General features: G+C 34.7%; 40 protein-coding genes. 13 read left to right on the forward strand and 27 right to left on the reverse strand.

Annotation, left to right across the window (positions count from 1 at the left end; all coding sequences use genetic code 11):
- Window positions 1-47: 47 nt before the first annotated feature.
- A complete protein-coding gene (locus B3C16_RS11525; RefSeq protein WP_291131826.1) occupies window positions 48-260 on the forward strand; it encodes a hypothetical protein in 213 nt (70 codons plus the stop codon).
- Window positions 261-344: 84 nt separating this feature from the next.
- Here B3C16_RS11525 and B3C16_RS11530 read toward each other — a convergent pair whose 3' ends face one another.
- From B3C16_RS11530 to B3C16_RS11570, 9 genes are all read right to left on the reverse strand, one after another.
- Entirely contained in the window at window positions 345-701 is a 357-nt protein-coding gene (locus tag B3C16_RS11530; RefSeq protein WP_291131828.1) for a hypothetical protein, read from the reverse strand.
- Window positions 702-738: 37 nt separating this feature from the next.
- Window positions 739-1,029 (reverse strand): hypothetical protein, encoded by a 291-nt coding sequence (locus B3C16_RS11535; RefSeq protein ID WP_291131830.1) that lies wholly within the window; start codon window positions 1,027-1,029, stop codon window positions 739-741.
- 133 nt (window positions 1,030-1,162) lie between these two features.
- Window positions 1,163-1,642 carry a M15 family metallopeptidase gene (locus B3C16_RS11540; RefSeq protein WP_291131832.1) on the reverse strand — a complete coding sequence of 160 codons (480 nt, stop codon included), beginning with the start codon at window positions 1,640-1,642 and terminating at the stop codon, window positions 1,163-1,165.
- A gap of 57 nt (window positions 1,643-1,699) precedes the next feature.
- Complete coding sequence (locus B3C16_RS11545; protein WP_291131834.1) at window positions 1,700-2,380, reverse strand: hypothetical protein; 681 nt, start codon at window positions 2,378-2,380, stop codon at window positions 1,700-1,702.
- Window positions 2,381-2,388: 8 nt separating this feature from the next.
- Window positions 2,389-2,949 carry a hypothetical protein gene (locus tag B3C16_RS11550; RefSeq protein WP_291131836.1) on the reverse strand — a complete coding sequence of 187 codons (561 nt, stop codon included), beginning with the start codon at window positions 2,947-2,949 and terminating at the stop codon, window positions 2,389-2,391.
- On the reverse strand, window positions 2,921-4,153 hold the full coding sequence (locus B3C16_RS11555) for a hypothetical protein (protein ID WP_291131838.1): 1,233 nt from the start codon (window positions 4,151-4,153) through the stop codon (window positions 2,921-2,923). The genes B3C16_RS11550 and B3C16_RS11555 overlap by 29 nt, the downstream gene beginning before the upstream one ends.
- A 314-nt stretch (window positions 4,154-4,467) precedes the next feature.
- Complete coding sequence (locus B3C16_RS11560; protein ID WP_291131840.1) at window positions 4,468-5,145, reverse strand: hypothetical protein; 678 nt, start codon at window positions 5,143-5,145, stop codon at window positions 4,468-4,470.
- Window positions 5,129-6,532: a hypothetical protein gene (locus B3C16_RS11565; protein WP_291131842.1), complete on the reverse strand. Its 1,404-nt coding sequence runs from the start codon at window positions 6,530-6,532 to the stop codon at window positions 5,129-5,131. The genes B3C16_RS11560 and B3C16_RS11565 overlap by 17 nt, the downstream gene beginning before the upstream one ends.
- Before the next feature lie 66 nt (window positions 6,533-6,598).
- Window positions 6,599-10,045 (reverse strand): hypothetical protein, encoded by a 3,447-nt coding sequence (locus B3C16_RS11570; RefSeq protein WP_291131844.1) that lies wholly within the window; start codon window positions 10,043-10,045, stop codon window positions 6,599-6,601.
- Between the two features lie 1,143 nt (window positions 10,046-11,188).
- On the opposite strand from B3C16_RS11570, the gene B3C16_RS11575 reads away from it, so the two are divergent.
- Window positions 11,189-18,019, forward strand: a complete 6,831-nt coding sequence (locus B3C16_RS11575) for a choice-of-anchor D domain-containing protein (RefSeq protein ID WP_291131846.1) — start codon at window positions 11,189-11,191, stop codon at window positions 18,017-18,019.
- A 94-nt stretch (window positions 18,020-18,113) separates the two neighbouring features.
- Here B3C16_RS11575 and hisS read toward each other — a convergent pair whose 3' ends face one another.
- Entirely contained in the window at window positions 18,114-19,472 is a 1,359-nt protein-coding gene (gene hisS / locus B3C16_RS11580) for a histidine--tRNA ligase (protein WP_121311639.1), read from the reverse strand.
- Between the two features lie 151 nt (window positions 19,473-19,623).
- Between hisS and B3C16_RS11585 the strand changes: the two genes are divergently transcribed.
- Window positions 19,624-20,871 (forward strand): ABC transporter permease, encoded by a 1,248-nt coding sequence (locus B3C16_RS11585; protein WP_121311640.1) that lies wholly within the window; start codon window positions 19,624-19,626, stop codon window positions 20,869-20,871.
- Between the two features lie 27 nt (window positions 20,872-20,898).
- On the opposite strand, the gene prmC is transcribed toward B3C16_RS11585, so the two are convergent.
- Together prmC and B3C16_RS11595 are read right to left on the reverse strand one after the other, a co-directional pair.
- Entirely contained in the window at window positions 20,899-21,774 is an 876-nt protein-coding gene (prmC, locus tag B3C16_RS11590; protein WP_291131849.1) for a peptide chain release factor N(5)-glutamine methyltransferase, read from the reverse strand.
- 6 nt (window positions 21,775-21,780) lie between these two features.
- Window positions 21,781-22,272 carry a GNAT family N-acetyltransferase gene (locus B3C16_RS11595; protein WP_291131851.1) on the reverse strand — a complete coding sequence of 164 codons (492 nt, stop codon included), beginning with the start codon at window positions 22,270-22,272 and terminating at the stop codon, window positions 21,781-21,783.
- A gap of 231 nt (window positions 22,273-22,503) precedes the next feature.
- On the opposite strand from B3C16_RS11595, the gene ribD reads away from it, so the two are divergent.
- Genes ribD through B3C16_RS11610 form a run of 3 tightly spaced genes read left to right on the forward strand, consistent with a single transcriptional unit; the run spans window position 22,504 to window position 24,790 of the window.
- On the forward strand, window positions 22,504-23,547 hold the full coding sequence (gene ribD / locus B3C16_RS11600; RefSeq protein ID WP_291131853.1) for a bifunctional diaminohydroxyphosphoribosylaminopyrimidine deaminase/5-amino-6-(5-phosphoribosylamino)uracil reductase RibD: 1,044 nt from the start codon (window positions 22,504-22,506) through the stop codon (window positions 23,545-23,547).
- Window positions 23,540-24,148, forward strand: a complete 609-nt coding sequence (locus B3C16_RS11605) for an HAD family hydrolase (protein WP_121311643.1) — start codon at window positions 23,540-23,542, stop codon at window positions 24,146-24,148. The genes ribD and B3C16_RS11605 overlap by 8 nt, the downstream gene beginning before the upstream one ends.
- A gap of 33 nt (window positions 24,149-24,181) precedes the next feature.
- The gene (locus B3C16_RS11610; RefSeq protein WP_291131881.1) at window positions 24,182-24,790 is read left to right on the forward strand and encodes an IMPACT family protein; all 609 of its coding nucleotides are present in this window, start codon (window positions 24,182-24,184) and stop codon (window positions 24,788-24,790) included.
- Here the strand turns inward: B3C16_RS11610 and B3C16_RS11615 are convergent.
- A complete protein-coding gene (locus tag B3C16_RS11615; protein ID WP_121311645.1) occupies window positions 24,787-25,185 on the reverse strand; it encodes an acyl-CoA thioesterase in 399 nt (132 codons plus the stop codon). The two genes, B3C16_RS11610 and B3C16_RS11615, sit on opposite strands and share 4 nt — an antisense overlap.
- Before the next feature lie 187 nt (window positions 25,186-25,372).
- Between B3C16_RS11615 and dnaA the strand changes: the two genes are divergently transcribed.
- From dnaA to B3C16_RS11630, 3 genes are read left to right on the forward strand one after another with little or no spacing between them, the layout of a single operon-like run.
- Window positions 25,373-26,800, forward strand: coding sequence for a chromosomal replication initiator protein DnaA (gene dnaA / locus B3C16_RS11620; protein ID WP_121311646.1), 1,428 nt, complete (start codon window positions 25,373-25,375; stop codon window positions 26,798-26,800).
- 38 nt (window positions 26,801-26,838) lie between these two features.
- Window positions 26,839-27,306 (forward strand): low molecular weight protein-tyrosine-phosphatase, encoded by a 468-nt coding sequence (locus B3C16_RS11625; RefSeq protein WP_291131857.1) that lies wholly within the window; start codon window positions 26,839-26,841, stop codon window positions 27,304-27,306.
- Entirely contained in the window at window positions 27,303-28,025 is a 723-nt protein-coding gene (locus B3C16_RS11630) for an SAM-dependent methyltransferase (protein ID WP_121311648.1), read from the forward strand. Before B3C16_RS11625 ends, B3C16_RS11630 begins: the two co-directional genes overlap by 4 nt.
- A 19-nt stretch (window positions 28,026-28,044) precedes the next feature.
- Here the strand turns inward: B3C16_RS11630 and B3C16_RS11635 are convergent, their stop codons facing one another.
- From B3C16_RS11635 to dapF, 5 genes are all read right to left on the reverse strand, one after another.
- Entirely contained in the window at window positions 28,045-28,680 is a 636-nt protein-coding gene (locus B3C16_RS11635; RefSeq protein WP_121311649.1) for a peptidoglycan-binding protein LysM, read from the reverse strand.
- Window positions 28,681-28,777: 97 nt separating this feature from the next.
- Window positions 28,778-29,689, reverse strand: coding sequence for a DUF2279 domain-containing protein (locus tag B3C16_RS11640; protein WP_291131860.1), 912 nt, complete (start codon window positions 29,687-29,689; stop codon window positions 28,778-28,780).
- A 3-nt stretch (window positions 29,690-29,692) separates the two neighbouring features.
- On the reverse strand, window positions 29,693-30,721 hold the full coding sequence (mltG, locus tag B3C16_RS11645) for an endolytic transglycosylase MltG (protein ID WP_291131862.1): 1,029 nt from the start codon (window positions 30,719-30,721) through the stop codon (window positions 29,693-29,695).
- A 19-nt stretch (window positions 30,722-30,740) separates the two neighbouring features.
- Window positions 30,741-31,268: a GNAT family N-acetyltransferase gene (locus B3C16_RS11650; protein ID WP_121311651.1), complete on the reverse strand. Its 528-nt coding sequence runs from the start codon at window positions 31,266-31,268 to the stop codon at window positions 30,741-30,743.
- Window positions 31,262-32,044: a diaminopimelate epimerase gene (gene dapF, locus B3C16_RS11655; protein WP_121311652.1), complete on the reverse strand. Its 783-nt coding sequence runs from the start codon at window positions 32,042-32,044 to the stop codon at window positions 31,262-31,264. The genes B3C16_RS11650 and dapF overlap by 7 nt, the downstream gene beginning before the upstream one ends.
- 133 nt (window positions 32,045-32,177) lie before the next feature.
- On the opposite strand from dapF, the gene B3C16_RS11660 reads away from it, so the two are divergent.
- From B3C16_RS11660 to B3C16_RS11670, 3 genes are all read left to right on the forward strand, one after another.
- Window positions 32,178-33,572: a S1C family serine protease gene (locus tag B3C16_RS11660; protein ID WP_121311653.1), complete on the forward strand. Its 1,395-nt coding sequence runs from the start codon at window positions 32,178-32,180 to the stop codon at window positions 33,570-33,572.
- 174 nt (window positions 33,573-33,746) lie between these two features.
- A complete protein-coding gene (locus B3C16_RS11665) occupies window positions 33,747-35,195 on the forward strand; it encodes a glyceraldehyde-3-phosphate dehydrogenase (RefSeq protein ID WP_121311654.1) in 1,449 nt (482 codons plus the stop codon).
- Between the two features lie 163 nt (window positions 35,196-35,358).
- Entirely contained in the window at window positions 35,359-35,736 is a 378-nt protein-coding gene (locus tag B3C16_RS11670) for a hypothetical protein (RefSeq protein WP_121311655.1), read from the forward strand.
- A gap of 53 nt (window positions 35,737-35,789) precedes the next feature.
- Here the strand turns inward: B3C16_RS11670 and B3C16_RS11675 are convergent, their stop codons facing one another.
- From B3C16_RS11675 to B3C16_RS11705, 7 genes are all read right to left on the reverse strand, one after another.
- On the reverse strand, window positions 35,790-38,054 hold the full coding sequence (locus B3C16_RS11675; RefSeq protein WP_291131867.1) for an aconitate hydratase: 2,265 nt from the start codon (window positions 38,052-38,054) through the stop codon (window positions 35,790-35,792).
- Window positions 38,055-38,220: 166 nt separating this feature from the next.
- Window positions 38,221-39,336, reverse strand: a complete 1,116-nt coding sequence (locus B3C16_RS11680; protein WP_121311657.1) for an acyltransferase family protein — start codon at window positions 39,334-39,336, stop codon at window positions 38,221-38,223.
- Between the two features lie 51 nt (window positions 39,337-39,387).
- The gene (locus tag B3C16_RS11685; protein ID WP_291131870.1) at window positions 39,388-39,741 is read right to left on the reverse strand and encodes a hypothetical protein; all 354 of its coding nucleotides are present in this window, start codon (window positions 39,739-39,741) and stop codon (window positions 39,388-39,390) included.
- 43 nt (window positions 39,742-39,784) lie between these two features.
- Window positions 39,785-40,738, reverse strand: coding sequence for an AAA family ATPase (locus B3C16_RS11690; protein WP_121311659.1), 954 nt, complete (start codon window positions 40,736-40,738; stop codon window positions 39,785-39,787).
- Between the two features lie 68 nt (window positions 40,739-40,806).
- Window positions 40,807-42,234, reverse strand: a complete 1,428-nt coding sequence (locus B3C16_RS11695; protein ID WP_121311660.1) for a peptidylprolyl isomerase — start codon at window positions 42,232-42,234, stop codon at window positions 40,807-40,809.
- Window positions 42,197-43,045, reverse strand: a complete 849-nt coding sequence (locus tag B3C16_RS11700; protein WP_121311661.1) for a peptidylprolyl isomerase — start codon at window positions 43,043-43,045, stop codon at window positions 42,197-42,199. Before B3C16_RS11700 ends, B3C16_RS11695 begins: the two co-directional genes overlap by 38 nt.
- Window positions 43,046-45,037: a peptidylprolyl isomerase gene (locus B3C16_RS11705; RefSeq protein WP_291131875.1), complete on the reverse strand. Its 1,992-nt coding sequence runs from the start codon at window positions 45,035-45,037 to the stop codon at window positions 43,046-43,048.
- A gap of 254 nt (window positions 45,038-45,291) precedes the next feature.
- Here B3C16_RS11705 and B3C16_RS11710 point away from each other — a divergent pair, with 254 nt between their 5' ends.
- Complete coding sequence (locus tag B3C16_RS11710; RefSeq protein ID WP_291131877.1) at window positions 45,292-46,881, forward strand: peptide chain release factor 3; 1,590 nt, start codon at window positions 45,292-45,294, stop codon at window positions 46,879-46,881.
- Window positions 46,882-46,974: 93 nt separating this feature from the next.
- Here B3C16_RS11710 and B3C16_RS11715 read toward each other — a convergent pair whose 3' ends face one another.
- A complete protein-coding gene (locus B3C16_RS11715) occupies window positions 46,975-47,199 on the reverse strand; it encodes a signal peptidase (protein ID WP_121311663.1) in 225 nt (74 codons plus the stop codon).
- 40 nt (window positions 47,200-47,239) lie between these two features.
- The coding region (locus B3C16_RS11720; protein ID WP_291131879.1) for a T9SS sorting signal type C domain-containing protein at window positions 47,240-47,534 on the reverse strand (295 nt) is incomplete at its 5' end.

Below are 47,534 nucleotides of genomic sequence, written 5' to 3' on the forward strand. Positions count from 1 at the left end.
CCAATTTAGTTTGAAGACGTACAGGCTTTAAAATCAAATGCAGTTCAATGATTGAGAACTCTGAATTTGAAACAGGGACAGATTTAGCGGATATTTACTTTGAAATGAGAAACAATGTAAGCAAAAATAAAGTTGCAATAATATTATCTGAAACTGAAAAGAAAATCCAAAGGTTATCAAAAATAAATCCTTGTATAATTTCACTTATTGAAGCTTTCGACCTAATTGATGAAAAAGGAAATGGAATTAGAATAATTTAAAAAGAAGGGAGTTATTAGAATTATATTTCGCATAAAAAAGGGTTCATTTCTGAACCCTTTATATCATCAATAATATACTTTTTTTTAGTTGTTCTCAAATGTCTGTCTTACAGTCTCTAGTCTGTCAATTCCAACAATGATATGGTCGAAATTTTCTTCAAGTTTTTCAAGCAAGCCCGGACAATAATCAAGAACATCCTGCATTGAAAGAGAAAGACCATCGCTGTCTTTGCTAGGGTCTAGCAACTTGATTTCTTCATTCTCTCTTGGAATAGCTTCTATTTCGGAAAAAACATTAGGGTAACCACTTAATATTTCCACTAATTTGTCCGCATCTTCTTTTGAAAGAACCGCAAGACCTTCTTCTCCACTTTCGTATAGGTAAAATTGTTGTCCGTTAAATTCGTCGTTTGTTACTTTTGTTAGAACCGAATAATTCATAAATATTTGTTTTAGTTGTTTGTGATTAGTTTAATTTTTAGTCATTCTTGCTTAGTTGTGCACACCAACTACACATTTTTCCATTATCTTCTGCACCTGACATTTCACACCACGGTATTTCAAGCCCACAACGTGAGCATTCGTCATATACATAGTGGCTTATAGCATTTTCAAAGACAAACTTCTGCTTGTCACTCAAAGAGTCAAAACCGTCATCAATGACTTTCTTCGCTATTCCTTCCTCTTTCGAGTCATTCAGCCTTTGGGTATCAATAAGTTCTTTGATGAATTCATTAAAATCTTCATCATAATATCTGTTTGCTTCCATACCTTTTTTGTTAAAATTTAGTTGTTTTGTTATTGGATGGCAAATTTACTAAATTAATTCTCCAAGAAAGAAGATATTTGGTTAACAAATTCTTAATAAAAGCTTCATCTATAAAAAGGGAATAAAGGCATCTTTACAGCAAAATGACATAACCATTTTTATCTAATTTAAGTTTTGCGAGCTGTTGCCATTTATTGAACCCACGTTTGTCAAAATGTGGTAAGTCTTTAAAAGTTTTCCAATTTCCACCCCATTCCCAGCCATATTTGGCGAATATTTTTACACATTCGTACCAATCTGCCACTTGGTCGTTATCCCAATCTTTGGTAGTTTCCCACGAAGCTATTTTACCGTCTATTATGAGACAAATATCTACAGCAAAACCATAATTGTGAATGGATTGTCCTGCTTTGGCGTTAGTTACCTTTTTTCCCGGTGTGGTTCTGCCTTGTTGGTAAAGTGCATCTTGCTCTGCAAATGTCCTTAAACCTTGTGTTACTCTTACTTTTGCTCTGCCAGTAAGTGCAGTATCACACTCTTGAATGATGTTAGTTACTTCATTTCTTACTGATGGATGAAGTTTCGCAATTTTGTTTTTAGTTGGTGTGTCCATTGATTTTATCTGATTAAGTTAGTTACATTTCTTTTAAGTTAAAGAGGTTACACACTTTTAATTATTGCATTTAAAACCATCTCCTAAATAAAAAATTTCGTTAAATCCATTTTTATTTAAATTATATGAAACTAAAGTAGAGTCGATACAATAGCCTTTTGGATAAGGAACTAATCCTTTTGTTGGATTGTCAATTTCTTTTGAATAAATCCGCCATTTATTTTTATAATAAATCATATTCACATACCTCCCTCCTAAATAATAATCTGATATTTCCTGAACTCTTAAAAAACCACCATAAAATTTTTCTCCATCTATAATTATTGGTTTAAAAGAATTACCTTGTTTAAGTATTGGGTAATGAAATTCAACATCACTACTGTAAATTGAAGCAATTTGATTAAACCTTTTATCCTCATAAAAAAAAATCCTACTCAATATTGAAATATTACCTTCTTTATAGTGAGAGGGGTCATCTGTAACCATTTTGTTTGCCTTAGTATAGTTATCATTATTACTTATTCCCCCAATTACGGAATCGCCCACTACATAATTATTAGTCATTAAAAAGAGTTCTTTTTCTCCATCTCCAACTACGTCTATTTTATAATAAACAGAGTCAGCTTGATAATCAACCACTGAAGTATTTTGCCTTTTAATGCTATCTGAACTTTTATCTTTACAACTAACAATAAAGAAAACAAAAAGTATCAACAATGTCCTATTTACAATTTTCATAATCAAAATTATCTACAATAAGTTCCTTTAAAATATATTTGATTAATTTCTTTTGGGCTTATTATAAGATTCTTAAAATTTTTAATACTTTTTTGAAAATCTTCTTTACAGATAAATGGGTTTTTAGAACTTATATCCATAAAGCCAAAATCTTTTATATACCATTCTTTGTTAAAGCACAAATCCATAAAAAAGTATTCTGGCTCAACATCTGTATTCTTACTCAATAACCTAAATCCTTTATTTGTTGTTTGAACATCATTTGCTTCAAGATAAATACTTTCGATTTTTGGAGATGTTGTAATAAAAGTAGAATCTATTCTGGGTTCCATCTCACAAATCAGAGTTTTTTTACCGTTTAAAATAATCGAAATTGATTTATTGAATTTATTTGTATGAGAATTTTCAACAACTAACGTATCAACATTTGAATTTCCAACTGCATCAAAAAAATAAAAATCAGATATATCCTTTTGATTATTTCCTACTTCGTTATTTTTACAAGCTATAAAGAGTAGTGCGAGAAAAATTAAATATCCTTTATTTTTTGTTTTTACAGATTTCATCATATTTAAATATTGGTTTAATAAGATTAAAATATAATTTTCGCTCAGCTAAGGCATTAATCTTATTAATGTCTTTTTGAACACCATTAAGAGCCTTAGGATAATTAAGCGACGCAGATACTTTGACAACAGCATCTTCATTGTTTTCTACATATTGGTTAATATCTTGTTTTTTCCAATACCACGCTGATGCTTGACAGGCAACTTTTATAGATGTTGCTACGGTAGGAACAAACGCCTGTAATCTATCCCCTGTAGGCTCCTCTCCACTACCAACAGTAAAAAGTTCTTCATAATTTGATTTATGGGTCAAATGTAAAAGACCTCTACCCCGATAAAAAGCCCCCCCTATAACTGATGACGATGGATCTTTTTCATATGTTGAGGTAAACCTTTGCGTTTCATGATATGCTTGAGATAAAAAGTGCATCTTTTGGAAGCAAGTTTTTATATTATAGTTACGAAATGCTTTATTTAGTTCATTATTAAATGTAGCATAATTAGCTTCTTTTTCTACAATAACTTCATCCATTTCAAGTTTAAATATCTCTTCCCCTAATTCCTCATATTGGCTAAGAGTGATTGTCTTTACAGTGCCATCTTCGTTGAGCACTGGCTCTCCCATAGCAAAATTCTTAGTATTAGTTTTATCTCTAACAGTTTGTATTACTCCTGTTGAATCTGCTTTTCTCAATTGTATAACAATATTTTTTAACTCACTTACTTTAAAGTCTCTGTTACAAAAACAAGTTTCGTTAATGGATTCCTTTTTCTTTTCTTTGGATTCCTTCTTTAGATTGCTAAGTTTGAACTCCTTTGTTTCAGCAGAAAGACCATCGCAAGTTATAAATCCTTTAAACTCAAATCCTCCATTTTCATAGTCACCATCTAAATTACCGATAACTTTTTTACTTATTTTAAGTTCATATGTAGTTTTTATGGCTTTTGCAATTATAAGTGGCTTATTGGAGACTAAAGAATTAGAAAAAATGACATTCATTTCTTTAACAAACAATTGAGCTTTATCGCTATCCAAATTTTCAGCAATAATTTCAAAATTCACAAGATAATTTTCCTTATCTGCAGAACTACTTACATATTTAATTTCTAATCTCTTGAGTGTGTCATCCTTTGCAATTGTATCATAAAAACTATCAAACGGTATTTCCAAACCTCTCCAACGGGCTAATTGTGCTTTTGTAGGCATCTTTTTTACTTTTTATAAAGTTAATAATAAAAGGCATTTTTTTAATTTGGTGATGATGTTGGGAGGGTTAATCCAAGCTTTGAATCATTAGTTGGTGTGTCCATAGGTTTCTATTTGTTTAAGTTACTTACAATTTTCATAATCAATATTTTAATAATGTTTTACATTGTTCAAATCAAACATCATTAAATTATTGATTAATTATTCTTTTCCTTTTACAAATTCTACTATCATTGTTGTTAACTGTATATATAGTCTTTATCGTCAGTAGAAAATGTACTGATTCAGTTAAAACTTAGAGGGTGTTTTCAAAATTATTTACAATCCCACCGTGCATCTGGCATTTTGTCAAATGTTGAAAAATCAATCTCGTTTTCCTGCAGTTTTTCTCCATCATTTGGATAATTGAGCCTTTTGTTTGTCTTATCTATACAATAACCTATTGTTTTATTATAAAATGAATCTGTGACGATTCTTTCTTTAGAGAGTACTGACCATTTTTTATCATACAATTTAAAATTTATCGCGTAGCAACCGAGACTTCCATATTGATGACTTACAATCTTTAAAAAATAATCTTCAACACCTTGATTTGAAATTGTTGCCCCTTGGCATAATTGAAGAGATGATGTTGTATTTATTGGCTCTTTTACAGTCCATAATTCTGAATATTTTCCATCTTTTTTCTGCTTTATAAAATACCTTATAAATGGTTCTTCAGATATCCTCTTTTCATCTTTGTACTGATATGCCTTTTTAAAATTTTCATCCGAATAACTTCCAATGAAATGCTCGCCTACATATATACATTTTAAAACCAAAAATGATGTTGGATTGAATTTTGATTCACTTATATCAATATTATAAATAAGGCTATCTCTATCAAAATCAATTACATTACTAAGTTGAGTTTCTGTATTTTTCTTCTGTTGATTACATGAAAAACATAGAAACACTATAAAACCTATTATAAGTTTATTTACATCCTTCATTAAAAACCTTTTTTATAATATTAAAAAAATTCACGCGTTCATCATATGAATTTATTCCTTTTCTAGGATGTTTACTATCAAACTTTTCATACGGGCTATTATTTATTTTTAAAGAAACTCTGGCTACGCTTAAATCTTCATCTGTGGCAATATCATTTATTTTATAGGTCTCCCAATACCAACCTGCGGTGTCACATGCGAAAAATAAATCTGTAGATACTAATTTAACTATTCTAATGAAATCATCCCAAAATTTTGCTGCAATATCTTTATTATCGGGATCAGCATAAAATTCATCTATTGTCTGATATCGTGTATGCTTTTTAGGAGTGTAATAGATGATTTTCTTTTTATTCTCCTTATAGGTTTTCAAATAACTGGTGTTGTTGCGATCATCATAATAAGCGAGATAATTATAATCATGGGTCAAATGCAGCAACCCTCTTCCTCTATAAAATTCTCCACCAGATGGACTAGTGTTTAAAGGGTCTTCGTAAGTTTTAGAAAGCCCTTGGGTTTCTACATATATTTGCGATAGAAAATGAATTTTCTGAATACATGTTTTAATTTCATGTTGTGTAAACAAATAATTCATTTGTTTGGCAAATTCAGAGTAATTTCTTTGGCTTTCCTTTACATTCAAATCAGCATCATCCATATAAAAAAGTCTGTTTTTAATCTGCACTCCATCATCCTTTTCATCATATTTAGTTTGCGGGATATAATGCTTAATTGAGTTAGGTGTTGGAGCTTTACCATTTGCATTAGCTGGCAAAACCTCATTAGTTTTGGTGTCAATCCACATTACTGTTGGGGGCTTTGTTTTGTAGTTCATATCAGGAACTAGTTGTGGGTTCTCCTGTTTCCTAATTAGAGTGATTAAATTTTCCCAATCGGTTTTAGAAAAACCGGTCTCAGCCTTACTACAAAAGCATTTTGCTGACTCAACTTTTTCTTCTTTTTTGGCAGCTTTAGTTAAAGGAACACTTACAACAGTTGATGAAATCCCATCACAAGATATAAACGCCAATAATTCGGTAGGATTACTTTCAAATCCGTTGTCTGGAAGAAACAATGCATTTTGATTATTTCTCTTTGGAAAATTTAATTTAAGATTAGAACTTCCATCCGGGTTAATTGTTAAATTATTATATGATACCGAATTAAATGGATCTCCTAACGCTACCATTGTCATGGTAGCAACCTTTTTTTTCAAAGAAGTTCCAGTTACATTAAATGTAATAATAAAATTAGCTTTATCTTCGGTAAAGGAAACATAACGAATCTCTAATTTCTTAACAGGTTCATCCTTTGCAATTGTATCATAAAAACCATCAAAAGGTATATCTAAATCTCGCCAACGGGCTAATTGTGCTTTTGTAGGCATAATTTCTTTATTATAAATTACTAATTAAAGCAGTTGCTATCGGTATAGCAACTGCCTCATTCTTTTTTAATTTGGTGATGATGTTGGCAGGGTTACTCCAAGCTTTGAATCGTTATTTTTCAAAGGATTGTTTTCTTGAGCATCCTTGCAATCATCGCCACACGGTAATCCTGTGGCATCAACTGCCACTCCACTGCTTTGTAGAGCAACTAATGCACTTGGTACAACTGTTTCCCATGTTTCTTCAACAACATATTCTTGCTCTTTCAATTCATCAACTATTGAAAGATACAATGGGTCTCCAAGTACAGGTACTTCGCCCCCATTCCATATTCTACCAGTTGACATATAATACATTACAGCATCCTCAAATCCGGGTCTAACAGTTACAATTACCCTTGCCATACCTGCTTGCATAAAGTTACGGAATAATAGGTCGTTATTATCGGTTTGATACAATGTCGTCCATTCATTTCTATTCCCCCAATAATAAGGATAAAAATTATAGGAAATCAAATCCCAATCAAAAGCCTGTTCCATAAACTTTGCAAAACTCCCGTAATCGTCCATAGCTTGGCTTTGTGTAATAACATAATTTTCCAACGCATCACCAGTATAAAACTGTGTTCCCATTTTGGCTTCATCCATTAAATAACTAATACAGTTTTTTCTAAGTACCATTTGTTCAATTTCACGATAAAATCCCGGATTAGTTCCTAATGTTGTCTCAGTAGTAGTTGCAACTTCTCCCATTTTAGCATTATAATCATCAAGCTGTTTTTGGTAGGCTTCAATTAATTTCCCAAAAGTTTCCACCTGCCATTTGGCATACAGTTCATCTGAAACTTTACAATGCGCTATGAACGTCATTGCCAAAGGCTCGATATCTTCGATAATAATTGCTATCGGAAGTACTTTGTTTATTTTGGATATTGCTCTTCTTGTGAAGTCAAAACTCCCTCTACCTACATAAAGATTAAAATTATTAAAGCTACCAACAGTCAACGAAAATTGAGTGGTTACTGCATTTCCTTCATGCACATATTTACCATACCCTGAAAACTCGTCACAATAGTATCCTTGAGGTATCTCTATATTCATTGAATCCCCATTCCTCATTTTATCCTTTGCGCCTTGGTCGGTCTGTTTTTTATAATACTCTTTAGCAACATTAATAGGCTGAGGAGGCATTTCAACCTCTACATTGTAGATTGAAGCCCATAAATGATAATTATTTGCATTCAAATCTTTTGACGTTTCAATTTTGGCATATTTACCACCTAATCTTGGGTCATCGGGTTTTACTAAAACTGTTGTTGTTGGATGATTAACAGCATCTCTCATAGCTAATCTATGCAATTTAGATGGCTGTGGAATTAGAAATTCATACATCATTCGCTTACCATAATTCTGAACTTGATTTTTGTACACTTTGTTAACCCATCTGTAAACTCCTGAAACGTGGTTTTCACCTGCTCTGTTATCAAATATATGAGAATTAGTATCTTTAAAACTCTCCGTTATTTTTGTGATTTGCTCTTTGCGTATTTTGGAAACAATTCTTTCCATCGCTCTTTGAGTAATCTCTTTCGATTGATTAACCGCTTGTCTGTTACTTTGCTCTTTTGAACTGTTTGTAGCATAATTTGCGCCGACTTCAAACGTTGTATTCGGGCTAAATTTACCTCTTACTACTGCATAAGCACCAAACTGCTTGTCTTCTTGAAGAATTTTAGCTACTTCTGATTGCATTTCAAAACGTTCTGTCGAAGTACTATCAGTTAAATTCTCTGTTTCAACCGATTGTTCCGTGGTAGTGGTATTTTCTTCAATTCGCTCTCTGACTGTAGTTTTTTCTTTAAACTCTCTAGCCATAATATTTTCAATATGGGCTACTTCACCTTCGGTATAACAGCAAATTTCCTGTACTACTTTCTTATAGTCAGCAATACCAATTTGTCTGTATCCAAAACCTTTAGGAATGAATGGAGCACCGTTATTACCTCCTAAATCTCCATCACCTCCGCTAGATTTACTTGAAGTTGCAATTCCGGGAATCCTAGAAGTTAAATCCATCGTAAAATTGAAATTTAAAACTAACCCATTACTAAATGTTAACTTACCTTCAAAAGTAAACTGTGTAGTACCTGTTGGAATTGACAATCCTGTATTAGGATAAAAAACAATATTGATAAAGTTCCCATTGGCGACATCTGTGAATGCACCATTTGTATTGTTAGTATTATTGGGGAAATGTGCAGTATACAAAGCATCAATTAAATCACCATTTGGAAAACCTAAATCTAAACTCATACATATTTTACCAACTAAGTTTGAACTAGAATTTGAAGTTTTCAAAAAGTAAGCAATAAACGGATACTCAGTAATACTGGAATTTTTAGCTGTAACATTTTCTCCTAGAACAACACCATTGACTGCAATTGATTTTTTTGAAAAAGATAGTTTGTCAAAAGTATTTGTTGTCTCTTCTCTAATGGCTGTTTCTAAACTTTCAATAATTTCACCATAAGTTGTTGAGGATAACAAATCCAAACTTTCCAACACATAATATTGTTCCTCCGATAAATACTTCCTTAAATCTGCCTCATTAACTTGTTTTGGCTCTTGAAATGTAAAATCAGGCAAAACTAGGTTTTGATATTCTTGAATGATTTTTTTGCAACCTGTAGGGCAGTCAGTTTCTTCCCTTTCAACAATAGTTGCATTGGCATAAGCTAATTTTACTTTTACCTCATATTGAGCTATAGCATCATTATAAGCTAATTCATAGTTACTTCTAAATTGTTTTTGCAATTTTTTAAGTACTACTATGGTACTCTCATAAATTGTTATATTGGATTGAGATATAGAAACAGAAATGGATTTTTCAAGTTCCTTAGTTGAGAATAGAGTGTTTGGTTTAAGACTAGAAGATTTTTGAAGTATAGTGGAACTAGCCTCGCTATTTTCCTGAAATAAAAATACTTGTAAAATTACTTTCGCATTAGCTAATATTGGAAGATTTAACAATATCTCTTTTTCATCTGTTAAATCTTTTACCTGTTTAAGCAAGTTTTGAAGGACAAGCACTTGCAATATATCTTCTTTTACATAGAATGATTTATGGGTTAGAACCTGAAAGAACAGGTTATCCCATAACACTTTTTCAATATCTTGACTTAGAGGAGCAAGACTTTTAGTTTTATTTCTAAGTTCATTAACATCTAACGAATACCTGTTTCTACCTATCCATAGGGCTACTCCATACAATTCTTTTACAATTTCCTCAACTCTGGCTTCGCTATCTAATTCATCAAAAGATTCAGAAGCGGTCAGCATAGCTTCCCATTTTGTTTTATCTGAAGGCTTATTCCTTACAGCATCAAAAAACACTCCAGTTTTATCATCAAAATGGAAAACAAATCTTCTCTTTTGATTAGTTTTTTCGGATAGTTCAGGATTGCGCAAACTCACAAACCTGAATAGCGTGTGTTCATTCTTAATTTTTGTCATTTTTATTATGTTTAAATTGTATTAATAATTTTCAGTAGTTTAAAATAATTATCAAAACACCTCTTTAAAACTGATTATTTTTGATATAACAGTAATATGTAAAAACATGATATATACATTTTGAACATATACATCTAGTGCAAACACTCTAAAACAGAGGACTTTTTCGATAAAATAAAAATTATAGATTTTTCGTTATTAACTATATTAATCAACAACATTAATAACCATATTAAATTGTTTTGGGTTCAAACAATCACTAATGATTAAAGCACACGAAAAATCAAAAGACTTGAAGTGGTATTTAGTCTTATTGAATACTAAAGTAGGTAAAAATTTGTAAGAAAAAAATAATTTTATTTATTTAACATTAAATTATTATTTCATTAATAGTAAGTCATAAAAGGGTATTAGATAGAATTGAAAAGATAGGTAACAAAATGATTTTCTTAAAAATCAAATAATAATACTAAAAAAATCATTGCAATGGTATTGCAATGATTTTCATTCTCTTTTTATAAATTTTAAAGCTAAAGAATCAAAAAAATATGTATTTTGCACCCGAAATAAATATCAAATATAAAGCACAAAATAGTACACAAATCGGTACACGATTTTCTACACATCAATAATATAAAGGGGTTAATTTCGATAAAATATGAAATTCATAACCCTGAGGTCGGGAGTTCAAATCTCCCTCTCGCTACAGAATTAAAAGGTTTGGAATTATCCAAGCCTTTTTTTGTTTCCCATTCTACAATCTTTCTAGACACCTTTTTCAAAAAAAACTTTGAAAACATGATTTCTAAACTCAATCACTAGTTTTTTTCGACTCAAAAACTTTTAGTTTCTATTTGAAGTACATGATTATAATGATAGAAAATTAGAAAAATTTTAGCTTTTTCAAACCAACTTTACTTTTATTTCGTAATTCTGAAACAATCATTATACAATTATTGTATTGACCAGAATGATTATTAATAAACATACTTTAAAATATTATTTTGTAGTATAATATTTATTATTAATAGCTATTATATGCATTTCATCGATTTTTTTATACATTTAATCGGATTTTTAAAAAATTAAAATAGCTTTGAACTGTCAAAAAAAAACAAAATAATCCATAATCGACCCAACGTTATGAAAAAACTATTATTGAATTTAGAAAAGAGGAAATTACTTTTTGCATTCACATTATTCTCACTGATGAGTTATTCTCAAGTGACAATAAAAAGTCAAGGATTTGAGAATGCAGCCTCAGATAATTTAAGCTATACAACAGGTACCTATGTAGGTGTATCAAACACAACAGCAATGAGTGGAGCCAATTCACTGCGTTTTAGTGCGGCCGCAGGGAATAGCAATATATCCTCTAACACACTTTTTGAAAATATAGATATTAGTGGTTATTCAAATGTACAAGTATCCATTGCTTTTGCTGCAACTGCTGTTGATGATAATGAGGATTTATTTATAGATTTCTCATATAATAATGGCTCAACATATACTACAACAGTAAAACTTGTCGATGGTAATAGTGGTAGTGGTGGCCAAAATATAAACTTTGGTTCCGGTGATTCAAGTCCGGGTCAATCAACCAATCCTTATGTATTCGATGTTCCAAGTACCAGCACTAGTTTAAGAATAAGAGTACGTTCGACTAGTCTTGATAGTGGAGAATTTCTTTACATCGACAATATTGTTATTCGTGGTGTTGGATCGCCTGAAATAAATCTACAAGCGAACGGAAATAATATTCCAACCGGAAGTACAACTATTTCAGGTACTATAAATACAGATTTTGGAAATACTGATGTTACTTCAGGAAGTGTAACAAGGACTTATACTGTTCAAAATACGGGAACTTCTAGTTTGTCTGTATGGTCTGTATATACCAATAGTGGCGATTTTTCTACTTCAATTTCATCCTCGACTATTGCTGCTGGAGGAACTGCAACGCTTACAGTTGTTTTTAATCCAACCAATGCAGGAACCAGAACAGGAATTGTTTCTATATCCAACAATGACAGTAATGAAAGCACTTATAGCTTTACTGTTGAAGGAAATGGAACAGAACAAGAAATAAATCTTCAAGGTGGAAGTCCGTTAACAAATATTGCCAGTGGTTCAACTTTAATTTCAAACAGTATTAATACAGATTTTGGAACAACATCAGGAACAAGAACCTTTACAGTTCAAAATCTGGGAACAAGTAATTTATCAATATCGTCTGCTTGGTCTTCGTTAACAGATTACACAATATCCTATGGCGCTTCTACAATTGCTCCAGGCGCCTCAACTACTCTAACGGTAACTTTTAATCCAACAGCATCCGGAACAAGAACTGCTACAATTTCAATATCAAATAACGATAGTAATGAAGGAACCTATACTTTCAATGTATCTGGAGTTATAGCCGACAAAGAGATAAATCTTATTGGAAACACAAATAACATTGTATCAGGATCGACTACCATTTCAACAACTTTAAATACTGATTTTGGAAATGTCCAACTTGGTTCTGGAAACGTAAGTAAAACCTATACTATTGAAAATACAGGTGGAATAACATTAAATATATGGTCAACTTACACAAACATGAGTGACTTTACCGTTAGTAGTTCTTCTTCAACAATTGCCGCAGGAGCTACAGCCACACTTACAGTGGTATATAATCCATCGACATTAGGAACAAGAACAGCTACAGTCTCTATTGGAAATGACGATAATAATGAAGGTACTTACATTTTTAGGGTTGAAGCAGTATGCGTTGATCGTGAAATTAATATTACCGGTAATTCCAATAATATTATTGATGGCAGTACTACAATTTCAACCACCACTCATACTGATTTTGGTACTTTAGATATTTCTACGGGCACTGCAACTAGAACTTATATTATCCAAAATACTGGAACCGCTGTTCTTACTATTTCTAATCCAACAGTTTCAGGAACAAATGCAGCCGATTTTTCAATATCTACAAATCCTGCAACACTTTCTATTGCCGCTGGAGCAAGCACAACTTTTGTTGTAACTTTTAATCCAAGTGCCAGTGGTGCGAGAAATGCTACCGTTAATATTGTAAACAATGATAGAAATGAAAATCCATACAATTTTTCGATTCAAGGAAATGGTGTAAATCCTGAAATAAACCTTCAAGGAAACTCAAACAACATCACTGATGGAAGTGCAAGTATTTCTTTAACAAATCACACCGATTTTGGTTCATTAGATATTGCTTCAGCAACCATAACCAGAACTTATACCATCCAAAATACAGGAACAACAGTCCTTACCATTTCAAACCCTACAATTTCTGGTACAAATGCAGCTGATTTCGCAATAACTACAAATCCTGCTACATTGTCTATTGCAGCCGGAGCTAGTACTACTTTTGTAGTGACTTTCAATCCAAGTGCCATAGGAACAAGAAATGCAACGATCAATATTGTTAATAATGATGCGAATGAAAGTACATATGATTTTGCTATCCAAGGTACAGGAACAAATTCTGAGATTAATCTTCAAGGAAATTCAAACAATATAATTGATGGCAGCACATCCATTTCAACAACCATCCACACCGATTTTGGTTCAATTAACGTAACTGCAGGTACTGCAACCAGAACTTATACTATTCAAAATACAGGAACCTCTGCATTGATCATTTCTAATCCAACCATTTCAGGAACAAATGCTGGCGATTTCACTGTAACGACAAATCCGGCAACCCTTTCTATTGCTACTGGTGCAAGCACTACTTTTATAGTAACTTTCAATCCAAGTGCATCAGGCACTAGAAATGCTATAGTAAATATTGTGAATAATGACAGTAATGAAAACCCTTATGATTTTGCCATTCAAGGTACCGGTACAGAACAAGAAATAAATGTTCAAGGAAACGCAACCAATATTGCAGACGGAAGCGTAACTATTACGTCAACAAATCACACTGATTATGGTTCAATAGACACTAGCTTAGGATCGATTTCAAGAACCTATACTATTCAAAATCTTGGAACTTCAACTCTTACTATTTCAAATCCGACCCTATCCGGAATTAATGCCGCCGATTTTGCAGTGACTACAAATCCTGCAACGCTTTCTATCGCAGCCGGTGCCAGTACAACTTTTGTCGTAACATTTGACCCAATCGGATATAGCGCCAGAACTGCTACCATAAATATTGTAAATAATGACAGCGATGAAAATCCATACAACTTTGATATCCAAGGAACTGGAATATTGGATATTGATGGAGATGGATTAGATTCAAGTGTAGATATAGATGATGACAATGACGGAATCACCGATATTATAGAATGTAATACCTGCTTAAGTGATCCATTTGAAAATGGTAGCTTTGAAAATCCGGTTATTGCCGCCTCAAGCTATGCAATTCTTCCAACTGGAAATGTAACTGGATGGCAAACCAGTGCAGAGAATTTCATTGAAATTTGGAGTTCAGGTTTCAATGGTGTACCTTCTGCTAATGGTAATCAATTTGCGGAATTAAATGCTAATGTACCGGGCATACTTTACCAATCATTTTGTTTGAATGGTGCAGGCGGAACTATAAATTGGTCTATCAAGCACCGAGGAAGAGATGGAGTAGATCAAGCCTTTGTAAAATTTGGCTCAACCCTAGCGGGCGCAATAGCTTCCACTCCAATTGTGGAAATGATAGATGGTAACACTGCATGGGGAACTTATTCCGGTACCTATAACATCCCTATCGGTCAATCTCAAATCTTTTTAACGTTCCAAGCAGGTTACACTGGTTCAGGTAGCCAATCTGTTGGTAACTTTATTGATGATGTTCAAATTACAATCAATCAAAACTGTGTTGATACTGATAATGACGGAATAGCAAACATCAACGATTTAGATTCTGATAATGATGGTATTCCGGATATTGAAGAAGCTGGTTTTAAAGCATACAGCAACAATACTGCAACGATGGACAAAAGTAGCTCTGCCACTTGGATTGATGCCAATGGTAATGGTATGAATGATTACATAGATGCAATAATCAGTACTAATTCTTATTTTATCGCTAACTTTGATGGAGATAGTATGCGCAATCATCTTGATTTAGATAGCGATAACGATTCGATATTTGATGTAGATGAAGCCGGATTACTTAACGGCGATGGCGATATCAACGGTGATGGAAAAGGTGACGGACTTGATTCTGACACTGACGGAATCTTAAATTTGTTTGACAATTTAAGCGGCTGGGGAACTACTGCAAGAGCTTATGCAGTAGATACCGACTCAAATGGAATCTCCGATTATTTACAACTTGACTCCAACAGTGATGGCATTTATGATATCCATACTGGCTTATATGGCAGCTATGATGCCAATAATGACGGTATAATTGATGGTTCAGGAGATGGTGACAGAGATGGGATTACAGATACTTTTGACACAAATCCAAATTCTAAAGGTTCTCCAAGAGACTTAAATAGAAAACTGTTATTAGATTTCGATGGAAGAAATGATTACGCTCAAAGCTCTGCCGTTTTGGGTGGTCTTGCCAATGCTTCTTTGATGGCATGGGTTGATTTGAATAGTGCTTTTAATTCTGAAGGTGTGATTGTAGGTCAGGATAAATTCCAAATCAGAGTGACCTCAGACAAGAAACTAGAAGCTGTTGTAAACAACACAACTGTAAAATACAACACCGTGGCATTAAATACTGCGCAGTGGTATCATGTTGGCGCCGTTTATACCGGAAGTGTATTAAAATTATATTTAAACGGTACAATGGTTGCGAGTACATCTGCCTCAGGTAATATTAATGCTGATGCTTCATTACTGACCTTAGGTAAAAATCCGGTATCAAACACAAAATATTTCAAAGGTAAAATCGATGAAGTACGCGTGTTCAATGTAGCATTAACCGATACACAATTACAAAGAATGGTGTATCAAGAAATTCAAAATACCGGCTCACAAGTTAGAGGAACTATTATCCCAAAAGACATTAGTTCACTTCCTTTTGCCAACTTGTTACGTTATTACAGAATGGATACTTACAAAGACGATATTGTTGACGATTTAACAACAACTTCTGTCGATACCGGTACAGGAATGAAAATGTACAATCATAAAAACATCTATGTGCAACAAGCTCCTATGCCTTTTATCACCAAAACTACCGGAACTTTTGCAACTGCGGTAAACGACACCAGCAATGACATTAGAGGCTTAGATGTTTTAGATTATGATTATTCAATCATTCAAGTGCAACACAACATAGCAGAAACAGCCAATAATACTTCTATCGGAATGTTTATAGATCCGGGAGTAACTGTTACTATGAGTAATGACACAAAGCTTCAAAACGATTGGTACCTAAAACTAGATGGTAAAATTGACTTATCAGGTAAATCACAATTGGTACAAACAAATAATAGTGATCTTGAGGTAACGAGTTCAGGTTCTATTGAAAGAGACCAACAAGGACAATCAAATATCTATAACTATAACTACTGGTCTTCACCGGTTAGTAGTATGAACAACACTACTATCAATCATGGTTATACAATAGCCGGTGTAATGAAAGACGGAACAACTTCAACACCACAAAACTTAAACTGGTCCTCAGGATTAAACGGTGCAGCAACAAGCCCGATCACTATTGCAAGCTATTGGATATTTAAGTTCCAAAACTTAAGTAGTGCTTATGCTAACTGGTCTGCTGTTGGCCCAAATGGTAGTCTTTTAGCCGGCCAAGGCTACACTATGAAAGGTTCTAATGCTGCTTCTGCCAATCAAAACTATACGTTTGTAGGCAAACCAAATAATGGTACGATTACCTCAACTGTTTCTGCCGGTAATCTAAACTTGTGCGGAAATCCGTTTGCCTCGGCTATTGATGCTAACCAATTTATTGATGATAATATAGCCAGTATAACCGGAACATTATTTTTCTGGGAACACTACAGCACTAATAATTCTCACAATACTATCGACTACCAAGGCGGTTATGCAACTTATACCAAAGTTGGCGGAACAGCTCCGGTAGCTCCGGCCGGAATAAGTGGCTTAGGCTCAAGTGCGAAAGTTGCCAAAAGATTCATCCCGGTAGGTCAAGGTTTCTTCGTAACCGGTTCAGCAACTGGTGGCACTTTAACTTTTAACAACAACCAAAGGATTTTTGTAAAAGAAGACAATTCGGATTCTTTCACCTTATACAGAAACAACACCAACGCTACAGTAAACGCTGATCCAAATTACAACAACAGCGAAGATAGCTTTGGAGTAGAAGAATTCATGAAATTAAGATTAGGATATACTTCTGCTAACAATTACCACCGAGAAATATTATTAGGCTTCATGAACGAAAACGCAACAGCAGGCTTTGATAATGGCTATGATGCGTTAAGTATTGAAACCCTAACCAATGACATGTATTTCACTAACGGTGATAAAAAATTAAACATTCAAGGCGATGGTTTTTTCAATGCAAATAATATCTATCCGCTTGGAGTTAAAAATGCTACAGAAGGAATAGTAAAATTTGGCATCAACAAAAAAGAAAGTTTTGAAGAAAGTCAAGACATTTTTATCTACGACAACGTTACTGAAACTTACCACGACATTAAGTCGCAAACCTTTGAAATCAACTTAGCTGCCGGTACGTTTGAAGATAGATTTTCTTTGAGATTCTTTAATCCATCAGCTTTAGGAACCAATGAAAATGAATTACAACATGGCGTTGGCGTAAACCATTCGCAAACCGATAACATGATTAATATTAATAATGAATTACAAGAGGTTTCGATTAAATCAGTTGCGCTGTTTAATTTACTTGGACAACAAGTGGTTACATGGAAAATAGACAGCCAAAATCAAACCGAAATGCATCTACCGGTAAGCGGAGTAAGTACCGGCGGATATATTGTAAAAATCATCACCGACAAAGGTGACATCACTAAGAAAATTCTAATTAAGTAATTTTTATATTTTTTTTGACACTAAAAACGCTCTGCAAAAGTGGAGCGTTTTTTTTAACTAAAAGCCCCAAACTTTATGCTGATACTATTAACGCTTAAACTAATTTCTCTAAAATACCCGATAAATCGGTTTCCGATTGTTCGCCGGATTTTAGGTTCTTCAAAATAAAAGAATTACCCTTAATCTCTTTGATTACAAACGGAATGTTTCTTCGCTCTGCATGTTTAAATTGTTTGTCAATTTTAGCCGCATCGGGATATAATTCTGCTTTGATATTTTTATTACGCAAAGTCGTGAGTGCTTTCATGGCTTCAAAAGCTTGGCTTTCGCCAAAATTTAAAAACAATACTTTAGTCGAAGTCGTAACGGTTTGCGGAAACAAATTCAATTCTTCGAGCACCAAATAAATGCGGTCAAGGCCAAAAGAAATGCCAACACCACTCATATTTTTCAACCCGAAAATTCCGGTCAAATCATCATATCTTCCGCCACCGCCGATGGAACCCATTGCCACGCCTTCCGGTGCCGAAACTTCAAAAATGGCTCCGGTGTAATAGTTCAAACCGCGTGCTAAGGTTACATCCAAATCTAATTTGGCTTTTTGCAAACCTAATTTGATTACGTTGTCACAAATAAAACGCAGCTCTTCAATTCCTTTTTTACCTTCTTCTGAAGTAGAAAGCAAACCGGCTAATTTTTCTAATTTCTCTTGAATCGTTCCGGTGAAGCTGAATAAAGGTTGTACTTTTTCTAAAGCGGTTTCTGAAATGCCTTTTTCAATCATTTCTTTTTTAACGCCTTCCTCGCCTATTTTGTCGAGCTTGTCTAAAGCCACAGTAAAATCAATCAACTTCTCCGAAGCGCCAATGACTTCAGCAATGCCCGATAATATTTTGCGGTTGTTAATTTTAATGGTAACGCCTTCCAAACCCAATTCTGCAAAAACCGAATCATACAATTGCACCAATTCGACTTCTTGCCATAATGAAGTGGAACCAACCACATCAGCATCACATTGGTAAAACTCTCTGAATCTTCCTTTTTGTGGCCTATCCGCACGCCAAACCGGCTGGATTTGGTAACGCTTAAACGGAAACTCAATCTCGTTTTGGTGTTGCACAACATAACGCGCAAAAGGTACGGTTAAGTCGTAGCGAAGGGCTTTTTCTGAAATCTTTCCGGTTAATTGTTTATAGTTTATAGTTTGTAGTTCTGAAGTTGGCACTTTATCCAAATAATCTCCCGAATTCAATATCTTAAATATTAAACGATCACCTTCTTCCCCATATTTTCCCATCAAGGTATCTGAGTTCTCAAACGACGGCGTTTCTATCGGTTGGTAACCAAATTTCTCAAAATGATTTCTCATTATTGAAATAATATAGTTGCGTTTGGAAACCTCTGTCGGTGAAAAATCTCTGGTGCCTTTAGGAATGCTTGGTTTTTGTGCCATTTGAAAAATTATGAATTATAAATTATGAATTATGAGTTTAAAAAAAATAAAAAACTCGTTCGTAATTGACTTTTGCAAATATCTATATTTTTATAGACTTAATATAACTATGGTTGTAACAAAAGCTGTATTTTAGTGTCAAATTACCGTTATGATTGGATTATTCAAAGAAAATGTAAAAATTGCGTTGGGTTCGATTCGAACACAATTGCTTCGAACTGTATTAACGGTTATTATTATCGCCATTGGAATTACCGCTTTGGTTGGAATTCTGACGGTTGTGACCGCCATCGAATACAACCTGAATTCGAGCTTTGCTTCGATGGGTTCTAATACCTTTAACATCAACCAATACGAATTCCAAAACCGTCGTCGTGGTGGTGGTGAAGTAGAAAAAATCAACCCGATTATTACCTATACGGAAGCCAAAACTTTCAAAGAAAAATACAATTATCCTTTAACCCAAACGTCGCTTTCTTTTGTAGCCACTTCGGCAGCGGAAGTCAAATTTGAAAACCAAAAAACGGATCCGGAAATAACTGTTTTGGGTATTGACGAATATTTTTTAAGCAATTCCGGTTTAGAAATTACCCAAGGTCGAAGCTTTAATACTTTCGATATTTCGAATAATATTTATGCTTGTATCGTTGGTTCCGATTTTGTTTCCAAAGACGGTTTGCTGAGAGATGTCAATCCAATCGATAAAATTTTAACCATTCGTGGCGCCAAATTCAGAGTAATTGGCGTAATAAAAGAACAAGGCTCAACCTTTGGCAACAGCCAAGATTTAAGGGTTATGATTCCTATTCAAGTGGCGCGTTCGATGTTTTCAGCACCAAGCATCAATTACTCCTTAAGTATTATGGTGTTGAAAAAAGAGTTTTTAGACCAATCCGTTGATGACGCTTTAATTACTATGCGAAAAGTAAGAAGACTAAATCCGGTAGAAGAAAATAATTTCGGTATCTCAAGAAGTGACGATTTGCTCAATAGAATTGCCGATTTGACCGGATTTTTAAACATCTCCGCTTGGGTAATTGGTATCATTACTATATTGGGTTCATCTATTGCTTTGATGAATATCATGATTGTTTCTGTAACCGAAAGAACCCGTGAAATTGGTGTGAGAAAATCACTTGGCGCCAAGAAAAGCACCATTGCCATACAGTTTTTTGTAGAGACTTTAACCATTGGACAAATCGGCGGGATTTTTGGAATCATCTTCGGAATCCTTGCCGGCTTTTTTATCTGTCTCGCTGCCGGATGGGATTTTGTAATTCCATGGGGCGCCATGATAGCCGCTTTTACCACCAGTTTTATAGTAGCGTTAGTTTCCGGATTGTATCCTGCAATAAAGGCTTCTCAATTAGATCCGATTGAAGCGTTGCGGTATGAGTAATTAGTGTTCAGTTGGGAGTGTTCCCTTTTATAGTGCTGCCGAAATCATTCGGTCATTTCCATAAATATCTTTGTGAAGTAGAACATTTTTAAACCCAAAACTTTCTACCAAAGCAACGGTTTCCTTACCTAAATATTGATTGATTTCAAAGTACAGTTGTCCATTCGGCGAAAGATTTTTTTTGGCTAGTTCAGTGATTTTTCTATAAAAAAGCAACGCGTCATTGTCTTCTACAAATAAGGCCAAATGCGGTTCATATTCTAAAACATTCGGATTAATTTCCGCTTTTTCCAAATTACGAACATATGGTGGATTTGAAACGATGAGATCAAATTGTTGTTCTAACCCTTCGACTGCGCTCAAGTTGACAACATCAAGTATATTTTTCAACAAAAATGTGACTTCTACTTTATTGAGTTCCGCATTTTTTTGGGCTGTCGCCAAAGCTTTCTCCGATACATCAATCGCATACACTTCAGCATTCGGCAGATTCTTTTTCAGTGAAATAGGAATACAACCGCTACCGGTTCCAATTTCGAGGATTCTAACTTTTCCCTTTTTTCTCTTCCCTTTTTCCTCTTCTTTTAAAATCAACGCAACCAACTCTTCCGTTTCCGGTCTTGGAATCAATACATTTTCATTGACTAAAAACGGTAATCCATAGAATTCGGTTTCACCTAAAATATACTGAATGGGTTTTTGATTCTTCAATTCGACCAAAACGCTTTCCCAACGCAACAATTGCAACGCATCCATTTCCATTTCAGGATCTAAGGCTAAGTCAATTCTTTTTTGATGATGAAAACTTTCCAATGTTAAATAAAAGAAACTCTCAATCTCTTTTTCGTCATACAAAGAAGAAAGTTCTCGGAGGAAAGTGGTCCTGTAGTTTTTGATTAGCATTATCAATTATTTGTTATCAATTGTCAATTCCTTGATCATCCAAACCGGACAAGTTGTATGACCTGTATTACCCAAAGGCGCACAAAGGTATTCAAAACCCATTTTCTGATACAAACTTTGTGCTGCTACCATTTCGGGTAATGTTTCGAGATAGCATTTTTCATAACCCAATTCGACAGCTTTCTCCAAACATTTTTGAATCATTTGGAAACCAATGCCTTTCCCGCGAATTTCCTGCAAAAAGTACATTTTCTGTAATTCGCAGATATTCTCTGTTGAATTTTCCAATTGACTTACGCCTGCTCCGCCAACAATTTTGCCTTCATTTTCTATTACAAAATAAGTGGCGCGCGGTTTATCATAAGCTTCAAACATAAAATCTAATTGCGCATCGGCGAAAGCTGTTCCTGTTTTTGGAAAATTATCTGCCATAAAAACTGCTCTAATAACTGCTGCAATTTGTTGGTTATCTTGTTCTTGAATTTCCCTGATTATCATTTGCTTTAATCTTAATAATTACAAAAATAGTCCAATTGTTTAAACCACATAGAATCATAGAAATAATAATCCTTAAAAGTCGCTTGGCTCGAAATAGATTCTATATTTCTATGCGGTAAAAAACCAAAGAGATAAAATCCTATTTTTGTATGATGACTACTCACGAAACGCTAAAGACAAACAAGAATTAAACAACAACTTTAATAGCGTTCCTGACACCTTAGGCAAAAAATGAAATCAACGGAAGAATTCTATATAAATCGCTGCATTGAATTGGCCAAAAATGGTTTAGGAACAACCTATCCAAATCCGTTAGTGGGTAGCGTAATTGTTTATAACGGCAAAATAATCGGTGAAGGTTGGCATCGGAAATCCGGCGAAGCTCATGCTGAAGTTAATGCCGTAAATTCAGTAAAAGACAAATCTCTTTTGGCGAAAGCCACGATTTATGTATCGCTTGAACCATGTAGTCATTTTGGGAAAACGCCTCCTTGTTGCGATTTAATCATCCAACACAAAATTCCTAGTGTAGTAATTGGAACTGTTGACCCAAACAGTAAAGTCGCCGGCACCGGAATTAAAAGATTAATCGAAAACGGTTGTCAGGTAACCGTTGGTGTTTTAGAAAACGAATGCAACGAATTGAACAAACGCTTCTTTACTTTTCACAATAAAAAACGACCTTATATTATTTTAAAATGGGCAGAAAGTGTGGATGGTTTTATGGCACCTTTAACCAAAGAAAAACAAGAACCGGTTTGGATTTCCAATATATTTTCACGTCAATTAGTACACAAATGGCGTAGTGAAGAACAAGCTATTTTAGTGGGAACGCAAACGATTTTAGACGACAATCCCAAATTAGATGTTCGCGATTGGACCGGAGAAAACCCTATTCGAATTGTTTTGGACAGAACCGGTAAAATAAGCAATGCCTATTTTATTAAAGACGGCAAAACAAAAACCATTATTATCACCGAAAAAGAAAATGTAACATTTGACGATAATCGTATTTATGAAAGTATTATCTTTGATAGTCAGCTAACCAAGAATATAATCGGTATTTTATACAAATACGGCATACAGTCTATCATTGTTGAAGGTGGAAAGCAAACACTACAAACTTTTATAGAAGACAATCTTTGGGATGAAGCTAGGGTTTTTACGGGCAATATTTCTTTAAACGAAGGTATAAAAGCACCTCAATTGAATGGAATTTCCAAAACAACAGAAATAAAGGGTGACCAACTTAAACTTTTTTTAAACCATGATTAACACTATAATTTTCGATTTTGGCGATGTTTTTATCAATCTTGAAAAAGAAAAATCGATAGAAGAGTTTAAAAAGTTAGGACTTGATGGTCCAAATGAAGAATTATTGACACAGAATGATTTATTCGAAAAAGGCCAAATAACCGACCTTCAATTTGTAGAGAGTTTTCACAAATTCATTCCCAATGCTTCCATTGAAGAAATTACCAAAGCTTGGAATTCTGTTATTGGAGATTTTCCTTTGTATCGCTTAGAATTTTTGCAATTGCTGTCCAATAAGTACCGTTTATTCCTATTAACTAATACCGATTCCATTCACATCAACCAATTTGAACACAAAGTAGGCATGTCATTTTACTCCGATTTTTATCGTTGTTTTGAAAAGGTATATTACTCTTATGAAATGGGCATGAGAAAACCTCAACCGGAAATTTTTACTAAAATTTTAAGCAAACACGACTTATCTCCCAAACGTACCTTATTTGTAGATGACAAAAAAGACAATACTGATATCGCAGAAAGCCTTGGTCTTCATGTATGGAATTTACAAGTAGGCAAAGAAGATGTGGTGAATTTGTTTGACCAAAAACACTTGCCGTTTTAATAATTTTAATCGCAATTTCAAATTTCAATATCAATTTCATTGAAAGACACTTACAATACTATTGCTGCGCCTTCAGCAGAAATTCTCTATAAAGAAAAAAACAGCAAATTCTTTGGTTATGCTTTTCCTGTTACCAATGAAGAAGAAATCAAAAGGCATTTAGAACAATTGCGAAAACACCACCACGGCGCAGTTCATTTTTGTTACGCTTACCAACTCGGTACTGAAACACTTACTTTTCGAGCTAATGATGATGGCGAACCTAGTAATTCAGCAGGAATGCCTATTTATGGACAAATCCAATCTTTTGGCGTTACCAATATATTAGTGTTCGTCGTTCGTTTTTTTGGCGGCGTCAAATTGGGTGTTGGCGGATTGATTTCTGCTTACAGAACGGCTGCGGAAATGTCTTTAGAAGCATCGGAAATTATTGAAAAAACAATCAATATTCATTTTCTAATTTCATTTGATTATAAGAACATGAACAAAGTCATGCGAGTCATCAAAGAAAAGAACCTCGATATTATATCTCAAAAAATGGATGAAAGTTGTCAAATTGAAATTGCCACTCGAAAAAAAAATGCCGAAAATATAGTCGACATTTTTAGTAATTTATTTGAAATTGAGATACAAAAAATCTAATCGTTCATGATGTCCAAAATGTATTGCGGTGGCGCAATAGGTTTTCCTAAATTTATGTCTACAAAAACGAGTATAAAATGCGCAGTTGTTAATAACTCATCCTTTTCGTTGCGAATCTCACAATCAAATTCTATCTTCACTGAGGAATGACTTTTGAACTTGGTAATCACTGTAAGTAAGTCATCATAACGTGCTGGTTTTTTGTAATTTATAGTCATGGAAACTATCGGCAAAGCTATCCCGCTTTCTTCCAGTGATTTATACGAAATCCCTTTGTTTCTAAGCCATTCCACGCGTCCCATCTCAAAATAAGGCACATAATTTCCGTGATAAACCACACTCATTTGGTCTGTTTCTGAGTAACGAACTCTAACTTGAATCTGATGTTCTTTCATCTGTTTTTTTTGCTTTTAATCTATAATCAAACTTCCCTTTACAACAATATTTTTAAAAAATCAATACCATATAAATTTTTTTTAACGAATTTTATTCACATATTTGTTATCCCGAAAAACATGATGATTTTCATTGTCATTTTAGTCAAAATAACCTAACAATAAATACTATAATTTTTAACCAAATATGAGCAAAACTGCGCAATCGGTATGGGAAAACTGTCTTGAGTTCATAAAAGACAATATTCAAGAACAAGCTTTCAAAACTTGGTTTGAACCGATTAAGTCAGTTGAACTTACAGACAACGCTTTGTACATTCAAGTGCCTAGTAAATTTTTCTACGAATGGCTCGAAGAACACTACGTTAAATTATTAAAAGTAGCGTTAACCAAAGAACTCGGAAAAAACGCAAAGTTACTCTATAAAATTAAAATGGAAAACACTTATGGCAATAAACAACCGTTTACGGAACAATTGCCAAGTGCTCACCGCAGTCCAATAAAATCTCAAGATGTTGACGCTCCGTTTAAAAACCTGAATCCGGAACTTAAGAATCCTTTTGTTATTCCGGGTATCAGAAACTTAAAAATTGAGTCTCAACTAAATCCAAATTACAGTTTCGACAATTTCCTGGAAGGTGATTCTAACCGTTTAGCGCGCTCTGCCGGTATGGCTGTAGCCAACAAACCCGGCGGAACTTCTTTCAATCCACTATTGATTTTTGGTGGCGTTGGTTTGGGAAAAACCCATTTAGCGCACGCTATTGGTGTTGAAATCAAAGACAAGTATCCTGAAAAAACTGTTTTATATATTTCTGCTGAAGTTTTCACGCAACAATATATTGACTCGGTTAAGAAAAATAACAGAAACGATTTTATTCATTTCTACCAATTAATAGACGTGTTGATTATTGATGACGTTCAATTCCTATCCGGAAAATCAGGAACGCAGGATGTATTCTTCCATATTTTTAATTACTTACACCAAAACGGAAAACAAGTAATCCTTACTTCGGATAAAGCACCGGTTGACATGCAGGACATCGAACAACGCTTGTTATCCCGTTTCAAATGGGGATTGTCTGCCGAGTTACACCAACCGGATTACGAAACCAGAATTTCTATCCTTAAAAATATTCTTTATCGCGATGGCGTTGAAATGCCGGAAGAGATTGTAGAATACGTTGCCAGAAACATCAAATCTAATGTCAGAGAGTTAGAAGGCGCTATCATTTCTTTGATTGCCCAATCTTCTTTCAACAAAAAAGAAGTGACTTTGGATTTGGCGAAAAGTGTGGTAGAAAAATTCGTTAAGAATGTCAAACGCGAAATTTCAATCGACTATATCCAAAAAGTAGTTTCCGATTATTTTCAATTGGACGTAGACACTTTACAATCAAAAACCAGAAAACGTCACGTGGTTCAAGCCCGACAATTGGCGATGTTCTTCGCTAAGAAGTTCACCAAATCTTCATTAGCCAATATTGGTTCCCAAATTGGCGACAGAGATCACGCTACTGTTTTGCACGCTTGTAAAACCGTTGACAACTTGGTTTCTACTGACAAACAGTTCAAAAAATTTGTAGAAGATATTCACAAAAAATTATCGCTATAATTTGCTTTTTGACTAAGTTTGCAACTTAGAAAAATGCTATGCCCGTTAAAATTTTAATGGTTTGTTTAGGAAATATTTGCCGATCTCCTTTGGCAGAAGGCTTACTCGCCTCTAAACTTCCTCAAGATAAATTCATTGTTGACTCCGCCGGAACAGGAAATTACCACATTGGCAAACAACCTGACCAACGCTCTATTTTAGTGGCCAAAAAAAATGGCTTGGACATTACCAATCAAAAAGGCAGACAATTCACTTCACGAGATTTTGACGAATTCGATTATATCTATGTGATGGACAGCTCGAATTATGACAACGTAATTGATTTGGCCAAAACTGAAGCACAAAAAGCAAAAGTTGACATGCTATTGAATCACTTATTTCCCGGTGAAAATGTTGACGTTCCCGATCCTTATTACGGTTTGCAAAACGGTTTCGATATGGTTTATGAAATGCTTGATGAAACCTGTACTATTTTAGCTAAAAAACTGATGGAAAAACACTCATGAGCACACCAAACCTAAAAGGAAAACTCTATTTGATTCCGACTACTTTGGGCGAAATGAATCCTGATGATGTATTACCGCAATCGGTAAAAAGAGCTGTTGATTTTATCGATCATTATATCGTTGAAAACGAAAAAACGGCTCGTAAATTCATTAAATCAGTCAATCCGGAAAAAGTTCAGGCAACTTTAAAACTATCAACACTAAACAAACACACCGAAATTTCAGAACACAATGCCATGATTGCGCCTTGCTTAAACGGCATCAATATCGGATTAATGAGTGAAGCCGGTTGTCCCGGTGTTGCTGATCCAGGCGCAGTGATTGTGAAGTTAGCCCATGAAAAAGGGATTCAGGTGATTCCGTTAGTTGGTCCATCTTCTATCCTATTGGCGATGATGGGTTCGGGCATGAACGGACAGAGTTTTGCTTTTAATGGCTATTTGCCCATTGACAAAGGCGAAAAGAAATCGGCACTAAAAAACTTTGAAAAGCTATCTAATGATAAAAATCAATCTCAACTCTTTATTGAAACACCTTACCGAAACAATAAGTTGTTAGAAGACATTTTGCAAGCTTTACAGCCCAATACGCATCTTTGTATTGCCACAGACCTCACTTTACCTACTGAGTTTATCAAAACGCTTCGAGTGGCTGATTGGAAAAAAACAAAGTTCGATTTACACAACCGACCTACTATTTTTATTATCCATAAATTTTAAGATCAAATACAAATTGTAATTATTCTACTTTAGGGTTTTTAATAGCTTTGATACCATGCGTTTCGAATCCTCCAAAATCTTTAAGATAAGTCTTTACCGAAGTACCGTATTCATCTTTACATTTTTTGGCTCCTCTTGAATTCAGAAAACGTTTTACTGAACCTGCACCGCCTAAATGCGCTGCTGCTAAAATACCTGATTCGGTAATCTTAACACCGTCAATTACTTCTCCTTCAAAATCCTTAATGTATTTTTTTAACTCGTATTTATTTTTTGAAAGTAAAGCTATAAATGCTCTTTCCTGAAGTTTAGGATTGTTTAAAAACCCAACACTATCATGAATACCAATTGACTTTAGGGTTTCAACCCCAAATTGATACTTCCCTAAATACCCTAGAGTATTTACTTTTTTGTATTTACCTTGTGATTCTTTGTGCGCAATGGCTTCTTTGTAGCCAATAAAATACTTGCCCTTAAATGGGATATCCAGACTGAAGTAGTCTATGGTGTTTTCTGAAGGAAAAACGTACCGAAGTTTTTCATTTTCATCAACACGAAAACCGAAGTTGATTTGGGAATTGTATGGTTTGAAACCTGAGCTTATGAAAGCTACTACTAGTAGGATTGATGTGTAAAAAATTCCTTTTTTTATCATTAATTGTTATTTCTCAAGCGCTGTCACCGACATGAAATTACCGGGTGCAAATATACAACTAAATTTATAAAATTGAATATCAAGTAGTTAAACTGCGTTAAAAGTAGATTAAGTGCAACTCAGAACCGCCGCGCCCCTTGATTTCAAACGTTGGAGCCGGAATTTTAATGGTATTGAAAATTGTTAAAATTGTCTTAACAAAATGCGATTTTGTTTCAATTTTCGTCAAATCAACGTCGAGACTGAGGTAAAATTGACGGTATCTTTTACTTTCCGGAAGAAAAACAGTATTGACCAATTCGTCTTTTCCGGTAATCATTCCTTCAGCTCCATAACCGATGGCAATATTTAGCCATTTCGGAATTTTGGAAGTCTTGATAAATGAATGAATATTAGCCGAAAGCCAATAGGTTTGGCCGTTGTAATCCTTTAGAATTTGCTCTTGTAATGAATTGCCTAAAACATTAGGTCTAGCAGAAGCATATGGCGTAGTATGAAAAGAAAACTTGGGAACAATTCGTTGTTCTTTCCAAAGCAATTCTTGAGAAACAAATAAAGCCGTTCCTGAAACATTGGCGGCCATATCACATAATGATGCACCCCAATTGGCTGAATACCCATCAAAAACCTCAACCGTTGTCAAGAAAGCCAAACCAAGTGTAGAACCATAAATCAATTGACTTCTTCTACTCGAACCAGCCCATTTCAAGGCATTGGCCCCAAAACTTCCTAAATGATAAGCGGAAAAAACATGTCCGGCCTTGTCCATCTGTAGCCATTCGGCATTGTCATTGATAAAATGAAAATCAGAACGCGGATAATCGGCATACCAAAGTTGGTTCAAACCAATTAAAGCAGTAGCACCAATAGCTGCTTCAGAAATGATAAGGGTTTTAAGTCGTTTCTGATTTAAAGTATCCGAAGGTTTTAAAAAATGCTCTATCCCATTTTGTGCCCAAAGAAAACTCGAGCAGCATAAAAACAGAATTATATAATGCTGCTTTTTCAAGGATTAACGTTTGGTTCCTTGAGCATTTAGCCAATCTGCATATTTTTTGGCGTTGACATTATGCTGTTCCATCGTAGCAGCAAATTCGTGATAGCCAAATTTTTCCACACTCGCACAGAAATAAAGATAGTCGTGTTTTTCAGGATTCAAAACGGCATCAATCGCATCTACATCAGGCATTGCGATTGGTCCCGGTGGCAAACCTAGATTTTGATACGTATTGTATGGTGAAGCTATAAACAAATCTTTGTACAAAACCCTTTTGATTATTTGGTCAAAATCATTATCTCTTAACTTCAAAGCATAAATGACTGTTGGATCAGCTTGCAATTTCATGCCGTCTCTCAAACGATTTAAATAAACCCCTGCTACTGTTGGTCTTTCACTTTTCTTCACCGTTTCTTTATGCACGATTGAGGCCAAAGTAATCGCTTGTACCGGAGTCAAATTCAACTCGGTCGCTTTAGCAATTCTCTCTTTGGTCCAAAACTTATTGTATTCGTCCAACATTTTATCGCGGAATTTCTCTGCCGAAATGTTCCAATAAAACTCATACGTATTAGGCAAAAACATCGAAAACACATTCTCTTTGGTGAACCCATTTTTCTCCAAAAATGCCGGATCACGGAAAGTCGCTAGCAATTTTGTTGTATCAGGTTCGATTTGAGCACTGATACGTTCACAAAGATTCTCTAATCTTTCTTGGTTATTAAAAGCCAATTTAACCGGAACATTTCTTCGCATCGTGGCAACCAATTGAAACGCGCTCATTCCTTTCTTTAATAAAAACCTACCGGCTTTTACATTCTCAGGATACGAACGAAGACCAGCTATAAATTCAAAATTGCTCCTATTTTTTACATAAGGTGAAATGATTCTTAGCACGTCTTCATATTTGGAATCCGTTGGAATTTCAACATAGATTTCCGCTTTGTCAAAATTGGTATTCGAAGTGAAGAATTTTATATAAACAACCAATACTACTATTAAACCAACAGCAGCTAAAATTTTAAAGATTTTACTTTTGTTCAAAACCGAGACTATTTAAGATTTATTTTTTTATTAACTGAAAAAGAGCTTCGTCTTGAAAGACATTGTTAATGCGAATCCAATCCTTTTTGATGCCTATTTTTTCAAATCCAAATGTAGTAAAAAGAGCTAAACTGGCTTTATTTTCAACACCAATATTTGCAAACAACTGGTGCAATTGCAACTGTTTAAAAGCATAATCAATAACCAAACCCAACGCTTCTTTGCCAAAACCACTTTTTCTATCGGCTTCATTTTGGACAATAATCCCAACACCGGCGCGATGATTTCTTGGATCAAAGTCGAATAAATCAATTAATCCAATGGCTTCGAAAGTATCTTTTTTGCAAATGGCTAAGCGCAATTGCTTGGCTTCATAAATATCTTGATGGGCATTTTCCAAATATTGTCGAATGAGAAATTTGCTGTAAGGTGTCTGGGTATTACTGACTTCCCAAATATTTTCGTCGTTTTCTACCACATAGAGAAACTCTAAATCTTCAGGTTCGAGTGCACGAAGGTAAATAGTATTTCCTTGTAGCGTTACCATTCTATTTCTCCTTCAAAAACAAAAGTCGCCGGACCTTTTAGAAAAACATTAGTGTATTTATCGCCTTCTTTTACAAAAGAAACTTCCAGTTTTCCTCCTTCAACATCTAAATAGATATGATGTGATTTGGTTTTTCCTGTTGCGTGCATTGCAATAGCGGCTGCTGTAGCTCCGGTTCCACAAGACAACGTTTCATCTTCTACACCTCGTTCGTAGGTACGCAACGCAAAATGATTTTCAGAAATTTGACTCACAAAATTCACATTGCTTCCCGGTTTACCATACAAATCAGAATAACGGATTTGAGCACCAACGCTTTTGACATCATAATTCTTCAAATCATCTACCATCATTACATGGTGTGGCGAACCGGTATTGAGGAAAACATAATCGCTTTCTATTTTTACAAAATCAACTTCTTTCATCCCGAGAGAAACAATTCCATTTTCAAAAATGGAAGCATGGTGCGGACCATCTGTTGCAATAAAATTAGCATCATTCTGAACAACATTCAAACTTTTGGCGAAAGCCACCAAACATCGTCCACCATTACCACACATCGAGCTCTCATTCCCATCAGAATTGTAATATACCATCCGAAAATCGGTTTCGGAGTCATTTTCTAATAAAATTAATCCGTCAGCGCCAATGCCAAAACGTCGGTCACACAGTTTTTCGATAAGTTGAATATTGGTTTTAGGAAAAATGGCTGCGCGATTGTCAATCATGACAAAGTCATTTCCGGTGCCTTCGTATTTGTTAAAAGTGATTTTCATAGTCGTGATAAGTGTTACAAAGATAGCAAAATTTAAGATTGACTTAAAAATTGTTAAACGAGCGTTAAAGGGTGTTTGCAGAAAAAATGAAAGTTTTTAATTTTACTATCGAATAATTTAAATGTTAATGACTATGAAACGATTATCAAGTTTATTTTTGGTTTCTTTATTAAGCGGTGCTACTACACTTGGAGCTTACAAATTATTTTTTGAAGGAACCAACAATCGAGACTCGATTGTAACTTTGGCTTCCAAAAACAACAACCGAACTGTTGGTTTATCCGGTGAAGCAATTGATTTTACTGAAGCTGCTGAAAATGCAATTCATTCGGTTGTTCACGTAAAAAATGTTTCTGTGAGAACGATTTCTGATCCAATAAGAGAATTCTTCTATGGTCAACGCGGCGGCCAACAACAAGAGCAAATCGGCACCGGTTCGGGTGTAATTATTTCTGAAGATGGTTACATCGTAACTAACAATCACGTGATTAAAGATGCTAATGAATTAGAAGTTACCTTGAACAATAATAAATCATACAAAGCCAAACTCATTGGAACCGATTCTAAAATGGATATTGCTTTGTTAAAAATCAGTACCGATGACAAACTGCCTTATACAACCTTTGCCGATTCTGATCAAGTGAAAGTAGGCGAATGGGTTTTGGCGGTAGGAAATCCTTATAATTTAAATTCAACAGTTACTGCCGGAATTGTTTCGGCGAAAGCCAGAAATTTAGACAACAGAAATAGCATTCAATCTTTCATCCAAACCGATGCGGCTGTAAATCCGGGAAATAGTGGCGGTGCTTTGGTAAATACTCGTGGAGAATTAATCGGAATTAACACGATGATTTCTTCTCCAACAGGAAGTTATACCGGATATTCTTTTGCCGTTCCGTCTAACATTACCCGTAAAATCATTGAAGACATCATGGAATTTGGCGGTGTGCAACGCGGTATTTTAGGGGTTGAAGGTTCGGAATTGAACAGTCGTGCGTCAAAAGAATTTGGCATCAATGATACCGAAGGTTTCTACATTAATAAAATTACTAAAAACTCCGGTGCAGAAAAAGCGGGTTTAAAAAGTGGTGATGTTATCAAAAAATTAGACAATCAAAAAATCAGTTCATATGCTGAATTGACCGGTTATATCAATACCAAAAGACCAAATGACAAAGTACAAGTAACTTTTATCAGAGATGGCGAAACCAAAACCGCTTCAGTAACTTTAATTAAAAACGACATTTTAACCACTGAATTCAAAGGATTAGAATTAGAAAACATTGATGCCACTGATAAAAAGAAATACCGAATTGATTATGGCGTTCGAATCAAAGAAATCAACAATGAGAATCTTAAACCTTATTATGACCAGTTGAAAGGTAACATTATTCTATCGGTAGACAATGTAAAAGCCACTGATGTAGAATCAATATCGAGATTTTTGAACAAAAAAGACGAAAATCAAAGTGTCAACATTCAAATGATTAACCGAATGGGACAAGTGATTCAAATCATCATACAATAATCATCTTACTTACTTTTGGGAAAAGCCAGTCTGTTAAAAGATTGGCTTTTTTTATTGTTAAATAATTACGAAATCGTTTTCGTAAAACGCTTCTATTTTATACTTTTGCGCCAAAATAAAAATTTCTGAAATGAATTCAGAATAATCAACACAAACTAAACTCTTTTCTTTTTTATGAACAGCAACACTTTATACGAGAAGGAATTATCATTTCAAGCCGACAGGCGAAAGGCAGGCGTAGAATTCATCAAGATTATCAGCGATTTATGGTATGACAAATCTATCGAGTTGGTTCTTTTCAGAAACCAATTAATCGATAGAAATGTTAGCGACATTATCAACTTGCATGAATATGCCGGAGAATTTGTTCAAAAGCCAATCAATGTATTTGATTCGGTTGAAATTGCTCGAGCGATTCTGAATTTAGATTTACCGCCTTCGCGAATTGACATCGGCAAACTGACTTACGAATACCATTTAGAAGACAACAAATACCACGACGCCAGGGCATTTGTAATTGACAAATTAAAAAATGCCAAAGACTCTAAAAACATCAAACCAAAAGATGTGGTTTTGTATGGTTTTGGGCGTATCGGACGTTTATTGGCGCGTGAAATGATGAGCAAAATTGGGAAAGGACAACAATTGCGCCTTCGTGCGATTGTAACTCGTGACCGAAATGATGCTTCTTCGTTAGAAAAAAGAGCTTCTTTATTGCGCTATGATTCGGTTCACGGTGATTTTGAAGGTTCCGTTCAGGCCGATGTTGAAAACAATGCTTTGATCATTAATGGAACTACTGTTCATATCATAACAGCTGCTTCTCCGGAAGAAATTGATTATACAAAATACGGTATCGAAGAAGCGCTACTTATAGACAACACCGGAGCTTTCACTACAGAAGAAGCTTTGAAACGTCATTTGGTTTCCAAAGGGGTAAGCAAAGTATTATTGACGGCACCGGGAAAAGGCGTTCCGAATATCGTTTATGGGGTAAACCACAACGATCACAATCCGGATAACGTAGACATTTTCTCTGCTGCTTCTTGTACAACGAATGCCATTACTCCGATTTTACAAGCAGTTGAAGAAACTTTAGGGGTTGTAAAAGGACATTTAGAAACGATTCATGCTTATACCAATGACCAAAATTTGGTAGACAACATGCACAAAAAATACCGTCGTGGTCGTGCTGCCGCTTTGAACATGGTTATCACTGAAACCGGTGCAGGAAGTGCTGTTGCGAAAGCTTTACCAAGTTTGGCCGGAAAATTAACTTCCAATGCAATTCGTGTTCCTGTTCCAAATGGTTCTTTGGTGGTTTTGAATTTAGAAGTTGGCGCAGCCACTTCCATTGATGAAGTAAATGCCATTATGAGAAAGTATGCTTTAGAAGGCGAATTAGTAGAACAAATCAAATTTTCACTGAACAATGAATTGGTATCTTCAGATATCGTTGGGACTTCAGCACCATCTATTTTCGACAGTAATGCTACGATAGTTTCCGGTGACGGAAAAAATATAGTATTGTATGTTTGGTATGATAACGAATACGGCTATAGCCATCAAGTAATTCGTTTGGCCAAATATATTGCCAAAGTAAGACGTTACACTTATTATTAATAGTTATTAATTCAAAAACGAATCCGTTTAGTCTTGTATGATTAAACGGATTTTTTTTTGGATTTTAATAGATTTTATGCATTTTTCATCGACAAACAACCTGCATATAAAAAAAATTGCTATTTTTCGCCTTTCAAAATTAAGCCCCAATTATTAAACATTTATGAAAAAAACCATTTTTAGTCTTTTAGTACTGACTTGTTTTGCCTTTTCTGATAGTGAAGATCCAAAAGTAACAACCTACAGTTACGGTCACAACGGTATGGAATATGTAGCCAGAAATAAAAACGGCACAGTGATTATAAGTACATTTAATTCTAAAATGACAATCCGTCAAGAGATTGCCACCAAGATTTATGATATGTATGTAGATAAGAAATTAAAGAGTGATACAAAAATCACTGTATATGGAGATGAAGCAGATGTCACAGGCAGATGCGTCATAAGAAAGAAAGACAATCTAACCGCAGTTGATTTTTACTATGAATCTGTGAGTTGGTGTTCAGGTCATAAAGAAATTTTCAAAAAGAACATAAAATAAAAAAAAAGCTCAACTTAATGTTGAGCTTTTTTTATGAAATATAATTTCTCTTGTTACGCTTTTCCGGCTGCAATCAAGTTCAAAGCAGAACCTGCAACAAACCAACCAATTTGACTATCGTTATAAGTATGGTTAGCTAAGATAGTATCTTTAGAACCATCGGCATGAACAAACTCTAGAGTTAATGGTTTACCCGGAGCAAATTCAGTTAAGTCTAAGAAATTGATAGTATCGTTTTCTTGGATTTTATCGTAATCCGCTTCGTTAGCAAAAGTCAAAGCCAACATTCCTTGTTTTTTCAAATTCGTTTCGTGAATACGAGCAAAGGATTTTACCAATACCGCTTTAACCCCTAAGAAACGTGGTTCCATCGCTGCATGCTCACGTGAAGAACCTTCTCCATAATTGTGGTCACCCACAACTATTGATGGAACTCCAGCCGCTTTATAGGCACGAGCCACTGCAGGAACTGCATCGTAAGCAGCGGTTAATTGATTTTTTACTTTATTGGCTTCTTGGTTGTAAGCGTTAACTGCTCCAATCAACATATTATTTGAAATATTATCTAAGTGACCACGGAAACGCAACCATGGTCCGGCCATAGAAATGTGATCGGTTGTACATTTTCCAAAGGCTTTGATTAACAATTTAGCCCCTGAAATATTTTTTCCATCCCAAGCATCAAATGGCGCTAAAAGTTGCAAACGGTCGGAAGTTGGAGAAACTGCTACCTGAACTGATGAACCATCAGCAGCCGGCGCTTGAAATCCTGCATCTTCCACATCAAAACCTCTTTTTGGCAATTCATCACCAGTTGGCGGGTTCAATCTTACTTCTTCCCCATTGTCATTCAACAAAGTATCTGTAATCGGATTGAAAGTCAAATCTCCTGAGATTGCTAATGCCGCTACCATTTCCGGTGACGTTACAAAAGCGTGAGTGTTTGGATTTCCGTCCGCGCGTTTGGAGAAGTTTCTGTTAAAAGAGTGAACAATAGTATTTTTTTCGCCTTTGTCAGCGCCTGTTCTATCCCATTGTCCGATACATGGTCCGCAAGCATTGGTAAATACTTTAGTTCCCATTTTCTCGAAAGTAGCGATGATGCCGTCTCTTTCAATGGTGTAACGGATTTGTTCTGAACCCGGATTGATTCCGAATTCGGCTTTTGGTGTAATGCCGTGGGCAACTGCTTGCTCAACGATAGAAGCTGCACGAGCCATATCTTCATAAGACGAATTGGTACAAGAACCAATTAATCCCCATTCTACTTTTAAAGGCCAACCGTTAGCAATTGCTTCTTCTTTCATTTTTGAAACCGGTGTTCCTCTGTCCGGAGTAAACGGTCCGTTAATATGTGGTTCTAACTCAGAAAGGTTGATTTCGATTAATTGGTCGAAATAATCAGCCGGATTAGCATAAACTTCCGCATCACCTGTTAAGTAAGAGGCTACTTTATCGGCAGCATCCACAATATCTTGACGATCCGTTGCCGCTAAATATCTTCTCATAGAATCATCGTAACCAAAAGTCGAAGTCGTTGCTCCAATTTCGGCACCCATATTACAAATCGTTCCTTTTCCGGTACAAGACATATTGGTGGCACCTTCACCGAAATATTCTACGATAGCACCTGTCCCACCTTTTACGGTAAGGATATCAGCTACTTTAAGGATTACGTCTTTTGGAGAAGTCCAACCGTTTAATTTTCCAGTCAACTTCACGCCTATTAGTTTTGGAAATTTCAATTCCCATGACATGCCCGACATTACGTCAACGGCATCAGCACCACCAACACCAATCGCTAGCATTCCTAATCCACCGGCGTTAACAGTGTGTGAATCGGTTCCAATCATCATTCCGCCAGGAAAGGCATAATTTTCTAAAACAATTTGGTGAATAATTCCAGAACCCGGTTTCCAAAACCCAATTCCATATTTATTAGAAACTGAAGACAGGAAATCAAATACTTCTTTTGATTGAGAATTAGCTACTGCTAAATCAGTTGTAGCACCTACTTTGGCTTGGATCAAGTGATCACAGTGAACTGTAGTTGGAACAGCCACTGTTTTTTTTCCGGCGTGCATGAATTGTAATAATGCCATTTGTGCAGTTGCATCTTGGCAAGCCACTCTATCGGGTGCAAAATCAACATAATCTTTTCCACGAGTGAAGGATTGAGAAGGCATTCCTTCCCATAAATGTGAATATAAAATCTTTTCAGATAAGGTAAGTGGACGACCAACTAACTCGCGTGCTTTATCGACACGAGCAGCCATAGTAGCATACACTTTTTCAATCATTTCAATATCAAAAGCCATAATAAAATTTGGTTAATTTGTTTGCATTGCAAATTTACGAAAACGTTATACTTCTAAAAAGTTTTTAATAAAATATGTTGATTCAGAAGAATGTTTTAGTAAATAGCAATTTTTGGTCTGTGTTTTTTAACAATAACATATTATATAAGTCAAAAACTGACTATTCTTAATTTTTATCTCTTAAATTCATCATTGGCTTTTCATAAAATCGATATAAAAAATAGCTCAATAGGATGGTAATTAAGATATAGGAACTTAAAAAAGCAATCAAATGAATATTATTATGCCTATCAATAAAAATATATTGTTTCATCAAGAACAAAATCACGCTGTAATGAAGGAGATAAATAGAATAAGAAATCAAACTAATGAAAGTAACCGGTTTTTGGAACAGTACTTTTTCTTCTTTCCATTCCGACAAGAAAGGTAAAAAGCAGGCCACTCCGACTGACATTAAAGGAAGATAAAAAACATTCCAAAACATTGGCGTTACTTCAATTATCCAGCCTAAAAAGCCAATGCCAACAAATAGAAAAAAAAATAAAAGCATTCCTAAAACGAAAAATATCGATTTGCTTTTTTGCCAAAACGAAGTATAATTCAAATAAATCCAACTGCACAAAACACCAATAAAAATGCTGTCCAAGCGATAAATTACAACAGCTTTAAGCGAAAGATTCCATTGGGTTAAAGTCGTATTAAGCGTTGTATTTTGATAAACTACTTTGGCACAAAAAAAAATCAGAATAAGTGTGATGATTGACCGGAAGAAAAAACGTGATTTATTTTTGAACTTAATTAAACTTCCGATAATTAAAAGAAAAAAAGGCAACGTAACATACGCAAACTCTTCCACCGATAAACTCCATGATTCCGGAAAGAAACGCAACATGGTAGTGTTTAGATTTTGAAGGAAAAAGAAGTATTTCCACCAAGACGATGCAACATAACCCACAAAACTGGCAATTGCCAAATTGACCAATAAGATCAAAAAGTAATTAGGCAAAGTTCTAAACCATCTTCGCTTGAGAAAGTAGAAAACGGTTTTGATAGAGAAATCTTCTTTGAGATATAATTGGTACAAAATTTTACCGATGAGAAAACCACTGAGGACAAAGAAAATTTCGACACCAAAGAATCCTGATAAAAGGAGTAATTGATAAAAAAGGTTGTCTTTTTCAGGAATAATCCAAACGCAATGACCAAATAAGACCATCAATATGGCAATAGCTCGCATTAAGTCGAGGCCGAAAACTCTGGAACTTTCTTGTTTAGCTAACATATTTCAGCCTTATTTTTAAAGCACTAAAATAGGCAATATCAATTGGAAGTGCTAAAAAACTTTAGGCAGAAATTTATAAAATATCGCAATGGCTGAACTGAATCCCAAAAAGCACAGAAACAATCCAAAACCCAGCAATTGAAACGCTTCAGCTGATGCTGTTGGAAAATCATTGAACTCTGAAATTACCGCCAAAACCATAAACAAGGAAAACAACGAAATAAGGGTTGCCACTGAAAAACCAACAAACTTATTTTGAAAGAAGACTTGAAGTAAGAGTATTATGAATACGCCAAAAGCAAACGGATTAAAATGATTTCCACCGATAAGATTTTCGAGAAACCAATAAGCACTTAATCCTAAAAGAATCAATTCGGGTAAAACGAGTACATATTTTTTCATCATCAAACTATTTTAAAAACAGATAACGAAAAAAAAATCGAAATTATTACAATAACTTATCAATAATCATTTCTTCGGTGATTCCTTCGGCGTCTGCTTTGTAGTTTTTGATGATTCTGTGGCGAAGAATTCCGGTCGCAACCGCTTTTACATCTTCAATATCGGGAGAGAATTTACCATTAAAAGCTGCATTGGCTTTGGCAGCCAAAATTAAGTTCTGAGAAGCTCTAGGTCCTGCACCCCAATCTAAATAATTGTTGACATATTCAGACGCTAAATTTCCTTTCGGGCGCGTTTTTCCAACCAAAGTTACCGCATATTCAATTACATTATCGGCCACCGGAACGCGACGAATTAGGTGTTGAAAATCGATAATTTCTTGAGCCGAAAACAACGGATTGATGACCGGTTTTTCATCCGAAGTAGTGCTTTTTACGACCTGTACTTCTTCTTGATATGATGGATAATCTAATTTTATGGCAAACATAAAACGGTCTAATTGCGCTTCCGGCAAAGGATAAGTTCCTTCTTGCTCAATTGGATTTTGCGTTGCTAAAACAAAGTAAGGCAAGGCTAATTTATAGTTCTGACCAGCAATCGTCACCGAACGTTCCTGCATCGCTTCTAATAAAGCGGCTTGGGTTTTTGGTGGCGTTCTATTGATCTCATCGGCCAAAATGATATTGGCAAAAATGGGTCCTTTGATAAATTTGAACTGTCTGTTTTCATCCAAAATCTCACTTCCTAAGATATCAGAAGGCATCAAATCGGGAGTGAACTGTATGCGCTTGAAATCTAAGCCTAAAGCTTGTGAGATGGTGTTTACCATTAACGTTTTGGCCAAACCGGGAACACCAACTAACAAGGCGTGACCACCGGAAAATATGCTTAGCAAAATTTGGTCAACCACATCGTCTTGACCTACGATTATCTTAGCAATTTCTTTTTTAAGCTCTAAACGTTTTTGAACTAAATTTTGAATGGCAGCAACATCAGACATGATTATTTAGGATTTTAAGATTAAGTCTCGAAGGTTCGAAATTAGGATTTGAAAGTTCTAAATTACACTTATTTTTTTTGCCAGTTATTAATAAACAAACAATCTTGGTATTCTCCATTAATTTTAACGTAGGTTTCCTTGATTTTTTCCTCAGACCATTTTCCAATGGCTTTGATTTGTTTTTCTTTTAGTGCCAAATCTTTGATTTTGATGTAATCTTTGGAATAATCAGCGGTATGCTCATTAATCCTATTGGTTACGGTAATAATTTTATACTTTTTCCCGGTTCTTGGATCATCATCTAAAATTGGTGACGTGATGGCATTGTCTTTTAAATTAGACACTTCGCTGTATAAACTCGGATCCATTTTAGTCAACTCAAAATGCGTATCTTGTGTTTTTGGATTGATTAACGTTCCGCCATTAGCTCTGGTTTCTTTTTCGTCTGACATGGTTTTGGCCGCTTCGGCAAAAGTGATTTCACCGCTTTCGATTTTATTTTTGATGGTAAGAATTTTTTCTTTAGCGTCTTTCAAAGCTTGGTCAGAAACTTTTGGCATCATTAAAATATGTCTCAACTCAACTTCCTGTCCTTTAATTTTTTCGACCATGATAATATGATAACCATATTCCGTTTCGAATGGTTCTGAAATTTCGCCTTCACCTAAACTAAAAGCCACATCTTTGAATTCTTTTACGAATTGTGTTTTCCTGTTGATTTTATAAAAACCACCTGTTGGCGCAGAGGCTTTGTCATCAGTGTAAATTACGGCTCGGGTTTTAAAACTTGCTCCTGCCAAAACTTCTGCTTTGATTTCTTTTAATCGGTTAATAACTCTTTGTTTTTCTTCTTGAGAAATTTTAGGCGTAATTACAATTTGGGCTACTTCCATTTCAGCACCAAAAACCGGCAACTCATCTTGTGGAATAGACTTAAAGAAATTACGGGTTTCTTCGGGAGTGATTTCAACGCCATCGATGATTTTTTTTCTCATCTCCATGGTCAATTTATTGGTTTTGATGATATCAAATAACTCACTTCTGAAATCTTCTTCATTGTCTTTTTTGAAATAGTCTATCACCTTATCCATTGTGCCCAATTGCTCCACCATGTAACCAATTTGTTCGGCCATTTTTTCCTTAACCTCTTCATCTTTAATCACGATACTATCCTGAATGGCTTGGTGTGCGTATAATTTTTCTTCCAATAACTTGCCCAACATTTGACAACGGGTAATGTCTTTAATAGATTGCCCTTGGCTTGATAATTCTAAAAATGATTTGTCAATATCTGAATCTAAAACAATATAATCACCAACAGTAGCGATGATTCCGTCGACTTTAACCTTTTTTGAGGATTTGGTTGGCTGAACTGTTTTTACAGAATCCTTAATTATTTCTTGAGCATTGGTTGAACCAACTGTAATAATTGTAGCAATAACGGCTACTATGAGTTGGCTATTTATATATTTCATAATCCTTGTTTTTAATGGCATCATCGGTAATCTCTTTTTCAAATTTCTTTATTAATTCTAATTTTCTTTTGTTCAATATAACTTCTTTCAAAGTGGGTTTGATGTATTCAAACGGCGAAATTTGATTCTTATCAATCACATTGGTAATTTTGATTAAATAGACATCTTCGTTTGACTGAATCTCCGCCTTTCTTCCCGGCCGAATGAATTCATCTCGGTTATCCGGATTGATTACCGGTAATTTCGCATAAACCTGACTCATGTCAACCCAAATCGAGTCGTTCAAAGCAAAGCTTTTAAATTGCAAAGCATAGGTGTCCCAAAACTTTTTGTCTTTTTTATTATAATCAAAGAACTTGCTTCTTATGGTGGCAAAACGAGGATTATCTTTAGCCAAATTAACAAACCGCAGTCGAACTAAGGTTCCGTTGGTTTTAAAATTCTCCTTGTTTTCATCGTAGTATTTTTTTAACTCTTGTTGTGTTACTAAAGTATCTACGGTATTTTTAACCACTTCTTCTATATACGCTTTGGTATATAAATCTATTTTGTATTGCTTAATTAAAGCGTTGTATTCTCCTTTTTTCTTTTCGCTTAGGTTTATTTCGGCGGCTTCAATAAGCAATTTTTGACTTGCCCAACGATTGATAAAATCTCTAACCATAAGCACGCTGTCCTCTTTTGAAGTTCCGGCAGGAACTAAAGTAGCGATATCAGATTTATACAAATAACTTTTTCCGACTCTGGCAATGGATTCCGTTTTTTGTTCCGGTTGAAAATAATTACAAGAACAAAACAAAACCATTATTAAGAAAAGGCTATTTCTAATCATTTATGGATTCAACTGTTTTTTTACTTTTTCAAAAACATCTTTATTGACTTTAACCACAAATTCTTGTTTCAAATCATCAACCCATCTTTGCTCCAGATATTGCTGATAATCATTCACTATTTTTCCTCTGCATTCGTCTAAAGTTTTAATTCCTTTTGGCATTACTTTGTCCACTTTGGTAACAAAATAATATTCTCCTTCTTTTTGAATATCTGAAATACCTACTTCAAACTTCGTACTTTTTGGCAAAGCGTCATTTCCTTCTTCAAACACGCCGCTATTGCTCATTACGTTGACTACATTTCCAATATTTAATTTTTCTTTGATTGCCTGTACTTCTGTTCCTTTCTTTAACAAAGCCAATGCTTTTTTAATCTCATCCATTTTAGTAGACGAAAGAATTGTAGCTTCCACTCTGTTTTTCCATTGGTGTTCTGTTTTGTGCTCTTCGTAGAATTTTTGCAAACCAATCGTATCTGTTTTGGCTCTTTCCCAAATTTCTTTTTCCATCAAGTCGAAAAGCAACAAACCATCACGGTATTCTTCCATTACGTTGGCAAATTCTAAAAATTCAACTTCAAGATTTTCATCATAATAAGCCGTCAATTGATTGTCTAAGAATTTCTCATACAAAGCATCAACCAATTTAGCAATAGGTTTAACCGCCAAGCCTGATTTTTGCTGTTTGTCTACAAATTCTAAAAATGCATTACCATCAATTTTTTTATTGTTGATCGTTAACAATGCAGCTGTATAGTCTTTAGTATTCTCCGGTTGCTTCCATTTTGCGTCATAAAAATCATTGGTAACCAATTTCGAAAGAATAGCATATTGCTTATTGTCTCTTTTATGGGTATATTTTTTTCTTAATTTTTCATTTAGAGAAGCAGTTATTTTCTTAGATCGGTCATCTTTACCGATTTTGCCTTCCAACTCAATTTTCATTTCATCCAAGGTACGCACCGGATGCTTTTGGATTAACTTAACGATATGCCATCCGAATTGGGATTGGAATGGTGTCGAAATTTCATTTGGTGTTGACAATGAAAAAGCCACATTTTCAAATTCTTCCGAACTTAGTTGACCTGAGCTGAATTTATTCAAAACGCCACCTTTTGAAGAAGACGATTTATCTTCAGAAAACTGTTTGGCTAAATCCTCAAACTTTTCACCTTGTTGGATTTTTTTGTAAATCTCATTAATGGTATTTTTTGCTTGATCTTGTTCTTCGTCTTCGTCTTCGTCTTCGTCTTCAGATTTTGATTTTGGTTTCAAAACCATGATATGCGCTACCGTAACTTCTCCACGGTTATTTCTAATATCTTCCACTTTAAGGATATGATATCCAAAACGGGTTCTGACAATTTTGGAAACTTTCCCTTTTGGCGTGTTGAAGGCAGCATTCTCAAAAGCATACACCATTCTGAAAGCTGAAAAGTAACCTAAATCACCTTTGTTTTCTTTAGCTGATGGATCTTCAGAATATTGAACAGCTAAAGCACCAAAATTTTCTTCCGCTAGTGCTTTCTTGCTGATGTCTTCTATCTTTTTATAAGCCTTTAAAGTGTCTTCAGGAGATGCATTTTCATCAACTAATATAAGAATATGAGAAGCTCTCACTTCTTTTTGCAAACGATTATAACCTTCTTCAACCAATTCTTGGGTGATTTTAGTATCGTTAAAATAGTTTTTGGCTAATTGAGTTCGGTAAGATTTTAACTCATTTTGGTATTTTGGATTGTCTTGTAATCCTAATTTATAGGCTTTATTGACTTTTAATTTGTAACCAACGAAGAGCTCTAAATACTGGTTTAAATCTTTCTGAGATTCGTCTTTTACTAAATCGAGATTTTTTTTGTAAACCCTTGCAAATTCGTCAGTATAATAAGGCTTATCATTGACCGTAAACAAAACTTCTTTTGAATTATTTTGCCCAAATCCGGCAATTGACATTGAAAAGAACAATCCTAAAAAAAACTGTTTTAAACTCATGCTTTTATAATTTCTATTAAAAACTTTACAATTAAATATTTGTTTTTTTGAACAGCCAAAAGTGCTTTGGTTTATCAAGGTAACAATCAACAAAAGTAACAATTCAAACACATTATACAAGTATCGAGCCTACTATTAACAAAATTTTATTAACAGAACTTTTACCTTATTTTTTATTAAAGAAAACTGAGCCAAAATACATGCCTAAATAATGAGTAAATAATAGTATTTTTGCAGACAATTTATCGAAAATCATGAGTTTTTTAAAAGAAATACAACGCCGCAGAACTTTTGGAATTATTTCGCATCCCGATGCCGGAAAGACTACACTAACAGAGAAGTTACTACTTTTTGGTGGAGCAATTCAAGAAGCCGGAGCGGTGAAGAACAATAAAATAAAAAAAGGAGCCACTTCCGATTTTATGGAGATTGAGCGCCAAAGAGGAATTTCGGTAGCGACTTCGGTTTTGGCTTTTAATTATAAAGACAAAAAAATTAACATTCTCGACACACCTGGTCACAAGGATTTTGCCGAAGATACTTTCAGAACTTTGACTGCTGTTGACAGTGTTATAGTTGTTATTGACGTTGCAAAAGGTGTTGAGGAACAAACCGAAAAATTGGTTGAAGTTTGTAGAATGCGAAAGATTCCAATTATTGTTTTCATCAATAAGTTAGACCGTGAAGGAAAAGACGCTTTCGATTTAATGGATGAAGTCGAACAAAAATTAGGTTTGACTGTTACGCCTTTGAGTTTCCCTATCGGAATGGGTTATGATTTCCAAGGAATTTATAATATTTGGGAACAAAACATCAATCTTTTTAGTGGTGATAGTCGTAAAAACATAGAAGATACGATTGCTTTTTCAGACATTGAAAGTCCGGAATTGGAAAAAATAATTGGTGAAAAACCGGCGGTAAAACTAAGAGAAGAATTGGAATTGATTTCAGAAGTGTATCCGGCTTTTGACAGACAAAGTTATTTAGAGGGTACTTTGCAACCGGTGTTTTTTGGTTCGGCTTTGAATAATTTTGGCGTTAGAGAATTGCTCGATTGTTTTGTTGAAATTGCGCCAACGCCAAGACCAAAAGAATCAGAAACCAGATTGGTGAATCCTGAAGAAGAAAAAATGACCGGTTTCGTGTTCAAAATACACGCCAATATGGATCCGAAACACCGCGATAGATTGGCTTTTGTCAAAATTGTATCGGGCACATTCGAAAGAAACAAACCTTACACGCACGTAAGACTTAATAAAAATTTAAAATTCTCCAGTCCGAATGCATTCTTTGCTGAGAAAAAAGAGATTGTTGACATTTCGTATCCCGGAGACATTGTGGGTTTACACGATACCGGAAATTTCAAAATCGGAGATACTTTAACTGAAGGAGAAGTAATGAGCTTCAAAGGAATTCCGAGTTTTTCTCCGGAGCATTTCAGATACATTAATAACGCCGATCCTTTGAAATCTAAACAATTAGACAAAGGTGTTGACCAATTGATGGATGAAGGTGTAGCGCAGTTATTTACCTTAGAAATGAACAACAGAAAAATTATTGGAACCGTTGGTGCTTTACAGTATGAGGTAATCCAATATCGTTTGGAGCATGAATATGGCGCTAAATGCAGTTATGAGAATTTCCCTGTACACAAAGCTTGTTGGGTAAAACCAACTGATCCTAAGAGTGAAGAATTTAAAGAATTTAAAAGAATCAAGCAAAAATTCTTGGCACATGACAAATATGGTCAATTGGTATTCTTGGCCGATTCAGAATTCACAATACAAATGACACAAAGCAAGTTTCCTAATGTGAAGTTGTATTTTACTTCAGAATTTGACTAGTTCCAAAAAGTTGTACAGTTAAAATTTTAAACCATCCATTTTACTCAAATCATGAATATAATGGATGGTTTTTTATTGAAATTCTATTTAAATTTAAACAGTTCTTCTATTCTTTTTATAGGTGTAAAAAACAAACAAAACACCTACAATTAGCAACAAAATTAACTTTGCATTTATTGGTGCCGGTTGAGGATCACCTCCACCTTCAACACCTCCGTCACCACCACCACCGTCATCACCGTCACCGGGCTGTGCGAAAGCAACAAAATCTGAAGCTAATAAAAAAGCGACTAAATATAATTTTAAAATATTCTTCATAACAATTACTTGATGGTTTTTTAATTTTTTTAAATAAACATTATCTCATTACTTTTTTAGTCACAACCGACCCTTCTTGAGAAGTAATTTGAACCAATAATACTTGATTGGTCTGACCAGCTTTTATAGTGGTTTGTGAAGCATTGATTCCTTTACTTTCTGATAATAATCTACCTCTTATATCAAATACTTTTACATCTGACATTATCACATTACCAGTATTAATTACTAAATCATTAGCTTCATTTTGGTAAACAACTACTTGGTTATCATTAAATATTGGTGTATCAACACCTAAAGACAATTGGTAGACTATCTCAAAACGAGAAGAGAAT

The sequence above is a fragment of the Flavobacterium sp. UBA7682 genome, assembly GCF_002482945.1.
Classification (GTDB): domain Bacteria; phylum Bacteroidota; class Bacteroidia; order Flavobacteriales; family Flavobacteriaceae; genus Flavobacterium.

Excerpts from the sequence above, each read along its gene's own strand:
- B3C16_RS11525 (WP_291131826.1), top strand. The coding sequence starts at position 48 with ATGATTGAGAACTCTGAATTTGAAACAGGGACAGATTTAGCGGATATT.
- B3C16_RS11530 (WP_291131828.1), bottom strand. The coding sequence starts at position 701 with ATGAATTATTCGGTTCTAACAAAAGTAACAAACGACGAATTTAACGGA.
- B3C16_RS11535 (WP_291131830.1), bottom strand. The coding sequence starts at position 1,029 with ATGGAAGCAAACAGATATTATGATGAAGATTTTAATGAATTCATCAAA.
- B3C16_RS11540 (WP_291131832.1), bottom strand. The coding sequence starts at position 1,642 with ATGGACACACCAACTAAAAACAAAATTGCGAAACTTCATCCATCAGTA.
- B3C16_RS11545 (WP_291131834.1), bottom strand. The coding sequence starts at position 2,380 with ATGAAAATTGTAAATAGGACATTGTTGATACTTTTTGTTTTCTTTATT.
- B3C16_RS11550 (WP_291131836.1), bottom strand. The coding sequence starts at position 2,949 with ATGATGAAATCTGTAAAAACAAAAAATAAAGGATATTTAATTTTTCTC.
- B3C16_RS11555 (WP_291131838.1), bottom strand. The coding sequence starts at position 4,153 with ATGCCTACAAAAGCACAATTAGCCCGTTGGAGAGGTTTGGAAATACCG.
- B3C16_RS11560 (WP_291131840.1), bottom strand. The coding sequence starts at position 5,145 with ATGAAGGATGTAAATAAACTTATAATAGGTTTTATAGTGTTTCTATGT.
- B3C16_RS11565 (WP_291131842.1), bottom strand. The coding sequence starts at position 6,532 with ATGCCTACAAAAGCACAATTAGCCCGTTGGCGAGATTTAGATATACCT.
- B3C16_RS11570 (WP_291131844.1), bottom strand. The coding sequence starts at position 10,045 with ATGACAAAAATTAAGAATGAACACACGCTATTCAGGTTTGTGAGTTTG.
- B3C16_RS11575 (WP_291131846.1), top strand. The coding sequence starts at position 11,189 with ATGAAAAAACTATTATTGAATTTAGAAAAGAGGAAATTACTTTTTGCA.
- hisS (WP_121311639.1), bottom strand. The coding sequence starts at position 19,472 with ATGGCACAAAAACCAAGCATTCCTAAAGGCACCAGAGATTTTTCACCG.
- B3C16_RS11585 (WP_121311640.1), top strand. The coding sequence starts at position 19,624 with ATGATTGGATTATTCAAAGAAAATGTAAAAATTGCGTTGGGTTCGATT.
- prmC (WP_291131849.1), bottom strand. The coding sequence starts at position 21,774 with ATGCTAATCAAAAACTACAGGACCACTTTCCTCCGAGAACTTTCTTCT.
- B3C16_RS11595 (WP_291131851.1), bottom strand. The coding sequence starts at position 22,272 with ATGATAATCAGGGAAATTCAAGAACAAGATAACCAACAAATTGCAGCA.
- ribD (WP_291131853.1), top strand. The coding sequence starts at position 22,504 with ATGAAATCAACGGAAGAATTCTATATAAATCGCTGCATTGAATTGGCC.
- B3C16_RS11605 (WP_121311643.1), top strand. The coding sequence starts at position 23,540 with ATGATTAACACTATAATTTTCGATTTTGGCGATGTTTTTATCAATCTT.
- B3C16_RS11615 (WP_121311645.1), bottom strand. The coding sequence starts at position 25,185 with ATGAAAGAACATCAGATTCAAGTTAGAGTTCGTTACTCAGAAACAGAC.
- dnaA (WP_121311646.1), top strand. The coding sequence starts at position 25,373 with ATGAGCAAAACTGCGCAATCGGTATGGGAAAACTGTCTTGAGTTCATA.
- B3C16_RS11625 (WP_291131857.1), top strand. The coding sequence starts at position 26,839 with ATGCCCGTTAAAATTTTAATGGTTTGTTTAGGAAATATTTGCCGATCT.
- B3C16_RS11630 (WP_121311648.1), top strand. The coding sequence starts at position 27,303 with ATGAGCACACCAAACCTAAAAGGAAAACTCTATTTGATTCCGACTACT.
- B3C16_RS11635 (WP_121311649.1), bottom strand. The coding sequence starts at position 28,680 with ATGATAAAAAAAGGAATTTTTTACACATCAATCCTACTAGTAGTAGCT.
- B3C16_RS11650 (WP_121311651.1), bottom strand. The coding sequence starts at position 31,268 with ATGGTAACGCTACAAGGAAATACTATTTACCTTCGTGCACTCGAACCT.
- dapF (WP_121311652.1), bottom strand. The coding sequence starts at position 32,044 with ATGAAAATCACTTTTAACAAATACGAAGGCACCGGAAATGACTTTGTC.
- B3C16_RS11660 (WP_121311653.1), top strand. The coding sequence starts at position 32,178 with ATGAAACGATTATCAAGTTTATTTTTGGTTTCTTTATTAAGCGGTGCT.
- B3C16_RS11665 (WP_121311654.1), top strand. The coding sequence starts at position 33,747 with ATGAACAGCAACACTTTATACGAGAAGGAATTATCATTTCAAGCCGAC.
- B3C16_RS11670 (WP_121311655.1), top strand. The coding sequence starts at position 35,359 with ATGAAAAAAACCATTTTTAGTCTTTTAGTACTGACTTGTTTTGCCTTT.
- B3C16_RS11675 (WP_291131867.1), bottom strand. The coding sequence starts at position 38,054 with ATGGCTTTTGATATTGAAATGATTGAAAAAGTGTATGCTACTATGGCT.
- B3C16_RS11680 (WP_121311657.1), bottom strand. The coding sequence starts at position 39,336 with ATGTTAGCTAAACAAGAAAGTTCCAGAGTTTTCGGCCTCGACTTAATG.
- B3C16_RS11685 (WP_291131870.1), bottom strand. The coding sequence starts at position 39,741 with ATGATGAAAAAATATGTACTCGTTTTACCCGAATTGATTCTTTTAGGA.
- B3C16_RS11690 (WP_121311659.1), bottom strand. The coding sequence starts at position 40,738 with ATGTCTGATGTTGCTGCCATTCAAAATTTAGTTCAAAAACGTTTAGAG.
- B3C16_RS11695 (WP_121311660.1), bottom strand. The coding sequence starts at position 42,234 with ATGCCATTAAAAACAAGGATTATGAAATATATAAATAGCCAACTCATA.
- B3C16_RS11700 (WP_121311661.1), bottom strand. The coding sequence starts at position 43,045 with ATGATTAGAAATAGCCTTTTCTTAATAATGGTTTTGTTTTGTTCTTGT.
- B3C16_RS11705 (WP_291131875.1), bottom strand. The coding sequence starts at position 45,037 with ATGAGTTTAAAACAGTTTTTTTTAGGATTGTTCTTTTCAATGTCAATT.
- B3C16_RS11710 (WP_291131877.1), top strand. The coding sequence starts at position 45,292 with ATGAGTTTTTTAAAAGAAATACAACGCCGCAGAACTTTTGGAATTATT.
- B3C16_RS11715 (WP_121311663.1), bottom strand. The coding sequence starts at position 47,199 with ATGAAGAATATTTTAAAATTATATTTAGTCGCTTTTTTATTAGCTTCA.